Annotated in this window: 55 protein-coding genes (2 of these 55 only partly in view); 37 read left to right on the top strand and 18 right to left on the bottom strand. The window is 69.4% G+C overall.

All coding sequences use genetic code 11. The features are described 5' to 3' along the window. The 5 genes from dnaE to ABXJ56_RS14910 all read left to right on the top strand — a co-directional run. On the top strand, positions 1-194 hold the 3' portion of the coding sequence (gene dnaE / locus ABXJ56_RS14930) for a DNA polymerase III subunit alpha (RefSeq protein WP_435405016.1). 3,277 nt of this gene lie to the left of the window's left edge; the window shows 194 of its 3,471 coding nt (coding positions 3,278-3,471); its start codon lies beyond the left edge, outside the window; the stop codon is at positions 192-194. Between the two features lie 78 nt (positions 195-272). Continuing rightward, on the top strand, positions 273-1,265 hold the full coding sequence (locus ABXJ56_RS14925; protein ID WP_354000505.1) for a hypothetical protein: 993 nt from the start codon (positions 273-275) through the stop codon (positions 1,263-1,265). A gap of 44 nt (positions 1,266-1,309) precedes the next feature. After that, on the top strand, positions 1,310-2,629 hold the full coding sequence (gene hisD, locus ABXJ56_RS14920; RefSeq protein ID WP_354000504.1) for a histidinol dehydrogenase: 1,320 nt from the start codon (positions 1,310-1,312) through the stop codon (positions 2,627-2,629). 11 nt (positions 2,630-2,640) lie between these two features. After that, positions 2,641-3,132: a transcriptional regulator NrdR gene (nrdR, locus tag ABXJ56_RS14915; protein WP_354000503.1), complete on the top strand. Its 492-nt coding sequence runs from the start codon at positions 2,641-2,643 to the stop codon at positions 3,130-3,132. Between the two features lie 26 nt (positions 3,133-3,158). After that, entirely contained in the window at positions 3,159-4,202 is a 1,044-nt protein-coding gene (locus tag ABXJ56_RS14910; protein WP_354000502.1) for a quinone-dependent dihydroorotate dehydrogenase, read from the top strand. On the opposite strand, the gene ABXJ56_RS14905 is transcribed toward ABXJ56_RS14910, so the two are convergent. Next, positions 4,180-4,746, bottom strand: coding sequence for a DUF3043 domain-containing protein (locus ABXJ56_RS14905; protein ID WP_354000501.1), 567 nt, complete (start codon positions 4,744-4,746; stop codon positions 4,180-4,182). The two genes, ABXJ56_RS14910 and ABXJ56_RS14905, sit on opposite strands and share 23 nt — an antisense overlap. Positions 4,747-4,792: 46 nt before the next feature. On the opposite strand from ABXJ56_RS14905, the gene ABXJ56_RS14900 reads away from it, so the two are divergent. From ABXJ56_RS14900 to ABXJ56_RS14880, 5 genes are all read left to right on the top strand, one after another. Beyond that, complete coding sequence (locus ABXJ56_RS14900; RefSeq protein WP_354000500.1) at positions 4,793-6,193, top strand: dipeptidase; 1,401 nt, start codon at positions 4,793-4,795, stop codon at positions 6,191-6,193. An 88-nt stretch (positions 6,194-6,281) separates the two neighbouring features. After that, positions 6,282-6,647: an iron-sulfur cluster insertion protein ErpA gene (gene erpA, locus ABXJ56_RS14895; RefSeq protein WP_354000499.1), complete on the top strand. Its 366-nt coding sequence runs from the start codon at positions 6,282-6,284 to the stop codon at positions 6,645-6,647. A 163-nt stretch (positions 6,648-6,810) separates the two neighbouring features. Continuing rightward, the gene (gene ctaC, locus ABXJ56_RS14890; protein ID WP_354000498.1) at positions 6,811-7,698 is read left to right on the top strand and encodes an aa3-type cytochrome oxidase subunit II; all 888 of its coding nucleotides are present in this window, start codon (positions 6,811-6,813) and stop codon (positions 7,696-7,698) included. A 2-nt stretch (positions 7,699-7,700) separates the two neighbouring features. Further along, complete coding sequence (ctaD, locus tag ABXJ56_RS14885) at positions 7,701-9,464, top strand: aa3-type cytochrome oxidase subunit I (protein WP_354000497.1); 1,764 nt, start codon at positions 7,701-7,703, stop codon at positions 9,462-9,464. Next, positions 9,465-9,935 (top strand): cytochrome c oxidase subunit 4, encoded by a 471-nt coding sequence (locus tag ABXJ56_RS14880; RefSeq protein ID WP_354000496.1) that lies wholly within the window; start codon positions 9,465-9,467, stop codon positions 9,933-9,935. 85 nt (positions 9,936-10,020) lie between these two features. On the opposite strand, the gene ABXJ56_RS14875 is transcribed toward ABXJ56_RS14880, so the two are convergent. The 5 genes from ABXJ56_RS14875 to ctaE all read right to left on the bottom strand — a co-directional run bounded on the left by ABXJ56_RS14875 (position 10,021) and on the right by ctaE (position 14,969). Further along, positions 10,021-10,437, bottom strand: a complete 417-nt coding sequence (locus ABXJ56_RS14875) for a rhodanese-like domain-containing protein (protein WP_354000495.1) — start codon at positions 10,435-10,437, stop codon at positions 10,021-10,023. 154 nt (positions 10,438-10,591) lie between these two features. After that, positions 10,592-12,400 carry a cytochrome bc1 complex cytochrome b subunit gene (gene qcrB, locus ABXJ56_RS14870; protein WP_354000494.1) on the bottom strand — a complete coding sequence of 603 codons (1,809 nt, stop codon included), beginning with the start codon at positions 12,398-12,400 and terminating at the stop codon, positions 10,592-10,594. Continuing rightward, entirely contained in the window at positions 12,397-13,476 is a 1,080-nt protein-coding gene (gene qcrA / locus ABXJ56_RS14865; protein WP_354000493.1) for a cytochrome bc1 complex Rieske iron-sulfur subunit, read from the bottom strand. Before qcrA ends, qcrB begins: the two co-directional genes overlap by 4 nt. Before the next feature lie 35 nt (positions 13,477-13,511). Further along, a complete protein-coding gene (qcrC, locus tag ABXJ56_RS14860; protein WP_354000492.1) occupies positions 13,512-14,312 on the bottom strand; it encodes a cytochrome bc1 complex diheme cytochrome c subunit in 801 nt (266 codons plus the stop codon). A 15-nt stretch (positions 14,313-14,327) separates the two neighbouring features. Further along, positions 14,328-14,969, bottom strand: coding sequence for an aa3-type cytochrome oxidase subunit III (gene ctaE / locus ABXJ56_RS14855; RefSeq protein ID WP_354000491.1), 642 nt, complete (start codon positions 14,967-14,969; stop codon positions 14,328-14,330). A gap of 185 nt (positions 14,970-15,154) precedes the next feature. On the opposite strand from ctaE, the gene trpD reads away from it, so the two are divergent. From trpD to ABXJ56_RS14840, 3 genes are read left to right on the top strand one after another with little or no spacing between them, the layout of a single operon-like run. Continuing rightward, on the top strand, positions 15,155-16,216 hold the full coding sequence (trpD, locus tag ABXJ56_RS14850) for an anthranilate phosphoribosyltransferase (protein WP_354000490.1): 1,062 nt from the start codon (positions 15,155-15,157) through the stop codon (positions 16,214-16,216). Positions 16,217-16,231: 15 nt separating this feature from the next. After that, complete coding sequence (locus ABXJ56_RS14845) at positions 16,232-17,239, top strand: PHP domain-containing protein (RefSeq protein WP_354000489.1); 1,008 nt, start codon at positions 16,232-16,234, stop codon at positions 17,237-17,239. Between the two features lie 26 nt (positions 17,240-17,265). Further along, complete coding sequence (locus ABXJ56_RS14840; protein ID WP_354000488.1) at positions 17,266-18,537, top strand: MFS transporter; 1,272 nt, start codon at positions 17,266-17,268, stop codon at positions 18,535-18,537. A gap of 1 nt (position 18,538) precedes the next feature. Here ABXJ56_RS14840 and ABXJ56_RS14835 read toward each other — a convergent pair whose 3' ends face one another. Beyond that, positions 18,539-19,480 carry a 5'-3' exonuclease gene (locus ABXJ56_RS14835; protein WP_354000487.1) on the bottom strand — a complete coding sequence of 314 codons (942 nt, stop codon included), beginning with the start codon at positions 19,478-19,480 and terminating at the stop codon, positions 18,539-18,541. A 15-nt stretch (positions 19,481-19,495) separates the two neighbouring features. Here ABXJ56_RS14835 and ABXJ56_RS14830 point away from each other — a divergent pair, with 15 nt between their 5' ends. From ABXJ56_RS14830 to ABXJ56_RS14810, 5 genes are all read left to right on the top strand, one after another. Next, on the top strand, positions 19,496-20,092 hold the full coding sequence (locus ABXJ56_RS14830; RefSeq protein WP_354000486.1) for a hypothetical protein: 597 nt from the start codon (positions 19,496-19,498) through the stop codon (positions 20,090-20,092). Between the two features lie 197 nt (positions 20,093-20,289). Further along, the gene (locus tag ABXJ56_RS14825; protein WP_354000485.1) at positions 20,290-21,288 is read left to right on the top strand and encodes a hypothetical protein; all 999 of its coding nucleotides are present in this window, start codon (positions 20,290-20,292) and stop codon (positions 21,286-21,288) included. Then, positions 21,285-22,502, top strand: a complete 1,218-nt coding sequence (locus tag ABXJ56_RS14820) for an acylneuraminate cytidylyltransferase (RefSeq protein WP_354000484.1) — start codon at positions 21,285-21,287, stop codon at positions 22,500-22,502. The genes ABXJ56_RS14825 and ABXJ56_RS14820 overlap by 4 nt, the downstream gene beginning before the upstream one ends. Continuing rightward, complete coding sequence (locus tag ABXJ56_RS14815) at positions 22,499-23,371, top strand: N-acetylneuraminate synthase family protein (RefSeq protein ID WP_354000483.1); 873 nt, start codon at positions 22,499-22,501, stop codon at positions 23,369-23,371. Before ABXJ56_RS14820 ends, ABXJ56_RS14815 begins: the two co-directional genes overlap by 4 nt. Next, positions 23,368-24,735 carry a DUF6716 putative glycosyltransferase gene (locus ABXJ56_RS14810; RefSeq protein ID WP_354000482.1) on the top strand — a complete coding sequence of 456 codons (1,368 nt, stop codon included), beginning with the start codon at positions 23,368-23,370 and terminating at the stop codon, positions 24,733-24,735. Before ABXJ56_RS14815 ends, ABXJ56_RS14810 begins: the two co-directional genes overlap by 4 nt. Here the strand turns inward: ABXJ56_RS14810 and ABXJ56_RS14805 are convergent. Both ABXJ56_RS14805 and ABXJ56_RS14800 read right to left on the bottom strand, forming a co-directional pair. After that, positions 24,654-25,421, bottom strand: coding sequence for a hypothetical protein (locus tag ABXJ56_RS14805; protein ID WP_354000481.1), 768 nt, complete (start codon positions 25,419-25,421; stop codon positions 24,654-24,656). The genes ABXJ56_RS14810 and ABXJ56_RS14805 overlap by 82 nt on opposite strands. Beyond that, positions 25,409-25,948 carry a hypothetical protein gene (locus tag ABXJ56_RS14800; RefSeq protein WP_354000480.1) on the bottom strand — a complete coding sequence of 180 codons (540 nt, stop codon included), beginning with the start codon at positions 25,946-25,948 and terminating at the stop codon, positions 25,409-25,411. Before ABXJ56_RS14800 ends, ABXJ56_RS14805 begins: the two co-directional genes overlap by 13 nt. A 106-nt stretch (positions 25,949-26,054) precedes the next feature. Here ABXJ56_RS14800 and ABXJ56_RS14795 point away from each other — a divergent pair, with 106 nt between their 5' ends. Next, complete coding sequence (locus ABXJ56_RS14795) at positions 26,055-26,432, top strand: hypothetical protein (RefSeq protein ID WP_354000479.1); 378 nt, start codon at positions 26,055-26,057, stop codon at positions 26,430-26,432. Positions 26,433-26,519: 87 nt separating this feature from the next. Further along, positions 26,520-27,299: an isocitrate lyase/PEP mutase family protein gene (locus ABXJ56_RS14790; protein WP_354000478.1), complete on the top strand. Its 780-nt coding sequence runs from the start codon at positions 26,520-26,522 to the stop codon at positions 27,297-27,299. Between the two features lie 18 nt (positions 27,300-27,317). Here ABXJ56_RS14790 and ABXJ56_RS14785 read toward each other — a convergent pair whose 3' ends face one another. Together ABXJ56_RS14785 and ABXJ56_RS14780 are read right to left on the bottom strand one after the other, a co-directional pair. After that, the gene (locus tag ABXJ56_RS14785; RefSeq protein WP_354000477.1) at positions 27,318-27,485 is read right to left on the bottom strand and encodes a methionine/alanine import family NSS transporter small subunit; all 168 of its coding nucleotides are present in this window, start codon (positions 27,483-27,485) and stop codon (positions 27,318-27,320) included. Continuing rightward, a complete protein-coding gene (locus tag ABXJ56_RS14780) occupies positions 27,482-29,092 on the bottom strand; it encodes a sodium-dependent transporter (protein WP_354000476.1) in 1,611 nt (536 codons plus the stop codon). Before ABXJ56_RS14780 ends, ABXJ56_RS14785 begins: the two co-directional genes overlap by 4 nt. Before the next feature lie 354 nt (positions 29,093-29,446). On the opposite strand from ABXJ56_RS14780, the gene rpsA reads away from it, so the two are divergent. Next, positions 29,447-30,901, top strand: a complete 1,455-nt coding sequence (gene rpsA / locus ABXJ56_RS14775) for a 30S ribosomal protein S1 (protein ID WP_354000475.1) — start codon at positions 29,447-29,449, stop codon at positions 30,899-30,901. Positions 30,902-30,961: 60 nt separating this feature from the next. On the opposite strand, the gene ABXJ56_RS14770 is transcribed toward rpsA, so the two are convergent. Next, positions 30,962-31,939 carry an FUSC family protein gene (locus ABXJ56_RS14770; RefSeq protein WP_354000474.1) on the bottom strand — a complete coding sequence of 326 codons (978 nt, stop codon included), beginning with the start codon at positions 31,937-31,939 and terminating at the stop codon, positions 30,962-30,964. Positions 31,940-32,002: 63 nt separating this feature from the next. Here ABXJ56_RS14770 and ABXJ56_RS14765 point away from each other — a divergent pair, with 63 nt between their 5' ends. The 4 genes from ABXJ56_RS14765 (at position 32,003) to ABXJ56_RS14750 (ending at position 37,227) form a co-directional block, all read left to right on the top strand. Next, on the top strand, positions 32,003-33,586 hold the full coding sequence (locus tag ABXJ56_RS14765; protein WP_354000473.1) for an MFS transporter: 1,584 nt from the start codon (positions 32,003-32,005) through the stop codon (positions 33,584-33,586). Next, positions 33,583-34,317, top strand: a complete 735-nt coding sequence (locus ABXJ56_RS14760) for an aminoglycoside 3'-phosphotransferase (RefSeq protein ID WP_354000472.1) — start codon at positions 33,583-33,585, stop codon at positions 34,315-34,317. Before ABXJ56_RS14765 ends, ABXJ56_RS14760 begins: the two co-directional genes overlap by 4 nt. A 145-nt stretch (positions 34,318-34,462) precedes the next feature. Continuing rightward, on the top strand, positions 34,463-36,049 hold the full coding sequence (locus tag ABXJ56_RS14755) for an ATP-binding protein (RefSeq protein WP_354000471.1): 1,587 nt from the start codon (positions 34,463-34,465) through the stop codon (positions 36,047-36,049). After that, positions 36,046-37,227, top strand: coding sequence for a hypothetical protein (locus ABXJ56_RS14750; protein ID WP_354000470.1), 1,182 nt, complete (start codon positions 36,046-36,048; stop codon positions 37,225-37,227). Before ABXJ56_RS14755 ends, ABXJ56_RS14750 begins: the two co-directional genes overlap by 4 nt. Here ABXJ56_RS14750 and ABXJ56_RS14745 read toward each other — a convergent pair. After that, positions 37,218-37,958 carry a response regulator transcription factor gene (locus tag ABXJ56_RS14745; protein ID WP_354000469.1) on the bottom strand — a complete coding sequence of 247 codons (741 nt, stop codon included), beginning with the start codon at positions 37,956-37,958 and terminating at the stop codon, positions 37,218-37,220. The two genes, ABXJ56_RS14750 and ABXJ56_RS14745, sit on opposite strands and share 10 nt — an antisense overlap. A 109-nt stretch (positions 37,959-38,067) precedes the next feature. Between ABXJ56_RS14745 and coaE the strand changes: the two genes are divergently transcribed. Beyond that, positions 38,068-38,685, top strand: a complete 618-nt coding sequence (coaE, locus tag ABXJ56_RS14740) for a dephospho-CoA kinase (RefSeq protein ID WP_354000468.1) — start codon at positions 38,068-38,070, stop codon at positions 38,683-38,685. Here coaE and ABXJ56_RS14735 read toward each other — a convergent pair. After that, the gene (locus ABXJ56_RS14735) at positions 38,628-39,257 is read right to left on the bottom strand and encodes a DUF4126 domain-containing protein (protein WP_354000467.1); all 630 of its coding nucleotides are present in this window, start codon (positions 39,255-39,257) and stop codon (positions 38,628-38,630) included. The genes coaE and ABXJ56_RS14735 overlap by 58 nt on opposite strands. A 99-nt stretch (positions 39,258-39,356) precedes the next feature. Between ABXJ56_RS14735 and uvrB the strand changes: the two genes are divergently transcribed. The 11 genes from uvrB (at position 39,357) to ABXJ56_RS14680 (ending at position 52,849) form a co-directional block, all read left to right on the top strand. Then, positions 39,357-41,438 carry an excinuclease ABC subunit UvrB gene (gene uvrB / locus ABXJ56_RS14730; RefSeq protein WP_354000466.1) on the top strand — a complete coding sequence of 694 codons (2,082 nt, stop codon included), beginning with the start codon at positions 39,357-39,359 and terminating at the stop codon, positions 41,436-41,438. A gap of 72 nt (positions 41,439-41,510) precedes the next feature. After that, positions 41,511-44,411 carry an excinuclease ABC subunit UvrA gene (gene uvrA, locus ABXJ56_RS14725; protein WP_354000465.1) on the top strand — a complete coding sequence of 967 codons (2,901 nt, stop codon included), beginning with the start codon at positions 41,511-41,513 and terminating at the stop codon, positions 44,409-44,411. Between the two features lies 1 nt (position 44,412). Next, positions 44,413-46,326: an excinuclease ABC subunit UvrC gene (gene uvrC / locus ABXJ56_RS14720; protein WP_354000464.1), complete on the top strand. Its 1,914-nt coding sequence runs from the start codon at positions 44,413-44,415 to the stop codon at positions 46,324-46,326. Positions 46,327-46,377: 51 nt separating this feature from the next. Then, the gene (rapZ, locus tag ABXJ56_RS14715; RefSeq protein WP_354000463.1) at positions 46,378-47,259 is read left to right on the top strand and encodes an RNase adapter RapZ; all 882 of its coding nucleotides are present in this window, start codon (positions 46,378-46,380) and stop codon (positions 47,257-47,259) included. A gap of 73 nt (positions 47,260-47,332) precedes the next feature. Continuing rightward, the gene (gene whiA / locus ABXJ56_RS14710; protein ID WP_354000462.1) at positions 47,333-48,310 is read left to right on the top strand and encodes a DNA-binding protein WhiA; all 978 of its coding nucleotides are present in this window, start codon (positions 47,333-47,335) and stop codon (positions 48,308-48,310) included. 123 nt (positions 48,311-48,433) lie between these two features. Continuing rightward, a complete protein-coding gene (locus ABXJ56_RS14705) occupies positions 48,434-49,069 on the top strand; it encodes a superoxide dismutase (protein ID WP_354000461.1) in 636 nt (211 codons plus the stop codon). Between the two features lie 104 nt (positions 49,070-49,173). Beyond that, a complete protein-coding gene (gene gap / locus ABXJ56_RS14700) occupies positions 49,174-50,184 on the top strand; it encodes a type I glyceraldehyde-3-phosphate dehydrogenase (protein ID WP_354000460.1) in 1,011 nt (336 codons plus the stop codon). Positions 50,185-50,189: 5 nt separating this feature from the next. Then, positions 50,190-51,404 carry a phosphoglycerate kinase gene (locus ABXJ56_RS14695; RefSeq protein WP_354000459.1) on the top strand — a complete coding sequence of 405 codons (1,215 nt, stop codon included), beginning with the start codon at positions 50,190-50,192 and terminating at the stop codon, positions 51,402-51,404. Beyond that, on the top strand, positions 51,395-52,186 hold the full coding sequence (gene tpiA, locus ABXJ56_RS14690) for a triose-phosphate isomerase (RefSeq protein ID WP_354000458.1): 792 nt from the start codon (positions 51,395-51,397) through the stop codon (positions 52,184-52,186). Before ABXJ56_RS14695 ends, tpiA begins: the two co-directional genes overlap by 10 nt. Positions 52,187-52,244: 58 nt before the next feature. Further along, entirely contained in the window at positions 52,245-52,493 is a 249-nt protein-coding gene (gene secG, locus ABXJ56_RS14685) for a preprotein translocase subunit SecG (RefSeq protein ID WP_053547329.1), read from the top strand. Continuing rightward, complete coding sequence (locus ABXJ56_RS14680) at positions 52,493-52,849, top strand: RNA polymerase-binding protein RbpA (RefSeq protein ID WP_354000457.1); 357 nt, start codon at positions 52,493-52,495, stop codon at positions 52,847-52,849. Before secG ends, ABXJ56_RS14680 begins: the two co-directional genes overlap by 1 nt. A 59-nt stretch (positions 52,850-52,908) precedes the next feature. Here ABXJ56_RS14680 and pgl read toward each other — a convergent pair whose 3' ends face one another. The 4 genes in view from pgl to ABXJ56_RS14660 are tightly spaced (at most 13 nt apart) and all read right to left on the bottom strand, a layout consistent with a single transcriptional unit that may run on beyond the window. Next, positions 52,909-53,685, bottom strand: a complete 777-nt coding sequence (gene pgl, locus ABXJ56_RS14675; RefSeq protein ID WP_354000606.1) for a 6-phosphogluconolactonase — start codon at positions 53,683-53,685, stop codon at positions 52,909-52,911. A 5-nt stretch (positions 53,686-53,690) separates the two neighbouring features. Further along, positions 53,691-54,659: a glucose-6-phosphate dehydrogenase assembly protein OpcA gene (locus ABXJ56_RS14670; RefSeq protein ID WP_354000456.1), complete on the bottom strand. Its 969-nt coding sequence runs from the start codon at positions 54,657-54,659 to the stop codon at positions 53,691-53,693. Continuing rightward, positions 54,656-56,206 (bottom strand): glucose-6-phosphate dehydrogenase, encoded by a 1,551-nt coding sequence (gene zwf / locus ABXJ56_RS14665; RefSeq protein WP_354000455.1) that lies wholly within the window; start codon positions 56,204-56,206, stop codon positions 54,656-54,658. Before zwf ends, ABXJ56_RS14670 begins: the two co-directional genes overlap by 4 nt. A 13-nt stretch (positions 56,207-56,219) precedes the next feature. Beyond that, positions 56,220-57,011: the 3' end of a glucose-6-phosphate isomerase gene (locus ABXJ56_RS14660; RefSeq protein ID WP_354000454.1), read on the bottom strand. Its footprint extends 831 nt past the window's final position; the window shows 792 of its 1,623 coding nt (coding positions 832-1,623); the start codon falls outside the window, past its right edge; it ends in the stop codon at positions 56,220-56,222.

Here is a 57,011-nt window from a genome sequence, read left to right as displayed (position 1 = left end):
AGAATCGCGCCACCGAGCGCGTCGTGGGCGAGCTCGCCGCCGTTCTGGGACGTCATCCGGGAGACACCGAGGTCACGCTCAAGCTTCACAGAGGCCGAGCGGCGAAGGTGTTCGAGGTGCCGCATCCGGTCCGTGTCACCGCGGACCTGTACGGGGAGCTGAAGGGGCTGCTCGGGCCGCAGTGCCTGGGGTGATCTCACGGCGGTCTCATCCGCCGAAGGTAGGATCGGCGACGGCGCGCGCCGCGTCGAAGGAACGCAGAAGGGAACACCGTGACGGACGAACAGAGGGATCTCACGACCACCGAGTCGGAGGACGCGGCCGCGAGCACGACCGAGGACCCGCAGTACGGCGTCGGCCCCTTCTCCATCCGTGAGGTGGCGATCGGTGCCGTCTGGCTGGTGGCGTTCATCCTGTCGTTCGTGTCGATCACGACGGTGGGTTTCAACTCGGTGTGGACCTCGGGTCTCCTGTGGGTGCTGACCATCGGCGTTCCGACGGTCGCCGTGTTCCTCCTTGCTCTGCGCCGGCTCTCGCCTCAGGGCATCCGTCGCGTCGGCTCGCTCGGTATCGATCAGTTCGCCTCGGTGGCCTTCTCGGTGTCGACCGTGCTGTGGATCCAGCTCCTGTGGGAGACCGTCACGATCGCGATCGACGGCGGCCCCTGGGTGCGGAACTGGGTCACCTGGATCATGGCCGTCCTCATGCTGGCCGGTGTCGTCCTCACTGTCTTCGCACCCCTCATCCCGCCGCTGAGCGACGACTTCCAGGGCCGCCGCGAGATTCCCGCGCACCGCAACGCCCGTCCGATCCGCCCCGTCTCGCCGCGTCCGGCTCCGGTGCGCCCGGAGCCGGCGGTCGTGCCCGAGGCCGACGAGGCTCCCGCGGTGACCGCCGATGAGACCGACGCACGCCCCGACGCGGACTTCTCCCAGACCGCGGTGTGGGAGCCCGTTCAGACCCGTGACACCTACGAGCCCGTCACCGTCGTCGACACGGTCGCGGACGAACCCGTCGCCGAACCGCTCGAGGACGACGTCGAAGACACCGACACCGCGACGGGCACCCCGGTCAGCAATCAGGCCTTCTGGGCGCTCGCGCCCGAGGAGCGCGACGTCGTCGACGAGATCGGCATCCCGCTCTTCCGCATCGGCCCGACCGCGTGGGCGCTGGTGATCGAGGACCGCGGCGAGGTGTTCGTCATCCGGCACGAGGACGGACGGGTCGGCTACCTGCACGACGTGTCGGACGTCACGCGCGGTTGACACCGCGCGCGGCCCGGACCGAGGGGGCGCGCTAGCGTAGAAGGATGCTTCGTACGATCGATCTGCGCGGGCGCGCCCTCTTGCCTGCAGACCTCACGGCGCTCGTCCCGCGTGCCACCGTCGCGCGGGAGGAAGCGCTCACGGTCGCCACGGCTGTCGTGAACGACGTCGCCGAGCGGGGGGAGACGGCGCTTCGCGAGCAGGCGAGCCGCTTCGACGGCGTGACCGGCCACGACATCCGCGTCCCCGCCGACCACTTCGACGAGGCGCTGGCTGGTCTCGATTCGGCCGTCCGCGCGGCACTGGAGGAGGCGACCGCGCGGGTTCGCCGCGGGTCCGCCGCGCAGGTCCCGCCCCCGGTGACCACCGAGATCGCACCCGGCGCGCGCGTGCACCAGCGGTGGCAGCCGGTCCGCCGCGTGGGACTGTACGTCCCGGGCGGCAAAGCGGTCTACCCCTCGAGCGTGGTCATGAACGTCGTTCCGGCGCAGATCGCCGGGGTGCAGGAGATCGCTCTCGCGTCCCCGCCCCAGAGCTCGCACGGAGGCCGGGTGCACCCGGTCATCCTTGCGGCGGCTCGTCTGCTCGGCGTCGACGAGGTGTACGCGATGGGAGGTGCCGGTGCGATCGGTGCTTTCGCGTACGGCGTCCCCGCGCTCGGCCTCGAGCCCGTGGATGTCGTCACCGGTCCGGGCAACAACTTCGTCGCGTCGGCGAAGCGTGCCGTGGCCGGGCGGGTCGGAACGGACTCCGAAGCGGGTGCGACCGAGATCCTCATCGTGGCCGACGCGGATGCCGACCCTCGGCTCATCGCCGCGGATCTCATCTCCCAGGCCGAGCACGACGAGCAGGCTTCGGCGGTCCTCGTGACGTCGTCGCCGGATCTCGCCGAAGCGGTCGTCCGCGAAGTCGCCCAACGTGCGCCGCGCACCCGGCATGCCGCGCGGGTTGAAGAGGCACTCCGTGGCGAGCAGTCGGCGGTCGTCCTCGTCGACGACCGCGAGACCGCGACGGCGTTCAGCAACGCCTACGCACCCGAGCACCTCGAGCTGCACCTGAGCGACCCTCGTCCGGAGGAGTTCGTGCACGCCGGAGCGGTCTTCGTCGGAGCCCACACGCCGGTGAGTCTCGGTGACTATCTCGCCGGGAGCAATCACGTGCTCCCCACGGGAGGACAGGCGCGCTACGCTGCCGGGCTCTCCGCCGCGACGTTCCTGCGTCCGCAACAGGTGGTGGAGTACGACCGCGAGGCGCTGCGGCTCGTCCATCCGGCGATCGTGACCCTGGCCGACGCGGAAGCCCTTCCGGCGCATGGAGAGGCCGTCACCGCGCGTTTTGAGGGTGACGCCGACGCGACGACGTAGGCTCGGGTGTCATGCACTGCCCGTTCTGCCGCCATCCGGACTCGCGCGTCATCGATTCGCGGACCAGTGACGATGGTCTCAGCATCCGCCGGCGCCGTCAGTGCCCGCAGTGTGGTGGCCGATTCACCACGGTGGAGACGGCCAGCCTGAACATCATCAAGCGCTCGGGGGTCATCGAACCCTTCAGCCGTGAGAAGGTCATGTCCGGCGTGCGCAAGGCGTGCCAGGGTCGTCCCGTCACCGAGGCGGACCTCGCGATGCTGGCGCAGCGGGTCGAGGAGACGGTCCGACAGACCGGGGCCTCTCAGATCGACGCCAACGAGATCGGACTCGCGATCCTCGGACCCCTGCGGGATCTGGACGAGGTCGCGTATCTCCGTTTCGCGAGCGTGTATCAGGCGTTCGATTCGCTCGACGACTTCGAGGCGGCCATCGAGCAGCTGCGGATTGATCACGCCCGCGCCGCGGACGATCCCGCCGCGGCCGGGGTCGATCAGGAGTAGGCGCGCCCGGCGATACCCTGGAGCCGATGTATCCCTTCTTCTTCCGGACCGTCCTCGCCCGTATCGATCCCGAGACCGCCCACCACGGGGCGATGACGGTCATCCGCATCCTCGGGATCCCGCCGTTCGCGTGGATCGCGCGCGCCCTGACCAAGCCCGCACCCGAGTTGGCCACCTCCGCGCTGGGCCTGCGCTTCGCGTCGCCGTTCGGCGTCGCCGCCGGGTTCGACAAGGACGCCCTCGGGGCGAGCGGTCTCCACGCGCTCGGCTTCGGGCACGTCGAGGTCGGGACCATCACCGCCGTGCCGCAGGAGGGGAACCCCCGCCCACGACTGTTCCGCCTCGTCCCCGACCGTGCCGTCATCAATCGCATGGGCTTCAACAACGAAGGTGCAGAGGCGGCCGCGACTCGTCTGCGGCGGCTGCGCCGACGGGCGCGTCGCGCCGTCCTTGGCGTCAACATCGGCAAGAGCCGGGTCGTGGACGTCGCGGCGGCGACGGACGACTACGTGCGGAGCGCGTCGCTCCTCGCGCCGCTCGCGGACTACCTGGTGGTCAACGTCTCCTCACCGAACACCCCGGGCCTGCGGGGCCTCCAGGCCGTGGAGACCCTGCGTCCTCTGCTCGAGGCGGTCCGTCACGCGGCGGGCACCACGCCTCTCCTGGTCAAGATCGCGCCCGATCTGCCCGACGACGAGGTGGTCGCCGTCGCCGGCCTGGCCGTCGACCTGGGCCTCGCCGGAATCATCGCGACGAACACCACTCTGTCGCGCGAGGGATTGCGGACCTCCGCCGACGTGGTGGAGGCTGCCGGCGCGGGGGGCCTGAGCGGCGCGCCTCTGCGCGCGCGTTCGCTCGAGGTGCTGCGCCTGGTGAGGGGGAGCGTTCCCGCCGGATTCTGCGTGATCTCGGTGGGCGGCGTCGATACCGCAGAGGACGTGCAGGAACGACTGGATGCCGGTGCCGACCTGGTGCAGGGGTACACCGCATTCCTCTACCGCGGCCCGCTGTGGGCTCGGCAGATCAACCGGGGTCTGGAGAAGCGGCTCAGGGCTTCCGGCCGCGCTTGACCTGCGGCTTCGGGAGCCGCAGGAAGCGCATCTGGATGGTGCGCATGGCGGCGTACCAGCCGAGACCCTTCTCCATGCGGTCGGCGCCGAAGCGCTCCTTCACACCGGCCTTGGCGCGGATGGACGTGATGATCATGTCGCCGATGACGAAGAGGATGAAGATCCACAGTCCGACGAACGAGTAGAACTGCACGGCTGCCACCGGGATGAAGGTGGCGAGGATGACCACGATCATCGCGGGCATGACGGCCTCGCCGAGGTGCCACCCGCCATCGACGAAATCGCGGACGAACTTGCGCTGCGGGCCCTGGTCACGGGCGGGCAGGTAGCGGGGGTCGCCGTTCGCCATGCCCTGGCGTGCCTTTTCGCGCTGCGCCTGCAGCTCGGCGCGGGCGCGCGCCTTGGCCTCCTTGGTATCGGCGACGAGGGGCCGCTTCCGGGCCGCCTCGCGCTCCGCACGGGTGGGGGTCGGGCGCCCCTTGCCCGAGAGGGAGTCGCCGCTCGACGCGTCGTTGGGTGCAGGGGCAGCGGGTGTCTGGGCCACGATCATCCTCGGGGAATCGGTCAGGGGTGCCCTTAAGATTACCCGCATGGTCTCCGAACACACCCGGGAGTCCGCTGTCCACGAGGCAGTCGACTCCGGCATCCCGTCCGCTCTGGCCGACCTCGGCGCGCTCGTGCGGATCCCGTCCGTCGCGTTCCCGGGGTTCGACCCCGGTCAGCTGGAGCGGAGCGCGGAGGCGGTGGCCGAGCTGGCGCGCGCGGTCGGACTGTTCGAGACCGTCGAGATCCGACGTGCGGCCATTCCCGATTCCGACGAGATCGGTGCCCCCGCCGTGGTGGCGCGGCGCCCCGCGAAGAACGGGCGGCCGACGATCCTCCTCTACGCCCACCACGACGTGCAGCCCGTCGGCGACGACGCGCTGTGGGACTCGCCTCCGTTCGAGCCGACCGTCCGGGACGGTCGCCTCTACGGGCGCGGTGCCGCCGACGACAAGGCGGGCATCATGGCGCACATCGCCGCGCTCCGCGCGCTCGCCGAGGTGTCGGGCGACCCGGACCTCGGGGTGGCGCTGTTCTTCGAGGGGGAGGAGGAGGCGGGGTCGCGCTCCTTCGCGCGCTTCCTGACCGAGAACGCCGACATCCTCCGCGCCGACGTGATCGTCGTCGCCGACTCGGGGAACTGGGACGCGCGCACCCCAGCGCTCACCGTGTCGCTGCGCGGCAACACCCGGTTCACCCTCCGGGTGCGCACGCTCGAGCACGCGTCCCACTCGGGGATGTTCGGCGGCGCCGTGCCCGACGCCATGATGGCCGGTGTGACGCTGCTCTCCACGCTGTGGGACGCCGACGGGGCGGTCGCGGTGGAGGGGCTCCATGCGCGTGATGCGGAGACCCCCGCGTACTCCGAGGAGACTCTCCGCGACGAGGCCGGGCTGCCGGCCGGTGTGCAGCCGGTCGGGCGGGGCAGCATCCTGTCCCGCATCTGGAACCAGCCGTCCATCACCATCACCGGGTCCGACACCCCGAGTCTCGCGAACGCCTCCAACACCCTCTCGCCCGAGGCGTCGTTCGTCATCAGCGCGCGCGTCGCGCCGGGCCAGCCCGCGCGGGAGGCGTTCGCCGCCATCGAACGGCACCTGCGTGCGCACGCCCCATGGGGTGCGCGGATCGAGTTCTCCGATGTGGACTTCGGCGACGCCTTCCTCGTGGACACCGGGGGATGGGCGGTCGCGGATGCGCGCGAGGCCCTCGCCCGCGGGTATGGAGTGGACCCCGTCGACATCGGGGTGGGGGGATCCATCCCCTTCATCGCGGACCTCGTGCGGGAGTTCCCGGCGGCCCAGATCCTGGTCACGGGCGTCGAGGATCCGCACTCGCGGGCCCACAGCCCGAACGAGTCGCTTCACCTCGAGACGTTCCGCAACGCGGTCCTCTCCGAGGCGCTGCTGCTGGAGCGCCTGGATCGGCGTGTCGTCGACGGATCGTGACGTCGCCCGCTCGGCGACCCGTGTGCGGAAACACGGCGCGTAGAATCATTCGTATCCGCCATCCGAGGCGGCCGTGACGAGGAGTGCCATGACCGACACCGCGCTGACGACCGATCAGGCCGCCCGCGAGCACGGCGTTCTGCTGACCGATGCCGCCGCCCTCAAGGTGAAGACCCTGCTGGAGCAGGAGGGGCGCGACGACCTCCGTCTGCGCGTCGCGGTTCAGCCGGGCGGCTGCAGCGGTCTCATCTACCAGCTCTACTTCGACGAGCGTTACCTCGATGGCGACAAGACCGTCGACTTCGACGGCGTCGAGGTCATCATCGACGACATGAGCGTCCCGTACCTCGATGGCGCGACCATCGATTTCAAGGACACGATCTCGGAGCAGGGCTTCACGATCGACAACCCCAACGCCGCCGGCAGCTGCGCCTGCGGGGACAGCTTCCACTGACCGATCCGGCCGGAATCCCGACGTTCCACGCTCGCTCCGAAAGGATGCCGGACCCGGTGTTTACCGTGTCCGAGACCCCGTGGAACCTGGGCGGATGGCCTGAATACCCTGGGCGCTTGCCCTAGACTGGCGGATGAAATATCCGCGACCCGAAAGGTGCATCGTGCCCCCGAAACGTCGAATCCGCTGGGCCGTTCTCCCCGTCGGGATCGCAGCGGCCGCCGTCCTCGCCGGCTGCACACCCACGGAGCTCAACGGCTTCCTGCCCGGGTTCGTCGAAGACGGCACGCCCGCGACGAACCACACCGAGATGGTGTCGGGGCTGTGGGTGAACTCCTGGATCGTTCTTCTCGCGGTCGGCCTGATCACCTGGGGCCTCATGGGCTGGGCTGTGATCGCCTACCGCCGTCGCCGTGGGCAGGTCGGGCTTCCGGTCCAGCTGCGGTACAACATGCCGATCGAGATCTTCTACACGATCGTGCCGCTCATCCTGGTCATCGGATTCTTCGCGTTCACCGCGCGCGACCAGGCGATCCTCGAGACCCAGACCGAAGACCCCGACGTGTCGATCACCGCCATCGGCAAGCAGTGGGCGTGGGACTTCCAGTACGACGGTGACACCGAAGCGGACACCGTGTGGAGCATGGGCGTGCAGGCGCAGACCGACGCCCGCGGAGACATCGTCTCCGAGCTTCCGACCCTGTACCTCCCCGTCGACCAGACGGTGAAGATCAAGCTGCAGTCGCGTGACGTCATCCACTCCTTCTGGATCATCGACTTCCTCTACAAGAAGGACATGTACATCGGCAAGGACAACTACTGGTCCTTCACGCCGACCCGTGAGGGCACCTACGCGGGCAAGTGCGCCGAGCTCTGCGGCGAGTACCACTCGATGATGCTCTTCAACGTCGAGGTCGTCAGCCAGTCCGAATACGACAGCTACCTCGCCTCTCTGCGTGGCGCGGGTCAGACCGGCGACATCAACGACGCGTACGACCGACTTCAGAACCTGCCCGGTACGGGCGGTTCCGCTCCCGAGGGACAGGACTGACCATGGCGACGACGTTCCCACTCCAGGAATCGGGGCCGAGCAGGCCCACCACCCTCCCTCCGCGCCAGGCCGCTCTGCTGAGCCGCAACCGCACGGAGCAGAAGGGCAACATCATCGTCAAGTGGATCACCTCCACTGACCACAAGACGATCGGGTACATGTACCTGATCTCGTCCTTCACGTTCTTCCTCCTCGGCGGCGTGATGGCGCTCATCATCCGCGCCGAGCTGTTCGAGCCCGGGATGCAGATCATCCCGACGAAGGACCAGTACAACCAGCTGTTCACGATGCACGGCACGATCATGCTGCTGATGTTCGCGACGCCGCTGTTCGCCGGATTCGCCAACGCGCTGCTGCCCCTGCAGATCGGCGCGCCCGACGTGGCCTTCCCCCGTCTGAATGCCTTCGCGTTCTGGCTCTTCCTGTTCGGATCCACAATCGCCGTCGCGGGCTTCCTGACCCCGCAGGGTGCCGCGGCGTTCGGATGGTTCGCGTATCAACCGCTGGCCAACGCCAGCTTCTCGCCAGGCGTCGGGGGCAATCTCTGGATGCTCGGGCTGGGCATGAGCGGTTTCGGCACCATTCTCGGCGCCGTCAACTTCATCACGACGATCATCACGATGCGCGCACCGGGTATGACGATGTGGCGGATGCCGATCTTCACCTGGAACACGCTGGTCACCAGCATCCTGATCCTGATGGCGTTCCCGATCCTGGCTGCGGCCATCTTCGCGGCGGCCATGGACCGAGTCCTCGGCGGGCACATCTACGACCCGCAGAACGGCGGCGTCCTGCTCTGGCAGCACCTGTTCTGGTTCTTCGGCCACCCCGAGGTCTACATCATCGCGCTGCCGTTCTTCGGCATCGTCTCCGAGATCTTCCCGGTGTTCAGCCGGAAGCCGATCTTCGGGTACAAGACCCTCGTGTACGCGACCATCGCCATCGCGGCGCTCTCCGTCGCGGTCTGGGCGCACCACATGTACGTCACGGGTGCGGTCCTGCTGCCGTTCTTCGCGCTCATGACCATGCTGATCGCGGTCCCGACCGGTGTGAAGATCTTCAACTGGATCGGAACGATGTGGCGGGGCTCGGTCACCTTCGAGACGCCGATGGTCTTCTCGCTCGGCTTCCTCATCTCGTTCGTCTTCGGCGGACTAACCGGTGTCATCCTCGCGTCGCCGCCGCTGGACTTCCACCTGTCGGACTCGTACTTCGTCGTGGCTCACTTCCACTACGTCGTCTTCGGCACGGTCGTGTTCGCGATGTTCGCCGGGTTCTACTTCTGGTGGCCGAAGTGGACGGGCAAGATGCTCAACGAGCGTCTGGGCATGGTCCACTTCTGGCTGCTGTTCATCGGCTTTCACATGACCTTCCTCGTACAGCACTGGCTCGGCGTCGACGGCATGCCGCGTCGCTATGCGGACTACTCGAGCTTCGACAACTGGACGTGGCAGAACCAGCTCTCGACGATCGGCTCGATCGTCCTGGCGGCATCGATGATCCCCTTCCTGTTCAACGTCTGGATCACGGCGCGCAAGGCGCCTCGTGTGACGGTCAACGATCCGTGGGGCTACGGCGCGTCGCTGGAGTGGGCGACCTCGTGCCCTCCGCCGCGTCACAACTTCACCTCGATTCCCCGTATCCGCAGCGAGCGTCCCGCGTTCGACCTGAACCACCCCGAGGCCGGCATCCCGGTCGGCGTGGGCCCGGCGAAGGACGCGCCCGAGGCTCCCGTAGTGGATGTCGCCGAAGGAAAGGTCAAGTAAGTGCGCACCAATACCGGTCTGTGGTGGCTTCTGACGGTCTTCTCGGCCGTCGTGGCTGCCCTCTACATCGGCTGGAACCTCATCGCGCACTGGCCGGCGGAAGCCGCCGCCAACCCGGGCGCGAACAACTGGACGATCTTCACCAACTCGATCGAGTGGGTCGGCAGCGTCGCTCTGGTGTTCCTCGCCTTCATGGCCGCGCTGATCGCCTTCTACATCGGCAAGGTCCACAAGGCGCAGGGCGGCGAGCTCCCCGAGGACACGCTGACCGCCGACATCGACGACGGTGACCCGGAGCTCGGTGAGTTCAGCCCCTGGTCCTGGTGGCCCATCGTCCTCGCCGCGTCCGCCGGTGTCGCGATCCTCGGTCTCGCGGTGGGGGTCTGGATGTTCCCCATCGGGGTCGCGATCTTCCTCGTGGCCATCGTCGGCTGGGTGTACGAGTACTACCGCGGGTACTTCGCCCGCTGAGTTCCGATACGACGATGAAGGCCCCCACTTCGGTGGGGGCCTTCATCGTCCTCTGCATTGTCTCAGGGCCACTTCTCCGACCGGCTCAGCGTCGGACGACGGTGACGAGAGGATCGAAGCTGCGGGGGAGAGGACCGGCGTCGCAGACGGTGGGAAGACCCTCGCGCGCCCAGTACTCGAAACCGCCGATCATCTCCTTGACGTCGTAGCCGAGCGAGGAGAGGGCGAGCGCGCCCCGCACGCCGCCGTTGCAGCCGGGGCTCCAGCAGTAGACCACGACGGGGACCGCGGGGTCCAGTTCCTCCGGCGCCCGAGTGGCAAGCTCGGCGTGGGGGATGTGAACGGCGCCGTGGACTCGTCCCTGCGCCCACGCCGCCGCGTCGCGGACGTCGACCAGGGTGAAGCGTTCTCCGGCGCGCTGCGCCGCGTACACGTCCGCGGGATCGGTCTCGTGCTGGAGTCGGCGGCGGAAGTAGGCGATCGCGTCGTCTGTTGAGGGCATGGCTTCACCGTAGCGATGCGGTGTCGCGGGTGAGGCCCCCAGACCTGCCAGGGGACGGAGGAAGACTGCCACTCTGCGCGGGCCCAGTTCCTGCGCATCAGACAGGAGAGCGGCCCCTCAGAAAAGAGGGACCGCTCTCCTGGTCGACGTTCCGTCAGGACTTCTTGCCGTCATCCTCCGGGATGATGACGTTGGAGGGACGCACAGCGGTCTCCGACTGGTGACCGTCGTCGATCGGGACGTGCGGCGCGTCGGGAACGCCGGCGCGCTCGTGGGCCGCCTGCAGCTCCCGATCCTCTTCTTCGGCGATGTGCTCGAGCTCGTGGTGCTGGTGAGCCAGCGCGGCATCGAGCTCGGACTGGGTGACAGGGGTCAGGCGGTCCTCGAAGAACCAGCGCGACACCGCTGCCCGGAGGTTCTGGTGCCACGGGATGCTTCCCTTGGCGTTCGGTCGCACGACCAGAGGCTCGTAGGTCTCATAGTCGATGAGCTTCCAGCGCTCGTACTCGTCGACGGGCTGATGCACCTCGATGTACTCGCCACCGGGGAGGCGCACGATCCGTCCGGACTCGTAGCCGTGGAGGGCGATCTCGCGGTCCTTCTTCTGCAGCGCGATGCAGATCCGCTTCGTGACGAAATAGGCGACGATCGGACCCAGGATGAGCGCCGCCTGGAGGCCGTGGATGACACCCTCCATCGTCAGCCAGAAGTGCGTGGCGATGATGTCCGACGATGCCGCGGCCCACAGGACCGCATAGAAGGTCACACCGGCGGCACCGATCGCGGTGCGGGTCGCGGCGTTCCGCGGGCGCTGGGCGATGTGGTGCTCGCGCTTGTCGCCCGTGACCCACGCCTCGATGAAGGGGTAGATCATCACCAGCACGATGAACACACCGAGCCCGACGAGCGGGACGAGGATGTTCATGGAGAAGGTGCGGTCGAAGAGCACGAACTCCCAGTGCGGCGGGATGAGGCGCAGCGCGCCGTCGGCGAAGCCGATGTACCAGTCGGGCTGCGTTCCCGCGGACACCGGTGACGGGTCGTAGGGTCCGTAGTTCCAGATCGGGTTGATCGTGAACAGCGACGCGATCAGCACCAGCACACCGAAGACGATGAAGAAGAAGCCACCCATCTTCGACATGTAGACCGGCATCATCGGGTAGCCCACGACGTTGCTGTTCGTGCGGCCGGGACCGGCGAACTGCGTGTGCTTGTTGATGATCATCAGCATCAGGTGAACCGCGAGCAGGGCCACCAGGATCGCCGGGAGGATCAGGATGTGCAGGGCGTAGAGACGCCCGACGATCGCGGTCCCGGGGAATTCGCCGCCGAACAGCAGGAAGGACGTCCACGTGCCGATGAGCGGGATGCCCTTGATCATGCCGTCGATGATGCGGAGTCCGTTGCCGGAAAGCACGTCGTCCGGGAGCGAGTAGCCGGTGAAGCCCTCCGCCATGGCGAGGATGAACAGGACGAACCCGATCACCCAGTTGATCTCGCGCGGCTTGCGGAACGCGCCGGTGAAGAACACGCGGAGCATGTGCACACCGATGCCGGCGACGAAGACCAGGGCTGCCCAGTGGTGCAGCTGGCGTACGAGGAGACCGCCTCGGGTGTCGAAGGAGATCTCGAGCGCGGACGCCATCGCCGCGGACATCTCGATGCCGCGCATCGGCTCGTACGCGCCGGTGTAGTGCACCTCGGCCATGGACGCCTGGAAGAAGAACGTCAGGAACGTTCCCGAGAGGAGCACGACGACGAAGCTCCACAGCGCGATCTCGCCGAGCATGAACGACCAGTGGTCGGGGAAGATCTTGCGTCCGAGCTCCTTGACCATGCCGGAGAGGCTGGTGCGCTCGTCGATGTAGTTCGAGGCGGCGCCGACGAAGCGGCCGCCCAGCGGCTTGTCGCGGGTGCCGGCCTCGGCCGGCGTCCCCTGCGGGTCAGCGGTTGCGGTACTCAATGACGCTCCCAGAAGCTCGGGCCCACGGGCTCGGTGAAGTCGCTGCGGGCGACGAGGTAGCCGTCTGCGTCCACGGTGATGGGAAGCTGCGGCAGCGGGCGGGCAGCCGGCCCGAAGATGACCTTGGCCTGATCGGTCACATCGAACTGCGACTGGTGGCACGGGCAGAGCAGGTGGTGCGTCAGCTGCTCGTACAGGGCCACGGGGCACCCCACGTGGGTGCAGACCTTGGAGTACGCGACGATGCCGTCGTACGACCAGTCGGCACGGTCGGCGGGCTCGATGAGGTCCTCCGGCTGAAGGCGCATCAGGAGGACGATGGCCTTCGCCTTCTCCTCCAGGTAGCCGTCTTCGTGCGAAAGGCCGGCGAGGGGCTGGGGGATGACGTGCACGGCGGACCCGATGGTGACGTCGGCGGCGCGGATCGGCTCTCCGGTCGGGTCGTGCGCGAGGCGCATGCCCGGCTCCCACATCGTGTGGCTGAGGAGGGCGACCGGGTTGCCCGCGATCGGGTTCGTCGGCGTGTTGAACGGCGCGAGGCCGCGGAACAGGACGACGGCCGGGGCGACAGAGGCGACGAGCGCGGCGATGAGGGAGTTGCGCACCATGGCGCGGCGACCGAAGCCCGACTCCTCGTTGGCGACCTCGAAGACCTCGATCGCGGCCGCCCGTGTCTCGTCACGGCCGCGGGTCGCGTGCCGGTCCTCGACGTGCTCCTTGTCGGGCATGACGGCTTTGGACCAATGGATCGCGGCGATGCCGATCGCGAGGAGCGCGAGCGCGATCCCGAGACCGATGAACAGGTTGTTCGCGCGGATGTCGACGATCCGACCGCTCTCGATGGGAAAGAGCATGTAGGCGGCGATCGCCCAGATGCTTCCCGCCACCGAGAGATAGAACAGCGTGTAGATCGTGCGGACCGCACGCGTCATCGCCGCGGGGTCCTTGTCCGTCATCCGCTCGCGGTGCGGAGGAAGCTCCGGGTTGCGCACCGGGTCGCTGACGACGACGGCGAGCCCGGCCGAGGGCTTCCAGCTCTCCCTCTCGTGCTCGAGGGCGTCAACCTCGTGTGCCATGCTGCTCCTCGTTCGTGCTGGTGTTCATGATTCGGTCAGTTGGATTTCGCCGTGATCCACACGGTGATCGCGATCAGAGATCCGATCCCGAAGATCCAGATGAAGAGGCCCTCCGACACCGGGCCCAGGGAGCCGAGCGAGAACCCGCCGGCGGACTCGTTGTCCTGCAGGTAGAGGAGGTACGAGATGATGTCCCGCTTCTCCTCGAGAGTCAGGTTCAGGTCGTTGAAGACCGGCATGTTCTGGGGGCCGGTCACCATCGCCGCGTACATGTTCAGCGGGGTGGTGGTGTGCAGAGCAGGTGCGTACTTGCCCTCGGTGAGCGCGCCACCGGCGCCGGCGACGTTGTGGCACATCGCGCAGTTGATGCGGAACAGCTCACCGCCGTGTGCGACGTCACCGTCGCCGTCGAGTACGGCCTCCTCGGGGAAGGACGGTCCGGGGGAGGTGGACTGGATGTAGGCGCCGATCGCCGCGATCTGCTCGTCGGTGAACTGGACGGGCTTCTGCGGGGCCTGGGGGCCCTGCATCTGCAGCGGCATCCGGCCGGTGCTCATCTGGAAGTGCACGGAGAGCTCCCCGACGCCGTACAGCGCCGGCCCTTCCAGGCTTCCCTGGAGGTCGAGTCCGTGGCAGGTGGCGCAGTTCGCCTGAAACAGCTTCTTGCCGTCGTCGATCGTGAGAGCGGAGTTGATCGTCGGCTCGGACGTCGAGGCCATCGCGGCGGAGGCGCCCGCGTAGGCGCCACCCGTGATGAGCAGGCCGATGCCGATCAGCGCGGCCGCTGCCCAGGGGCTGCGTCGTCCGTGGTTTCGGCGCTGTGTGGTGCGTGCCATGTCGGGAATCAGCTCCTATTTCAGGAAGTAGATGACGAGGAACAGAGCGATCCACACCACGTCGACGAAGTGCCAGTAGTACGAGACGACGATCGAGGAGGTCATCTCCTTGCGTCCGAAGTTCTTGACCGCGTAGGCGCGACCGATCACGAGGAGGAAGGCGATCAGGCCACCGGTGACGTGCAGGGCGTGGAAGCCGGTCGTCAGATAGAAGGCCGACGCGTACGCGTTCGTGTCGATCGAGACGCCCTCAGCGACGAGCTGCGCGTACTCCCACACCTGGCCCGAGACGAAGATGGCGCCGAGTGCGAAGGTGAGCCAGAACCACTCGACCATTCCCCAGCCGAGGATGCCGCGCTTCTTCGTCGAGTACGGCTGGAAGCGCTCGGCGGCGAACACACCCATCTGGCACGTCACGGAGGACATGACCAGGATGATCGTGTTCACGGTCGCGAAAGGGACATTCAGCAGCGCGCTTTCCTGCGCCCAGAGCTCGGGCGAGGTGCTGCGCAGGGTGAAGTAGATCGCGAAGAGACCCGCGAAGAACATCACCTCGCTGCCGAGCCACACGATGGTTCCGACGGCGACCGGATCCGGCCGCTTGACGGACCGCATGGCCTGGGAGTAGGTCGCAGTGGAGGTCGTCACGCTCACCATTATGGCCGATACCCGGCCCGCTGGATCGCACCGAGAGAGATCCTCTCCCTCCGTACGCACCTCGGACGGTCCTTCGCGCACGCCGGGAATCGACTGAGAAGGCCCGACGAGGGCGCTGAACGCGGGAGGCCCGGATGCGGGTCACGGAACGGTCTCGATTCCTGGTCGACACTAGGCTCTCAGGCATGGCGGAGCTGTACACCTGGCCGGACATCCTCACCACGCTTCTCGAGCGCCGCGACCTGAGCGTGTCGGAGTCGACATGGGCGATGCGCGGCATCATGCGGGGAACGGCCACGCCGTCCCAGCTGGCGGCGTTCCTGATCGCCCTGCGGGCGAAGGGCGAGACGGTCGACGAGATCGTCGGATTCCGCGACGCGATCCTGGAGTCGGCGCTTCCGCTCCCGGTCGACCCGGGGGTGCTGGACATCGTCGGCACCGGTGGCGACCGGTTCGGAACGGTCAATGTCTCCACCATGGCGGCCCTGGTGGCCGCGGCGACGGGTGTCCCCGTCGTCAAGCACGGCAATCGCGCCGCGAGCTCGTCCTCGGGATCGTCCGATGTGCTCAGCGCTCTCGGGGTCGACCTCAGCCTCTCGCCGGAGGCCGTCGCGGATGTCCTGCCGCGTGCGGGGATCACCTTCGCGTTCGCGGCCGCATTCCATCCCGGGTTCCGCCACGCGGCTGCCACCCGCAAGGAGCTCGGGGTCCCGACGGTGTTCAACTTCCTCGGCCCGCTCTGCAATCCCGCGCGCGCGGAGGCCAACGCCGTCGGTGTCGCCCACCTCGATCGCGTGCCGCTCATCACCGGCGTCTTCCGTACGCGCGGTGCGACCGCGCTGGTGTTCCGCGGTGATGACGGACTGGACGAACTCACCACCACCGGACACAGCCGCCTCTGGGAGGTCAGCCGCGGCGACATCCACGAGCACGATCTGGACCCCCGAGATCTCGGCATCCCCCTCGCCGACATCTCCGATCTGCTCGGCGGAGACCCCGCCCACAACGCGGCGGTCGTCCACCGCACGTTCCAGGGTGAGGGCGGCGCCGTGCGCGACATCGTCCTGCTCAACGCCGCCGCGGGACTCGTGGCGTACCGACTCTTCCGCGACGCCGGCCAGGTGCAGCGCCCGATCCTCGAGCGCCTCGCGGAAGCACGCGACGACGCGGCTGCCGCGGTCGACTCCGGTGCCGCGGCGCGGACGCTTCAGCGCTGGGTGGATGCCACGCGCGCACTCGCGGGCTGAGGCGGGCGAGTCGTCATGGACCCGCACGCCGCTCTGAGCGAGATCGCGGGTCTGCTCGAGCGCGAGCGTTCGTCCCGCTACAGGTCGAAGGCTTTCCGCGCCGCGGCGGAGGCCGTGGCCGGGCTCTCTGAGGCCGAGCTGGACGATGTGGCTCTGCTCCGGCGGACCAAGGGAATCGGGGAGTCGACCCTCGCGGTCATCCTGCAGGCGCGCGCGGGGGCCGTGCCCGACTATCTCGCCGACCTGCGCGCCCGGGCGGGCGGATCGGTGTCGTCGCGCCTCCGGGGTTCGCTGCGCGGGGACCTCCACTCCCACAGCGACTGGTCGGATGGACTGACCCCGATCCCGCTGATGGCGGAGGCGGCGCGAGACCTCGGCCACGAGTACCTCGCCCTCACCGACCACTCGCCGCGCCTCCGGGTCGCCAACGGGCTGAGTGCCCAGCGACTGCGCGCCCAGCGCGATGTCGTCCGTGCACTCGGTACCGAGCGGTTCACCCTGCTGTGGGGGATCGAGGTCGACGTCCTCGACGACGGCGAGCTGGATCAGGATGCCGAGCTCCTCGCCGAGCTCGACGTCGTCGTCGCGTCGGTCCACTCGAAACTGCGGATGGAGAGCGGACCGATGACCCGACGGATGATCGCCGCCGTCTCGAGTGGCCGTGCCGACGTGCTCGGTCACGTCACCGGCCGTCTCGTGGAAGGGGCCCGCGGCACGCGACCCGCGTCGACCTTCGATGCGGCAGCGGTCTTCGCGGCGTGTGCGGCCCACGACGTCGCGGTGGAGATCAATTCCCGGCCCGAGCGTCAGGATCCGCCCGACGACCTGATCGCGCTGGCCCTCGAGGCCGGGTGCCTGTTCTCCATCGACTCGGATGCCCATGCGCCGGGCCAGCTCTCCCTCCTCGATCACGGGGCCCGCCGCGCCGAGGATGCCGGGATCCCCGCGGAGCGGATCGTCACGACGTGGCCGCTCCCGCGTCTGCGGGAGTGGATCGGCGGACGTCGCCCGCGCCGGGAATGACACCGACCGCCGCCTAGACTCGGCGCGTGACCGCCGGCAACCGATCGCTCGTCCCCGGAGCGGGCATCGCGCTCGTCGTGATCGGCATCCTGGTCGCCGCGATCAGCCTGCGCGGGCCGATCGTCGCTCCCACTCCCGTCCTCCGTGAGATCGAGGGCGATCTCGGCATCGGATCGGCGACGGCCGGGCTCATCACCACGGCGCCGGTGCTGATGTTCGCGCTGCTGACGCCGCTGGCGGCGCTCGTCATCCGCCGGGCCGGGGCCGAGGTCGCTCTGCTCGTCTCACTCTCGGGCGTGCTCGCCGGCACGCTGATCCGGGCGATCCCCGGCTTCGAATGGATGCTGGCGGGGATGCTCGTCATCGGCGCGGCGGTGACGGTGGGAAACGTGGTGATCCCGGTCATCATCCGCCGCGACGTGCCCGGGCCGAAGGTCGCCGTGGTGACCGCGGCCTACGTGGCGATGCTGAACGTTGGCTCGCTCCTCACCTCGCTGGCCACGGCGCCGCTCGCGGCCGTCGTCGGGTGGCCCGCCGCACTGCTCGCCTGGGGCGTGCTCACGATCGCCGGCATCGCGCTCTGGAGCGTGCACCTGCGGCGGTCCCGTCGCGCGGGTGAGCGGTTCTCGGGTGCGCCCACCGTTACGGCGGCGAGCGCAGAGCAGGACGTGCGGGACGTCGCACGGATCACGGGTCCGCTCCCCGTCGTCACCCGGCGCGAACGCTCGTTCGCGCGACGGCCCGTCACCTGGCTGCTCCTCGCGTCCTTCGCCGCCCAGTGCACGATCTACTACGCGCTCACGACCTGGCTGCCGACGCTGGCCGCCGACACCCTCGGGCTGGATGCGGCCTCGGCGGGGGCGCTGGCGTCGGTCTACCAGGGGGTCGGGGTGGCCGGAGCGTTCCTCGTGCCGCTCCTGACGCGGTACGCCCCGCGCGCCATCGCGCCGGTCGTCATCTGCGTGTCCTGGATCCTCGTCACGGGCGGGATGCTGCTCGCACCGGAGCTGCTGTGGGTGTGGCTGATCGCCGGTGCCATCGGTCACTCGGGCGGGTTCGTCGTCATCTTCTCGGCGCTCGTCGCGGTCGCCCGGGACGACCGGGAGGCGGCCGGCATGTCGGCCCTCGTCCAGGGCGGCGGCTACGCCGTCGGCGCCCTCGGCGGACCCGCCATGGGCCTCATCCACGAGGTCACCGGCCGCTGGACCGGCGGACTCGTCCTTCTGCTGGCGCTCGCCGTCCTCTACTGCGTCGCACTGCTGACCGCGGTGGCCGCGGCCGCCCGCGCGCAGCGCTGACTCAGCCGGCGGCGGCGGTGACCGCTGCGAGTGCCCGGTCCATCGCCGCCACGGAGCCCCAGCGGTGGGCGAAGCCCTCCGCGGCGGCCCGGGAAGCGGCATCCGACGTTCGCAGCCGCGCGTCGACATCGGGGATGTCCAGGTCTCGGACGACCGCGACGACCCGCGGCGCGACCGCGAGGTAGTCGGTGCCCGCGAGGATCTTCGCGCGGACTCCCGCGCTCATCCCGCTGTCGGGCGCATCGGCGGCGGCGCGGATGCCGGCGAGGTCGCCGTGGGCGGCCAGCAGCGTGGCGGCGGTCTTGTCGCCGATGCCGGCGACGCCCGGGAGACCGTCGGAGGCGTCGCCCCGGAGGGTGGCGAAATCGGCGTACTGGGCCGCGTGCACCCCGTACTTGGCGACCACGACGTCGTCCGTCACGGTCTCGAGATTGCTCATGCCGCGCGCGGTGTAGACGACGCGCACCTCACGTGCGTCATCGACCAGCTGGAAGAGATCGCGGTCCCCGGTGACGATGTCGACCGGCATGGTCGCCCTCGTGGCGAGGGTGCCGATCACGTCGTCGGCTTCGTGGTCGGCCGCGCCCACCACCGGGATGCCGAGGAGGCCGAGGGCCTCGCCGATGAGCGGCACCTGGGTCTCGAGCGGGTCGGGGACCTCCTCGACGTCGGGTCCGGCGGCCACCTCGGTCACGACGCGATGGGATTTGTACGTGGGGAGCAGGTCCACCCGCCACTGCGGGCGCCAGTCGTCGTCCCAGCACGCAACGACGTGGGTGGCCTCCGACAGGGGTACGAGCTTCGCGATCATGTCGAGGAACCCGCGGAGCGCGTTGACGACCGTGCCGTCGTCGGCGCGGACCGAGTCCGGAACGCCGTAGAAGGCTCGGAAGTAGAGCGAGGCGGAGTCCAGTAAAAGCAACTTTTCCGAGCTGGGTGCCATGACCCTAGGGTAGTGATGCCGTCACCGCATGACATGGCGTCGCGTTCCGGTGTCGTCGATAAGCTCGGGCCCGTGTCCTCTCAAGCCAACACCCTCGCCGTGTTGGGGGTCGAGTGGGCGGAGCGTGAACAATGGGAAACCGTGCGGCGTGGGTTCTTCCGACTGCGTTCCGAGGCGGTCGCCGTCGCGCCGCTGAGATTTCTCGACTGGACCATTGATGGTCGGCCGCTACGAGATCGCCTGAGCCTTTCTGACGGTCAGAAGTGTGAGGACGTCACGTTCCTGACTGAAGGGTCTATCGGCGACAGCTTGGCCGTGGCGAGTCTTCGCGCCCTGCTCGGGGAGAACTCGTCAGGTAATGATCCCTGGGTCCAGTACGACGATGGCCGCGCCGGAGTGCTGTTCTGTCCAGGATGTGGGGGGTTGGACTGTGGTGCCGTCACTGCGGATGTGCGGGTGACGGGAACGACGGTCGAGTGGCGGAACGTCACGTACCAGGACGGGTGGACCGGCCAGGTCGGTGGGACAGGTGCCCCAGTGTTCACTCTGCGTTTCGATCGCCGGCAGTACGAGTCCACGGTGCGCGGCCTTCTCGCCGAGTGGAGCGCTTAGATCATCGCGGCGACGTCCGCCCGGAAGTACAGAGAGGCGGAGTCCAGGAGCAGCAGGCGGTCGGTCACGCCCTCATCCTGGCACGCGGCCTCGGACAGCGGGAGTTCACCGGATGGTCGTGCGATGGACCTCCGCCCGCCAGACCGTCGTCTCCTTCGGCGCGCATCGTGGCCCGAACGGCACGGGCGGGAGGCGACATGGGACGAACCGATGTCATGGCGTGGGTGGAATCTCCCCTGCAGCTGCTCGGTGCAGCGGAATGGGCCGACCTGCACGGTCGGTCCGTCGATGTGGCGGGCCGGCTCACGCCCCAGATGTCGGAGACCGCCGACGAGCTCGTCGCCCGCGGCGCGCGCTTCGGCGTCCTCGAGCCCTACCTCGGCATCCCGTGGGCGATGCTGGCGCGTCACGGTCACTGGCTGGTGGGCGACGGGTTCTCGGGCCAGTTCCGGCTGGCCGCCGCGGTCCTGCGCCCGCGCAGGCTGACGTTCCTCGACGACGGTGCGGGCGCGGTCGCGTACGCCGCGACGCTCGCCGGCGAGCGTCCCTACCGGCGTCCGCACCAGACCGAGGGGCACCTCCACCGTCTGCTCGCGCCGTTCGCCCACGAGAGGATCGCCCACCGCGCGGCATCCGGCGACGCGGAGATCTTCACCGCGTTCGATGTCGGTGGTGAACGCGCCGCGGCGCTGCGGGAGCGCGGCTATAGCCTCACCCGGCATCGGTTCGCCGGAATCCGCGGCGCAGCGCCCCGCGCCTCGACGCGAGCGTTCCGCGACGGGCTCGGTGCGCGCATCATCCTGGGGAGCGCGCGTCCCACGGATGGACGGATGCCGCTGCCCGAGTACCGGGAGTGGATCGGTCGCATCGCCGGGCGCGGTCCCGCGGTCTATCTCCCGCATCGCCGGGCCTCCGCGGCTCAGCGCGCGGCCGTGGCGGGGATCGACGGCATCCTGGTGCGGGAACCCGCCCTGCCGATCGAGGTGCTGCTGGTGGGGACGACGCGGCCGCTGACGCTGTTCACCCTCCCCTCCAGCACCACGACGACGCTGCCCCCGATCCTCGCCGGATCCGGTTCGCTCCTGCACATCGGCCCCGTCGACATCGGCCCCGACGACATCGGCCCCGACGACGTCGGCCGAGACCACGGAGCGTCGCGTGCGGCGGCGCACCCCGCGATCGGCAGGGAGCGATGAGCGCCGTCGTCGCCGTCATCCCGGCGCGCGGAGGATCGAAGGGCGTGCCGCGGAAGAACCTGCGTCGTGTGGGGGGCGTGCCGCTCGTCGCCCGCGCCGTGGCTGCGGCGCAACGGTGTCCCGAGATCGACCGGGTGGTCGTCTCGACGGACGACGCCGACATCGCGGCGGTGGCGGCCGAGTGGGGCGCCGAGGTCGTCTCGCGGCCGGCGGAGCTCTCCGGCGACGAGGCGAGCTCCGAGAGTGCGGTGCTGCACGCGCTGGAGGTGCTCGATCCGGACGCCGACCGGGTCGGCGTGGTCGTGCTCCTGCAGGCGACCAGTCCGTTCGTCGACGTCGCGGCGCTCGGGGACGCCGTGCGGCTGGTCCGCTCCCGCCGTCGCGATGCGGTCTTCTCGGCGGTGGAGTCGTACGGATTCCTGTGGCGCCGCGCGATCGGCGACGCGGCAGAAGCGGTCAACCACGACGCGGCCGTGCGTCCGCGTCGGCAGGATCGCGAACCGCATTTCCTCGAGACGGGGGCGTTCTACGTCCTCCGCGCCAAGGCCTTCCGCGCGACCCGCCACCGCTTCTTCGGCAGCGTCGGCATCGCGGAGGTCGCTGCGCGTACCGCCATCGAGATCGACACCGAGGACGAACTCGCCGTCGCGCGCGCCCTCGCGCCGCTCGTGGACGCGCCGGTGCCCATCGACGTGGACGCGGTCGTCACCGACTTCGACGGTGTGCACACCGACGACACCGCGCTGCTGGACCAGCACGGCGTCGAGACGGTCCGTGTCAGCCGGTCGGACGGCATGGGCGTCTCGCTTCTCCGTCGCTCGGGCATTCCGGTGCTGATCCTGTCGACCGAGTCGAACCCGGTCGTCACCGCGCGCGGCCGCAAGCTCGGGGTCGATGTCGTGCAGGGTTGCGATGACAAAGCCGCCGCCCTGCGCGCCTGGGCGGCGGAGCGGCACCTTCCGCTCTCGCGCATCGCCTACCTCGGCAACGACGTCAACGACCTGCCGTGCCTGGAGATCGTCGGCTGGCCGGTGGTCGTCCCCAATGCTCACCCGAGCGTGCGGGCCGCGGCACGCCTCATCCTCGACGCCCCCGGGGGCGAGGGGGCAGTCCGCGACCTCGCCGAGCGCGTCCTCTCTGCCCGCGACGCCGCCCCGGCGGCATCCCTCACCGGTTCCGGCCACGCCGGAGCCCCGACGAAAGAGAACCCGTGACCGTCACCATCGGAACCCGTGTCATCGGCGGAGGCCGCCCGGCCTACGTCATCGCCGAGATCGGCCTCAACCACAACGGCGACGTCGACCTCGCCAAGCGCCTCATCGATGTCGCCGCGGATGCCGGAGCGGACGCGGTGAAGTTCCAGAAGCGGACGCCCGAGATCGCCACGCCCGAGCACATGCGCGACGTCCCGAGGGAGACGCCGTGGGGGACGATGACCTACCTCGACTACCGGCGACGCGTGGAATTCGACCGTGCCCAGTACATCGAGATCTCCGACCACGCGCTGCTGCGGGGTCTCGAGTGGTTCGCGTCGCCGTGGGACGTGCCGAGCGTGGCGTTCCTGGAGGACCTCGGCGTCGCCGCGCACAAGGTCGCCTCGGCGAGTCTCACCGACCACGCCCTGCTGCGGGCGCTCGCCGACACCGGCAAGCCCGTCCTCCTGTCCACGGGGATGTCGACCATGGCGGAGATCGACGCGGCCGTGGGCGTCCTCGGAACCGATCGCCTGGTGCTGATGCACGCCACGTCCACATACCCGATGGAGCCGGAGGAGGCGAACCTGCGGATGATCCCCGCGTTGCGCGAGCGATTCCCCGGTGTCCCCGTCGGCTACTCCGGTCACGAGCGCGGACTGCAGATCTCCCTCGCCGCGGTCGCGCTCGGTGCCGTGGCCGTGGAGCGGCACATCACCCTCGATCGGACGATGTGGGGCTCCGACCATGCCGCGTCGCTCGAGCCGACCGGGCTGACGCACCTCGTGCGCGACATCCGCGTCATCGAGTCGGCGCTCGGCGACGGGGTGAAGCGGGTGTACCCGGGCGAGCTCGCGCCGATGGCGAAGCTCCGTCGCGTCCCCGCGTGAGCGGAGCGGATGCCGCACCGCTTCGGATCGTCGCACTCGCCGACACCGACTCGTACGTGAAGTGGGCGGCGCACCTGCTCGGCCGGCTCGGGCCCGCGTGGTCTCCGCAGCTGACGGTGGTGACGACTCCGCTGGTCGTGAGCGACGCCCAGCTGACGAGTGCGCTCGCGGGGAGCGGTCTCGCCGAGCTCGCGGTGGTGAGGAGCGACCTCGACGCCGTGACCGACCGTCTGCGCGCGGCTCCGCCCGACGTCGTGCTGCTGGCCGGTCGCGGCCCCCTCGTCCGGCTTCTCGCGTCAGTGGTGGCCGACGTCGTTCCGCGACCGGTGATCGTCACGGGCCTCCCGGGGATCTCCATCCCGGCGACGCGCAAGGCCCTTCTCTACCGGGCCCAGTGCGACCTGTTCGTCGTGCACTCGCAGCGCGAACGCCGCGAGTTCGCCGCCTTGGCGCAGGAGAAGGGTGTTCCGCATCGCTTTGCGCTCGCCACCCTCCCCTTCGCGCGGGGCGGCGCGTCGGGACGGCTCGCGGCGGGCTCGTGCGAGACGGCGGCCGCGGAGGCGGGGACCGACCTGGTCTTCGCCGCGCAGGCGAAGGTACCCGCGCTCGCCGCGGACCGCCGGCGGGTCGCACGGGCCCTCGTGCGCGCGGCGCACGCGCGCCCGGATCGCCGTGTCGTGGTGAAGCTCCGCGCCGCCGCCGGGGAGAGCCAGACGCACCACGAGGAGACGGGATACCGTGACCTCATCGCCGAGCTCGGACCGTCGCCGGCGAATCTCGTGTTCTCCACCGCCCCGATGGCGCGGGCCCTCGACACCGCGGAGGGACTCGTCACGGTCAGCTCCACCGCGGCGATCGAGGCGATCGCACGCGGCATCCCGGTGATCGCGCTGGACAGCTTCGGGATCTCCGCCGAGCTCATCAACGAGGTGCTCGCCGACGCCGACCTCCTCGGATCGGAGGGGGATGTCGCAGCACGGCGGTTCCGGCATCCGGCGCAACGGTGGCGGGAGGACAACTACTTCCACGATGCGTGCGTCGACGACTGGGAGGAGCAGACGGCGGGGCTCGTCGCCGCGCGGCGCCGCGGGGAGCTGCCCGCACGACAGGCCGTCGCCGTGCGCGGTGGGTCCCTGCGCGCGGCGTGGGATCGGAAGGTCGTGCTGGGCGCGCTCGACACCTCGGGGGCGGGCCGGCTGGCGACGATCATCGGGATACCGGTCCGCGCCGTCGTGCGCGTGGGACAGCGGGTGCGGAACCGTCTGGCGGGGGCGGACGGCTCTCAGCAGCCCGCCGCGAGCGGATCCTCGGTGCAGGAGCGATCGACCAGCGCAGTGCGCACGTCGACGACCTCGACCGGGTAGGTGCCCGAGCGGGCCGTGACGACGCCGTCGACCGGGCGCCAGGCCCCGCTGCCGAAATCGACCGCCGCGGCGTACTCGACGGCGACGACGACGGGATAGACGCCGCGCTCGCGGTAGACGTGGCTGGTCGGCGTGGGCGTGAACTGCCCCTGCGCGAGGCTCTCCCACGACGAACCGCCGGTCGCGGAGCGCGACTGCACGCCGTCGCCGTAGTCGAAGACGTAGCCGGACGGGGTGAACCGGACGAGGACGTCCCAGCCGAGGATCGAGCCCGGGATGATCTGCTCGGATGCCGCAGCCACGACGTTCGTCGGCATACCCGTCACTCCGAAGCCGTCGGGCTGTCCGGCGACGCTCGGTGCCGCGGGACGGAAGGACGCGAGATCGGCGATCGTCACGTCCGGCGGAGTGAGGACGGTGTAGTTGCCGCGGCACCCCAGGGGACCGCAGTCCTCGGGGTCGAATCCGGCGGAGGGCGGCGCCGCGTCGAGCGGGGGAGGGCCGCCGCCGGAGCTGCCGCTGTCACCGCTGCTCCCGACGCCCGGCGCCGTGATGCCCGCGCTGATGTCGACCTGCGTCCCGTCCGATGACGTGCACGCCGTGATGAGCGTCGACCCAGAGTTGCACCCAGTGCCAGCCGTGGGAACCTGGAAGACCAGCAGTGTAACTAGGGCTAGCTCGAGCATGGAGACTCACCTGACGCGGGTCCGATGGACCGAAGCGCAAGCCCAGTAGTTGTTCCTCCGGTTTGGACGAGCTCGACTTCCAGCCATTGGATGCCGGGCCGGCTTTCGTCAACGAGCGACGATCCGCTCGCGTCGAGCACGTCGACATCCGAAACGTCATAACAAGATGTGATCAGCAAGGTTGCCGTTTGACGCGAGGTCGATGTCGCTGGCCGCAGGCTAGAAATCGATGCCTCGCCCACGATTTGGTACCCCTCCGCGTGCCACTCCGAGTAGGTTGTGCGATCAGAGGCGTTGAGTTCCCCGGTGGTCCAGGCGTACACCGGCTCGAAGGTCGCGGGATCGCTCAGGTCGACCTGGTTGAGGGCATCGACGTAGGCGCGGTAGGTCGCCTCGGCGGCGGCGAAGGCATCGTCGTCGCTCGTGAAGGTCGGCGTCGGCGTCGGGGTGGAGGGCTCGGGCGTGCAGCCCGCCAGCAGTGCTCCCGTCACCAGGGCGAGGAGGATCGTGCCGGCGCCGCGTGTCATCACGCGACCACGGTAACCGCCCCGGGTACGTGGCCCTGCGGTTATCCACAGGGACGCTGCCGCGCGTCGGCGTGCGCGCGGATCGGACGCCTGCCATTCTGAGCGCATGCGAATCTCGAGAGTCCTGACGGCTTCGGCTGTGGCGGTCGGTCTGTTCTCCCTCGCGGCCTGCGCTTCGCAGGATCCCGCGCCCACGCCGGTCATCGCGCCGGTGACAGTCGACGTCGGCGACCTGCAGGGGGAGACGGTCGATCTGGTCGTCGGGCAGGTGCTCAACATCAACACCGGCGACCTCGCGGTGGACAGCTACAGCGGCGAGGTCTCCGACACCGCCGTGGCGGAGTTCACCGCCGGGCGCGAAGAGGGCGGCACGGTCTTCAACCCCGGTGTCACCGCACTCGCCGAGGGATCGACCACGGTCGTACTGGAGAACTCCGACGGCGGCATCGAGCCGGTGACCTTCACCGTCGACGTCTCACGCTGAGCTCGGGCGGCGACGTCGCATCCTCTCCCCGGAGGGCGTGCGGCGCAAGTCCCCGTTCGGCCGGTGGGCGATCGTTACCGTGAGGGCATGACCACTGCACAGGACAAAGCCCGCACCCTCGCCGATCTGCACCGCGCTCCCGAGATCCTCCGCGTCGTGAACGTATGGGACGCGGTCTCCGCGGCCACCGTCGCGGCACTCCCCGAGACGCGTGCGATCGCGACCGCAGGGCACTCGATCGCGGCGACCTTCGGATACCCGGACGGCGAGAACATCCCGCGTGAACTCATGCTGGACATGGTCGCCCGCATCGTCGAGACAGCGGGTGCGCTGCCCGTCAGCGCGGATCTGGACGCCGGCTTCGGCGACCCGGGGGAGACGGTGCGACGTGCCATCGGCGTGGGCGTCGTCGGGGCGAACATGGAAGACCGCCTTCGTCCGCTGGAGGATTCCGTGCGCGCCGTAGCCGCCGCCGTCGCCGCCGGAGAAGCGGAGGGCGTCCCCTTCGTCCTGAACGCGCGCACCGATGCGTTCGTGCGGGCGGGCGACCGCCCGGTCCGCGAGTCCATCGACGACGCCGTGGCGCGCGGGCGCGCCTACCTCGACGCCGGTGCCGACCTGGTCTTCGTCCCCGGCATCCTGTCGGCCGATGTCACCCGCGCACTGGTGGACGGCATCGGCGAGCGGAAGATCAGCGTCATCGGACTCCCCGGCGCGCTGTCGGCGGCTGAGTACGAGACCCTCGGGGTGGCGCGCATCTCGTACGGCCCGATGACCCAGCGGGTCGCGCTCACCGCGCTGCAGGACGTCGCGTCCGATCTCTACGCCGACGGAGTGATCCCCGAGGACACGCGCGCTCTCAACTGAGCCGTGGGGTGGGTCGGGTCACGTATCGCGTTCGACGGGCCCGGCATCCTCGCGCTGGTCGTCCGTGCCCCCGGCGGGGAACTCGGCCCGCTCGGGCTGCCGGGCCAGGAAGACCACGCTTCCGATGAGCCCGCCCCAGACGACCACGATCGCCAAGACGAGGAAGGTGATGGCGATGGGGGTCATCGTGCGTCCTTTCGGCGGGCGAGCAGAGTCGTCGCGGAGGCCTCGTCGACCGGGGGCCACGCGGTGAAGTCATCGGGTCGCCTCTTCCACGGGACGAGCGGGAGGACGACGGCGGCGATGACGAGGAGGAGCACGGTGCCCCATCCGACGACGGCGAGGTACTCCCCGGGATACCCCTCGTAGCCGTCGATGAGGAGGGAGATGATCCGCGTCACCAGCATGTAGGTCAGGACGACCGGCGCGAGACCGCCGACCAGGAAGACCCACACCCTGCCGACCTGGAAGGTCGAGACGGCGTTGAGGTGGAAGCGCAGCTCGCCGCCCTTCCGGAGCACCCAGATGACGAGGATGGACGTCGCGATCGCGGAGGCGACGATGCCGATGTTGTTCGCCCAGTGATCGGTGGTGTCCAGGGCGATGAGGCCGGTCGTGGTCGAGAACAGCAGGACCGAGAGGATCGCCGAGACCACCCCGAGCGAAACGGCCGCGCGACGGGGCGAGAGCCCTGTCTTCTCCTGGATGGCGGCCGACACGACCTGCAGCACGGACAGGAGCGAGGTGAATCCCGCCATCACGAGCGAGCCGAAGAACAGGGCTCCGAAGATCGGGCCGCCCGGCATCTGCGACACGATCGCGGGGAACGTGATGAAGGAGAGCCCGACACCCGTGAGCCCCTCGAGTTCAGCCACCGAGACGTTCTGCTGGAACGCGAAGAACCCGAGCGTCGCGAAGACGCCGATGCCCGCGAGGATCTCGAACGACGAGTTCGAGAACGCCACGACCAGGCCCGGGCCCGTGAGATTCGCGCGGCGGCGCCGGTAGGACGCGTACGTGATCATGATGCCGAACGCGATCGACAGCGAGAAGAAGATCTGGCTGTATGCGGCGATCCAGACGTCGGGATTCGCGAGCGCCGCCCAATCCGGGGTGAACAGGGCGTTGAGGCCGTCGGCGGCGCCCTCGAGGAAGAGCGCGCGCACGACCAGGATGAGGAAGGCGATCACCAGCAGCGGCAGGAAGATGACGTTCGCCCGCTGGATGCCCTTCGCGACACCCGCCGCGAGGACCGCGATCACGGCGATCCAGACGATCACGAGCGGGATCAGCACGCCGGGGACGAATTCGAGGCTGAAGCCGGGGTCGCCCACCTGGAGGTACTCGTTGATCAGGAAGGCCTGCGTGTCATCGCCCCAGCGGAGGTCGAAGGAGAAGATGAAGAAGCTCGCCGCCCATGCGATGACCGCGGTGTAGTACAGCCCGATGACGAACGCGATGGCAACCTGGAACCATCCGAGCCCTTCGAGCCAGCGCCCGTGGCGCGGGCCTCCCAGTCGGCGGAACGCGGTCGGGGCCGCGCCGCGGAAGCGGTGGCCGATCGCGTAGTCGAGGAAGAGGATCGGGATGCCGGCGGTGATGAGCGCCACGAGGTAGGGGATGAGGAACGCGCCGCCGCCGTTCTCATACGCCACACCGGGGAACCGCCAGATGTTGCCGAGACCCACGGCCGATCCGATCGCGGCGAGGATGAAGCCGAGTTGGCCGGTCCACTCCTCCCGGGGCCGCTCCGCGGCGGCGGGGCCGGAGGCTCCACGGGCTGCTGAACTCATGAGTACCGTCCTTCGCTGGTCGCTCGGCTGCGTCGCACGCTATCAGGGCGACCGAGTCGGACACAGGTGATTCGACGGAAACAGGAGGATGTCGGCTCGCTCGTCCTGTTCCGGAGCGATCTCCTGTTCCGGGGCGGACCGCGAGAGCCGGATCGCGCGCGGGGCCGGCTCTCTGATAGCCTGAAGTGTCATCCTCAGGACGCGCTTCGGCGTGCCCGCGGCCTCCGGGCCGGAGAGTGACGCGTACGACCCCATCCACCCGGCCTCGGCGAGGGCATCCGCCTGCCTCCGGCATCCGGAGATAACCACATCGTCGGGCCCCGACACCCCAACCCTCCAAGGACAACCCACTACATGACTACCGCAACGACCGCCCCGGCCATCAAGCAGGTCGCGATCAACGACATCGGATCTGCCGAAGACTTCCTGGCCGCGGTCGAGAAGACCCTGAAGTTCTTCAACGACGGCGACCTCATCGAAGGCACCGTGGTGAAGATCGACCGCGACGAGGTCCTCCTCGACGTCGGATACAAGACCGAGGGTGTCATCCCCTCGCGCGAGCTCTCCATCAAGCACGACGTCGACCCCAACGAGGTCGTCAAGGTCGGCGACGAGGTCGAGGCGCTGGTCCTCCAGAAGGAGGACAAGGAAGGCCGCCTCATCCTGTCGAAGAAGCGTGCGCAGTACGAGCGCGCGTGGGGCGACGTGGAGAAGATCAAGGAGACCGACGGTGTCGTCACCGGTCAGGTCATCGAGGTCGTCAAGGGTGGCCTCATCGTCGACATCGGCCTGCGCGGCTTCCTGCCCGCCTCGCTGATCGAGCTCCGTCGCGTCCGCGACCTCACGCCGTACCTCGGCCAGGAGATCGAGGCCAAGATCCTCGAGCTCGACAAGAACCGCAACAACGTCGTGCTCTCGCGCCGCGCCCTGCTCGAGCAGACGCAGTCCGAGTCGCGCACCACCTTCCTCAACAACCTCCACAAGGGTCAGGTCCGCAAGGGAACGGTCTCCTCGATCGTCAACTTCGGTGCGTTCGTCGACCTCGGCGGCGTCGACGGTCTCGTCCACGTCTCGGAGCTGTCGTGGAAGCACATCGAGCACGCGTCCGAGGTCGTCGAGGTCGGCCAGGAGGTCACCGTCGAGATCCTCGAGGTGGACCTGGACCGCGAGCGCGTGTCGCTCTCGCTGAAGGCCACCCAGGAAGACCCGTGGCAGGTGTTCGCCCGTACCCACGCGATCGGCCAGGTCGCGCCGGGCAAGGTCACCAAGCTCGTTCCGTTCGGTGCGTTCGTCCGCGTCGCCGACGGCATCGAGGGCCTGGTGCACATCTCGGAGCTCTCCGGCAAGCACGTCGAGCTCGCCGAGCAGGTCGTCTCGGTCGGCGAAGAGGTCTTCGTCAAGATCATCGACATCGACCTCGAGCGTCGCCGCATCTCGCTGTCGCTCAAGCAGGCCAACGAGTCGGTCGACCCCAACGGCACCGAGTTCGACCCGGCCCTGTACGGCATGGTCACGGAGTACGACGAGAACGGCGAGTACAAGTACCCCGAGGGCTTCGACCCCGAGACCAACGCCTGGCTCGAAGGGTTCGACGAGCAGCGCGAGAAGTGGGAGCAGGAGTACGCTGCGGCCCACGCGCGCTGGGAGGCCCACAAGGCCGCTGTCGCCAAGGCCCTCGAGGCCGAGGCCGAGGCCGTCGCGACCGCCGGTGTCGGCGGCTCGTCGTTCGCCTCCGACAGCAGCTCGGTCGGCACCCTCGCCGACGACGAGGCCCTCGCCGCACTGCGCGAGAAGCTCTCGGGTCGCTGAGACACACCGCTCTGACGGTCGGCGGGCCGGAATCCTTCGGGGTTCCGGCCCGCCGCCGTGTTATCCGACGCCCGGTGCCCGTCGTCCCGAGGGGAGGACGCGAAGGAGCGCGACGGCGCCGGCGGTGACACCGGCGGCAAGGAGGGTGAACAGCACGCGCTCGACATCGCCCTGCAGCAGCTCGTCACGGTCGAAGGTGAGCATCACGACCGCCACGGTCACCGCGGTCGCCGATTGCCAGTAGGCCGCGCCCCGCACCGTGAGGACGACGTTGATCGCGAGCGCGACGAATCCCAGCGCCACCGGCGCAACCGCGGTGGGGAGGATCACCGCCAGAACTGCGGCGAGCGCACCGCCGATCAGGGTGCCCAGAACGCGCGCGCCCAGCTTCGCCCACAGTCGGTCGCGCGTCGGCTGCAGGACGATCGCCACCGTCAGCACCGTCCACCACGCGTTGGAGTCGGGGAACGCCATCAGACTCACGAAAGTGAAACCCCCCGCCAGCACGGCCAGCAGGATGCTGTAGGGCACCGTCGGGGTGGGGAGCTGCGGCCGGGGAAGGGCGCGCCCCCGCAGGGCGACGGACAGCACCGCGGCGATCCACGCGGTGGCGGCGCCGACCACGACGGCCACCAGGACCGGTCCCGCCCACGCACCGGCGCCCTCGACCGGTGTCGTGACCGGCTTGATCACCAGGAGCGCGGCGATCGTCACGACCATCCCGCCCGAGGCGGTGAGACCGCGCCGGGGGAGGACGCTGGTCGCGAGGGCGGCGGCCACCACCACGGCGGTGCCGACGAGCGGCACCGCATCGCCGCTGGACGCGGCCAGCCCCGCGAGCACAGCGACGAGCGTCGACGCCGCCGCCATGCGCCACATGGCCGGCGGACCGCGTCGGACCGATCCCGCCGTCGCGATCACCCCCAGGAGGGTCGGCCCCAGGGCGCTCGACAGGGGAGTGGCCGCGATGACGATCAGCGGCGCGAGCACCGCCCCGACGAGGACGACGAGGCGGGCGGGGCTGATCGGAAGTGCCACGAGGCGATCCTGGCAGAGGGCGCCGCCGACACCGCGGCGACCCGCCTCGCTAGGGTGGGGCGCGTGAGTTCACCCGCCTCGCCGAAGGCTCCCGCCGGCGCACCCCCTCGCGCCCGCCTCGTGCTGACCGCGCTGATCCTCGGCGCCCTGGTCTGCAACATCAATCTCGCTGCGGCCAACATCGCACTTCCCGACATCGGCGACGCCTTCGGGGCGGGCCAGACCGCGCTCAACCTCGTCGCCGTGGGGTGCTCCCTGGGACTCGCGATGTCGGTGCTCTACCTCGGCGCGGTCGCCGACAGGTACGGGCGCAAGCAGCTGCTCGTCCTCGGGCTGGGGCTGACGGTGGTGGTGAGCTTCTTCGCCGCGTTCGCCGCATCCATAGAGATGCTCGTCATCGCGCGGATCTGCACGGGGATCGCCGCGGGGATGGCGTACCCCGTGACGCTGTCGCTCATCACGGCGCTGTGGGCGCCGGGTCGGCAGCGGACGCTCGCGATCGCGCTGTGGTCGGCGGTCTCGGCGACGGCGACGGTCATCGGCTCGGTGCTGGCCGGCATCCTGCTCCTCTGGTTCTGGTGGGGGGCCGCCTTCTTCCTCGCCGTGCCGTTCGCCGTCGCCGCGCTGATCCTGGTCGTGCTGTTCGTCCCCTCCCACGTGGCGGAGAACTCCGACCCGGTCGACCACCTCGGCGGGGTGCTGTCGGTCTTCATGGTCGCGAGCCTCGTCCTCGGGCTGTCCACGGTGTTCGTTCCCGCAACGGCGGTGTTCGGGCTGGTGCTCCTGGTCAGCGGAGCGCTGCTCCTCGTCCTCTTCGGGTGGCGCCAACACCGCGCGCGCTCTCCGCTGTACGACCTGCGCGTCGCGCGACGCCGGATGTTCTGGGCGCCGGCGACCGGAGGTCTCATCGTCTTCGGGTCGCTCATGGGGGCGATGTTCGTCGGGCAGCAGTTCCAGCAGAACATCCTCGGGTACTCCACCCTGGATGCGTCGTTGTCGATCATCCCGGCGGGTGTCGGGCTGCTGATCGTCGCCCCGCACTCGGCCCGTCTGGTCCTCGCGCGCGGCTCCCGCTTCACGATGCTGCTCGGCTACGGGTTCGTCCTCCTCGGCTTCGTCACGATGCTCTTCTGGAACGCCGGCACCCCGTTCTGGTGGGTGAGCGTGGCGTATCTGGTCATCGGCATCGGCGCGGGGTTCGCGATGACCCCCGCCTCGCGGGCGATCACGGAGTCGACCCCGGTCCGCCGTGTCGGGATGGCGTCCGCAACGGCCGATCTGCAGCGCGACCTCGGCGGGTCGATCATGCAGGGCGTGCTCGGCGCCATTCTCGCCGCAGGGTTCGCTCGCTCCTTCGGCACCCTCATCGCCGGCTCCGACGAGGCCGACTCGATCAGTGCGCAGGTCGTCGCCGCCCTCCAGGCGTCCTACGCGTCGGCGATGCACGTGGCCGAGCAGTACCCCCAGTACAAGGATCAGATCGTCCAGGCCGCGCAGCAGAGCCTCGTGGACGGGGCGATCGCGGCATACGCCGTCGGGGCGATCGCGATCGCGATCGGCGCGGTGGTCGTCGGCGTCTTCCTCCCGCGCAAGGATCGTGAGCTGGAGCTCGTCGCCTCGTACGAGAAGGCGGATGCCGGGCGATGAGCATCCCGGCGCACCCGGGCCGGATCCCCGACCGGGTGCGGGCCCTCGCCCCCGACGCGGAGCTGACGGCCGTGTGGGTGAACGACGCCGGCGGCGTGACGTTCCGCGGCGTGCGGCACGACGAGACCGTCTTCGTCAAGCTGCAGCCCCGCGGTGGCGAGACCCCGGTCGCGGCGGAGGTCGAGCGTCTGCACTGGGCCGCCCGGTACACCGCCGTGCCCCGGGTCCGCGAGTGGGGCGCCGAGGGCGATGAGGAGTGGCTGATCACCTGCGGGATGGCGGGGGAGGGCGCCGTCTCCCCGCGCGGCATGCGCACACCGCGGCAGGCGGTCCGGGCGATCGGCGAAGGACTGCGGGCGTGGCACGACCGACTGCCGACGACGACCTGCCCCTTCACATGGAGCGTCGCCGACCGCATATCCGCGGCGCGTGCGCGGGGCATCGTCGTGCCTCCGGCGCTGCACGACGCGCCGGAGGTCGACCGCCTCGTCGTCTGCCACGGCGACGCGTGCGCACCCAACACCCTCATCGGCGACGACGGCCGCTGGGCGGGTCACGTCGACGTCGGCGCCCTGGGCGTCGCCGACCGGTGGGCCGACATCGCCGTCGCGAGCATGAGCCTGGAATGGAACTACGGCCCGGGCTGGGATTCCGAGTTCTACGACGCGTACGGGGTCGCACCGGACACGGTCCGTCTCACGTTCTACCGAGACCTGTGGAATGCGACGTGAGCGCGGGGCGTGTCGCGGCGTCATCCGTCCACGCGAGGACCGCGGCATCCGTTAACGTCCTGGTATGACCCGGCGTGCAACCGGGCCGGCGACTCCCCGTATCGGCCGGCTCGTCGGGGCTCGATCCCCACGAGCCGCATCCGACGTGAGTGATCTCGCGCGCGATCGCGCCGTGCTGCTCAACCAGATCCTGCTCACCGCGGTCGTCTTCATCGTCGCCGGGCTCGCCGTCGTCGGATCCTTCACGGGCGACACGGCGCTGTTCTTCCTGGGGGTCCTGGTGGTCTTCGCCGTCGCCGGGGCGACACTCCTGGTCCCGTGGAACCGGCTGCACCACGGCTGGGTCGCCCTGGTCCCCGCCCTCGACGGCGTCGCGATCACCCTGATGCAGTTCGCGGCGCCGGGGACGACTCTCGGATTGCTGTGGGTCTTCCCCGCGACGTGGCTGGCCGCATCCTTCGGCCTTGTCGGGCTGTGGGGGGTCATCGTCGCCATGGTCGGCGTCAACCTCCTCGTCTTCCTGTCGACGGGGGATCCGCTCGCCGCCATGACGATCCTGATCCCCGTGGTCCTCGTGGCCGTCGCGGTGGGAAGTCACGTGGCCGCCCGGAGGAGCACGGCGCAGCGCAATCTGCTCGTCACGCAGTCCGATCTCCTGCGCCGCCTCCTGGAGACCACCCGTTTGCAGGAGCAGACAGTGACCGAGGTGCTGGACGCCGTCGATTTCGGCGTGATCCGCGTCGACCGTGACGGACGTGTCGCGGTCACGAACGACGCCCACGCGCGTCTGCAGCGCGCTGTCGGGGGCGAAGGCACAGCGCCGGCGTTCCGTGACGACGGCGTCACGCCGCTGCCCGAGGCGGAACGCCCCCTCGAGCGGGCACTGCGCGGCGAGGGTTTCGACGACGCCGTGGCGTGGTTCGGCGCCGATCCTGCGATGCGCCGCGCGCTCAGCATCACCGCGCGGCGTCTCGTCGACGACACGGGTGCGGACGCCGGCGCCGTCGTGGTGTCGCGGGACGTCACGACGGAGCTGCTGGCGCTCCGCGCCAGGGACGAGCTGGTCGCCTCGGTGTCGCACGAGCTGCGGACACCGCTGACGTCGATCATGGGATACCTCGACCTCGCCATCGACGCCCCGGAGACGCCCGGTGACGTGCGGCGCGACCTCCAGGTCGCCGAGCGCAACGCGGAGCGGCTGCTCCTCATCGTCGGCGACATCCTCTCGGCGTCCAGCAGTGCGGCGACCACGGCCACGTCGGTGGAGCCGAGGATCGTGGCCGTGCAGGACATCGTCGCCGCATCCGCACAGGCGCTCCGCCCCCGCGCGGATGCGCGCGGGATCTCCGTCCATCTCGACGAGGTGCGCCCGGCGGACGGATGGGCCGACCCCGACCGGCTGCGTCAGGTGGTGGACAACCTCGTCGCGAACGCGGTGACCTACAACCGGGAGGGCGGGCACGTGCACCTGACGACCGATGCCGACGGGGTGTGGACGCGCATCGTGGTGCGCGACACCGGGCAGGGCATGTCCGAGGACGAGTGCGCACGCCTCTTCCAGCGCTACTACCGCGCGGGCTCCCAGACGTCGGGAACGGGGCTCGGCCTGGCCATCAGTCGCGACATCGTGCGTCAGCTGGGCGGCGAGATCACTGTGGAGAGCACGGTCGGCGTCGGATCCACGTTCGTCGTCAAGGTTCCCGCCGCCGAACCCTCGGAGAGACTGCCATGACCCTCGACCTGCTCAGCGTCCTCGTCGTCTCCAGCGTCGTCGTCAATGTCAGCGGCATCGTCTTCATCGTCGAGACGCTGCTCCGCCGGGACGACGGGGCGGGCCGGGTGTGGGCGCTGGGATTCCTCGCCGCGATGCTCACCACGCTCGCCTACGTGCTCTGGGCGCGCTCGGGAATGGATCTGTGGGCGCTCGCCGCGGGGAACGCGACCTTCGTGACCGCGACGGGATGCATGTGGCTCGGCTGCCGCCGGTTCAATGGACGCCGCATCCGCCGTGACGGCCTCCTCGTGGCCGTGGGCGCCGGTGGTGCCGCCGTCGCGGTACTGGTGGAAGGGCTTCCGGCCGGGGACTGGGCCGGCGCGGTGTGGATGTTCCTGGCACTCACGGCGTTCTCCGCGGCTGCGGCCGTGGAGTGCCTGCGGGGAGTGCTCGGGTCGACGCGGTCCGCCTGGGTCTTGGCGGTCGTCTTCGCGCTGCAGTGCGCGTTCTACGTCGGGCGGACCACGGTCTTCCTCCTCGAGGGACCCGAGAGCGCGTTCTTCCAGTACGCGTTCGGCTCGATCGCGCTGAGCTTCGGCACCGTCGTCCTCACAGTCGTGGCCGTGGTGATCCTGTCGGTCCTCCGGGCCACGAGGGTGCCGCTGCTCGATCAGACGCGGGCGACGCTGTCGGACATCTCACGCGACGGAATCGTCTCGGAGGCGGTGTTCACCGGGATCTGGAGCGCGCTCAGCGTGCGGGCGCGGCAACAGGGCGTGACGCTCGCGCTCGTGGCCGTGCGCATCGACGACCTCGCGCAGATGACGACGGCATTCGGCGGCGATGTGACGGGACTCGTGATCGACGACTGGCGACGCGGCGTGGCGGCTTCCGCGCCGGCCGGCGCGATCGTGGGCGAGGACTCCCGCGCCGGACTGCTGGTCGGATGCGTCGTGGAGGACGCCGGCGGCGCCCGGAGCGCGGCGACGGCGGTGTACCGGGGCGTCTTCGATCGACTCGGGTCGGCGACGCACGGGATCATCCCGGTCGTCGGAGTGGGGGTGGCCGACAGCACGGTCGTCGGCCACGATGCCCAGGAGTTGATCAGCGCCGCGCGCGACGCGGCCATCGACGCGGCCACGCGGGTGGATGCGGCCGTGGTGACCGTCGAGCCGCGGGAGGCGACTCAGACCTGATCCGCCGTCAGGCGGTAGCCGACGCCGCGGACAGTCTCGATCCACCGAGGATCCGTCGGCGATTCCCCGAGCTTCCGTCGGAGGTTGGCGACGTGGACTTCGATGGCGCGCGCGTCGCTCTCGCTGACGAACTCGCCCCCGCCGGGCTCCTCGCCGCGCAGCATGAGGGCGAGATCCGACTTCGCGCGCACACGCCGCCCCGAGGCCAGCAGGTCGGCGAGGATGTCGAATTCGCTGCGTGTGAGCTCGAGATCGCGTCCGTCGACGCTGGCTTCCCGCATCGCGGGGTGCAGGCGTAGCCCGCGGTGCTCACGCCACTCGTCGCCGTCCGCCGCGTCGGAGCCGATCCCGCCCGCCCGGTGACGCGGGCGGCGCAGCATGGCGTCGATACGCGCCCGCAGCTCTCGCGGACGGAACGGCTTGGCGATGTAGTCGTCGGCGCCGGCCTCCAGCCCCTGGAGGGCGTCGATCTCCTCGGTGCGCGCGCTGAGCATGACGATGTAGGTCTCGCTGAAGCTGCGGATCCGCTTCGTCGTCTCGAAACCGTCCATGCCGGGCATGTTCACGTCGAGCGTGGTCACCAGCGGGTCGTGCTGGCGGACGAGCTCGATCCCCTCCGCGCCGGTCGCGGCTTCGAACACGTCGAACCCCGCCTGGGCGAGGATCGTCGAGAGCAGGGATCGGATATCGTCTTCGTCCTCGACGACGACGGCGACACGTGACGGGTCCACAGCACACTCCCTCAGCGCCGCGAGAAGGTCCGGCGCCCGAACGTCGGTCAGGATATCCCAGATCCTCCCGCATCCGCGGTGCCGGAGGGGTACATGACATGCTCGATCCATGCCTCTTGTCGCCCTCACCGGCGGGATCGCCTCCGGGAAGTCCACCATCGCCGCACGACTCGCGGAGCTCGGAGCCGAGATCGTCGACGCCGACCGGATCGTGCGTGACGTGCAGGCCCCCGGGTCCCCCGTCCTGGACCGCATCGTCGCCGCCTTCGGCGAGGACGTCATCGCCGAGGACGGCACGCTGGACCGGGCCGCCCTGGGTGCGCTCGTCTTCGCCGACGACGACGCCCGCGCGCGTCTCAACGCGATAGTGCACCCGGCCGTCCGCGAGGCGTCGGCTCGGCGATTCCGCGCTGCTCTCGCGGCCGACCCCGACCGGGTGGTGGTGTACGACGTGCCGCTCCTCGCGGAAGCCCGCGCCGACGACCCCTGGGACCTCGTCCTCGTCGCCGATGCGCCCGCGGAGATCCGCATCCGTCGCATGGTGGACCTGAGGGGGATGGGGGAAGCGGATGCCGCCGCCCGCGTCGCGGCGCAGATCGACGACGAGTCCCGTCGTGCGCTCGCCGATGTCGTCATCGACACCGCCGGCGACCTCGCAGACACGCGGCGTCAGGTGGATGCCGTGTGGGAGGCGCTCCCGTCGCTCATCGCCGCGCGGCGGCGCTGACGGCGTCGCAGTCGCGCAAGGCCCCACACCGCGGTCACGACGCCCCCCACCAGGATCACGAATCCGAGCAGCGGGGCGAGCAGGGCCAGGATCGAGAGCGCCAGGGAGGACGCGTCCTCTATCGACGACACCACGGGCGCGGCGACACCCGCCGTCGCGGCGTTCGCGACCGGCCGCGCGATCGCCTTGAGAGCGTGGACCCCGAGGGCGATGGCGATGCCGATGACGATGGGGATCCAGCCGCCGTCCGCCACGAGCGCCGACGGATCGTCGACGGCGACGGACTCGGCGCCGGCGCCCGCGCCGAAGACGACTCCGCCGGCCGCCGGTCGCACAAGGGTCTGGACGACGTCGTTGACCGAGTCCACCGCGGGGATCTTGTCGGCCACGACCTCGAGCAGGAGCAGGGCGCCGATGATCCACAGCGCGACATCGGAGGAGAGCCACGACCAGGCTGCGGGCAGCTGGACGGCCGGAATGAAGCGATCCGCGAGGCCGAGGACGAGGAGCGGCATCCACGCGTTGAGCCCCGCCGCGGCGGCGAGGCTCGATCCGACCATGAACTCCAGCACCTCTCCAGCCTAGGGAACGTCCGCTCTCGCGCGTGGGACACGCGTCCGCCTCCCGCGAACGCCGGGCAGCGTGTCGGAGGCCGCGCCTACCCTGGGGGAGTGCAGACCACGCGATCCGTCCGGCCCTTCGAGGTCATCAGCGAGTACTCCCCGTCCGGCGACCAGCCCCACGCGATCGCCGAGCTCGCCGCGCGCATCAACGCGGGGGAGACCGACGTCGTCCTCCTCGGGGCGACGGGGACAGGGAAGTCGGCGACCACGGCGTGGCTGGTCGAGGCCGTACAGCGGCCGACGCTCGTGCTGGCGCACAACAAGACCCTCGCCGCGCAGCTCGCCAACGAATTCCGCGACCTCATGCCCAACAATGCGGTCGAGTACTTCGTCAGCTACTACGACTACTACCAGCCCGAGGCGTACGTCCCGCAGACGGACACCTTCATCGAGAAGGACTCCTCCATCAACGCCGAGGTGGAGCGGCTGCGTCACTCCACCACCAACTCGCTCCTAAGCCGCCGCGACGTCGTCGTCGTGAGCACCGTGTCGTGCATCTACGGGCTCGGCGCCCCGGAGGAGTACCTCCGTGCCATGGTGGCGCTGCAGGTGGGCGAGGCCTACGATCGCGACGCGCTCATCCGCAAGTTCATCTCGATGCAGTACAACCGCAACGACGTCGACTTCTCTCGCGGCAACTTCCGCGTCCGCGGGGACACGATCGAGATCATCCCCGTCTACGAGGAGTATGCGATCCGGATCGAGATGTTCGGCGACGAGATCGAGGCGCTCTACATGCTGCACCCGCTCACGGGAGACGTGGTGCAGAAGATGGACGCGGTGCCGATCTTCCCCGCCTCGCACTACGTCGCGGGCACCGACACGGTCCAGCGCGCGATCGGGACGATCGAGGCCGAGCTCGCCGATCGGCTGAGCGAGCTGGAGAAGCAGAACAAGCTGCTCGAGGCGCAGCGTCTTCGCATGCGCACCACGTTCGATCTGGAGATGCTGCAGCAGCTCGGCTTCTGCTCGGGCATCGAGAACTACTCCCGCCACTTGGACGGGCGCTCGGCCGGCGACCCCCCGCACACCCTCCTCGACTTCTTCCCCGACGATTTCCTGCTCGTCATCGACGAGTCCCACGTGACGGTGCCGCAGATCGGCGCCATGTACGAGGGCGACGCCTCCCGCAAGCGCACGCTCGTCGAGCACGGCTTCCGCCTGCCCTCCGCGATGGACAACCGCCCGCTGCGGTGGGACGAGTTCAAGAACCGGATCGGACAGACGGTCTACCTCTCCGCCACGCCCGGCCGCTACGAGATGGGGATCGCGGACGGGGTCGTCGAGCAGATCATCCGCCCGACGGGTCTCGTGGACCCGCAGATCATCGTCAAGCCCTCGAAAGGCCAGATCGACGACCTGCTGGAAGAGATCCGCGTCCGCGTGGAGCGCGACGAGCGGGTCCTCGTCACCACGCTGACGAAGAAGATGTCCGAGGAACTCACCGACTTCCTTGCGGAGCACGGCGTGCGCGTCCGATACCTGCACTCGGACGTGGACACCCTGCGGCGCGTCGAACTGCTGAGCGAGCTCCGCGCCGGCGTCTACGACGTCCTCGTCGGCATCAACCTCCTGCGCGAGGGTCTCGACCTCCCCGAAGTGTCCCTGGTGTCTATCCTCGACGCCGACAAGGAGGGGTTCCTCCGCAGCGGCACCTCGCTCATCCAGACGATCGGCCGCGCGGCTCGGAACGTGTCCGGCGAAGTGCACATGTACGCCGACAAGATCACCGATTCGATGCGCAACGCCATCGACGAGACCGAGCGGCGCCGCGAGAAGCAGATCGCGTACAACCTCGAGCACGGCATCGACCCCACCCCGCTGCGGAAGAAGATCGCCGACATCACGGATGCCCTGATCCGCGAGGGCGAGGACACCAAGGCGCTCCTCGGACGCAAGGAGGCCGCGGCGACCAAGAACGGCAAGGGCAAGAGCCCGACCCCGCGCCTGCGCCGCGAGGGCATCGCGGCGGAGGGGGCGACGCAGCTCGAGGCGACGATCGCCGATCTGTCGGATCAGATGCTCGCCGCCGCATCCGAACTGAAGTTCGAGCTCGCGGCCCGCCTGCGAGACGAAGTGCAGGACCTGAAGAAGGAGCTGCGGGCGATGGAGCGTGCCGGCCACGCCTGAGTGCGCGTAGCGCTTCGCCGAGAGCGAAGCCACCCCGGACCCGGTGTCGGAGGCCGCGCCTACACTTGACGGGTGCCCATCGTCCCCGTCTCCTCCCATGCCCACTCGAGCGGAACGCTGTCCGTCCGAGGTGCCCGCGTCCACAATCTGAAGGACGTCGATCTCGAGATTCCGCGGGATTCCCTCGTCGTCTTCACGGGGCTGTCCGGATCGGGGAAATCGAGCCTGGCTTTCGACACGATCTTCGCCGAGGGGCAGCGCCGGTACGTCGAGTCGCTGAGCGCGTACGCACGCCAGTTCCTCGGTCAGGTCGACCGTCCGGACGTCGACTTCATCGAGGGTCTGAGCCCCGCGGTGTCGATCGATCAGAAGTCGACCAACCGCAACCCGCGATCGACCGTCGGCACGATCACCGAGATCCACGACTACATGCGCCTGCTCTGGGCGCGCATCGGCGTCCCGCACTGCCCCGACTGCGGCGCGCGGATCCAGCGTCAGACGGTCCAGCAGATCGCCGACCAGCTGATGGAGCTGCCCGAGCGCACGCGCTACCAGATCGTCGCTCCCGTCGTGACGCAGAAGAAGGGCGAGTTCGTCGATCTCTTCAAGGAGCTGTCTGCGAAGGGGTACGCCCGCGCCGTCGTGGACGGTGAGCTCATCCAGCTCGCCGAGCCGCCGACGCTGAAGAAGAGCTACAAGCACGATATCGCCGTCGTCATCGACCGCCTGGTGGCCGGACCCGACATCCTCACGCGCATCACGGATTCCGTGGAGACGGCTCTGGGTCTCGCGGGCGGCGTCATGCAGGTGAACTTCGTCGATGAAGAGGGCGACGACGCGTGGCAGTCGTTCTCCGAGAAGCTCGCGTGCCCCAACGGGCACCCGCTGCAGCTCACCGAGATCGAGCCGCGCACGTTCTCGTTCAACGCCCCGTTCGGTGCGTGCCCCGCGTGCTCCGGACTGGGGACGCGGATGTCGGTGGATGTCGACCTGATGCTGGGCGACGAGGAACTGTCCATCCGCGAGGGCGTGATCATCCCCTGGACGACGCAGGGCAAGGGACTGTTCCAGTACTACGAGCGTCTTCTGGAGGGTCTCGCCGCCGATCTCGGGTTCTCGCTGGACACGCCGTGGCGGAAGCTGCCGCAGCAGGTGCGGGAAGCCGTGCTCCGCGGTGAGAACTACAAGGTCACGGTCAAGTGGAAGAACCGCTACGGCCGCGAGATGCGGTACTCGTCCGGGTTCGAGGGCGTCGTGCCCTACATCGAACGGCAGTATCTCCAGGCCGAGTCCGACACGCAGCGGCAGCGGTGGGCGGACTTCCTGCGTGAGGTCCCGTGCCCGGTGTGTGACGGTGCGCGTCTGAAGCCGGAGGTACTGGCGGTTCACGTACACGGGCACTCGATCGCCGACGCCTCACGGCTGAGTCTCGCCGACGCGCAGGCCTTCTTCGCCGAGCTCGAGCTGACCGACCGCGAGGCGAAGATCGCCGCACAGGTCCTGCGCGAGATCCGCCTCCGCCTGGACTTCCTGATTCAGGTCGGACTGACCTATCTCAACCTGAGCCGGTCCGCGGGATCCCTCTCCGGCGGCGAGGCACAGCGCATCCGCCTGGCCACGCAGATCGGCTCCGGTCTGACCGGTGTCCTCTACGTCCTCGACGAGCCGAGCATCGGTCTGCACCAGAGGGACAACCGACGACTCATCGAGACGCTCGTCACCCTGCGCGATCTCGGCAACACCCTGATCGTCGTCGAGCACGACGAGGAGACGATCCACGCCGCGGACTGGGTGGTCGACATCGGACCGCGGGCCGGCGTCGACGGGGGAGAAGTGGTCCACTCGGGCCCGCTCGCTCAGATGCTCGAGGACCGCTCGTCCATCACCGGCGACTACCTCGCCGGTCGTCGGGTCATCCCGACCCCGCCGAAGCGCCGTCGCATCGACAAGAAGCGGCAGATCTCCGTCGTCGGTGCGCGCGAGAACAACCTGCGCAACGTGACGGCCGACTTCCCCCTCGGCGTCCTCACCGCCGTCACCGGCGTGAGCGGGTCGGGCAAGTCGTCTCTCGTCAACGATGTGCTCTACCAGGTGCTCGCGGCCCGACTCAACGGTGCGCGCACCGTGCCCGGACGCCACACGCGCGTGACCGGGCTGGACGACCTCGACAAGGTCGTGCACGTCGATCAGGCACCCATCGGACGCACCCCGCGGTCGAACCCCGCGACCTACACGGGCGTCTTCGACCGGATCCGCACCCTCTTCAGCGAGACGCTCGAGGCGAAGGCGCGCGGGTACCAGCCCGGTCGCTTCAGCTTCAACGTCAAGGGCGGTCGCTGCGACGCGTGCTCGGGCGACGGGACCATCAAGATCGAGATGAACTTCCTTCCCGACGTGTACGTGGACTGCGAGGTGTGCCACGGCAAGCGGTACAACCGCGACACCTTGAGCGTGCACTACAAGGGCAAGAACATCGCCGAGGTCCTCGAGATGCCGATCTCGGAGGCGGCCGAGTTCTTCGAGCCGATCCAGGCGATCCACCGCTACCTCAAGACCCTCGTCGACGTGGGTCTCGGCTATGTGCGGCTCGGGCAATCCGCGACGACCCTCTCCGGAGGCGAGGCGCAGCGCGTCAAGCTCGCCACCGAGCTCCAGCGCCGCTCGAACGGGCGGTCGATCTATGTGCTCGACGAGCCCACCACCGGGCTGCACTTCGAGGACGTCCGTCGCCTCCTCGAAGTTCTGGGCGGCTTGGTCGACAAGGGCAACACCGTCATCGTGATCGAGCACAACCTCGACGTCATCAAGTCCGCGGACTGGATCATCGACATGGGTCCCGAGGGCGGCTCCGGCGGCGGCCAGATCATCGCCACGGGGACCCCCGAACAGGTCGCGCGCGTCGCTGCGAGCCACACCGGCCAGTTCCTGGCCGAGGTCCTTCCGGGCGGTGCGGCGGTCCGTAAGGCGGGGTGACGTGGTCGTCGCCGAGAACGGGCGGGCCCGCGCGACACCGACGGTGTCGTACAAGCCCCGCCCGGGGGAGATCCCGACCAACCCGGGCGTGTACCGCTTCCGCGACGCCGACGGCCGCGTCCTGTACGTGGGCAAGGCGAAGAATCTGCGGGCTCGGCTCTCGAACTACTTCGCTCCGCTGCACACCCTGCACGAACGCACGCGGCGGATGGTGCTGTCGGCGGCATCCGTCGAGTGGACCGTGGTGCCGACGGATGTCGACTCGCTCCAGCTGGAGTACCAGTGGATCAAGGAGTTCGATCCGCCTTTCAACGTCCGCTACCGCGACGACAAGTCCTACCCCTTCATGGCCGTCACCCTCGGTGACGAAGCGCCGCGGGTCCTCGTCACCCGCAACCGCAAGATCCGGGGCGCGAAGTACTTCGGGCCGTACCCGAAGGTGTGGGCGGTGCACGAGACCATCGACCTGATGATCAAGGTGTTCCCGATCCGCACCTGCAGCGACGCGTCGTACAAGAAGGCCATGCAATCGGGACGCCCCTGCTTCCCCGGCCAGATCGGTCGCTGCGGAGGTCCGTGCTCAGGCCGGGTGACCATCGAGGAGCACCGGGCCATCGTCGAGGATTTCGTCGCTTTCATGGCCGGTGGCGACCAGCGCTTCACGAAGGACCTCACCGCGCGCATGCGAGCCGCGGCCGTCGCGATGGACTACGAGGCGGCGGCCGTCTACCGCGACCGGCTCCAGGCGATCGACGCCGTGCTCAACAAGAGCGCCCTCGTCCTGGCGGAGGACACCGATGCCGACCTGTTCGGCATCGCCGAGGATGAGCTCGCCGCCGCCGTCCAGCATTTCGTCATCCGCGGCGGCCGCGTCCGGGGCGTCCGCGCGAGCACGATCGAGAAGGAGCTCGACATCAGCGGCGCGGACCTCGTCGATCAGGTCCTCCAGCGCACATACGGCAATGCGGCCGGTGCGGACATCCCGCGGCAGGTGCTCGTGCCCGCGCTCCCGGAGGATGCCGCGGAGCTGACCGAATGGCTGAAGGAGCGCCGCGGGAAGAACGTGTCGATCCAGGTGGCGCAGCGCGGAGGCAAGGCCGACTTGATGAGGACGGCGACCTTGAATGCGCAGCAGGCTCTGATGGTCCACAAGACCCGCCGCACCAGCGATTACGTCGCGCGCACGCGCGCGCTGACCGATCTCCAGGAGGCACTCGGCCTCGCCGAGGCTCCGCTGCGCATCGAATGCTTCGACGTCTCGCATCTGAGCGGCACCAACGTGGTCGCCTCGATGGTGGTGTTCGAGGACGGCCTGCCCCGCAAGGATCAGTACCGGTCGTTCTCGGTGGCGGAGACCACCGACGACACCGATTCGATACACCAGGTGCTCACCCGTCGGTTGGCCTACCTGGACCGGCCCGAGCCCGAAGCCGAAACCGGGCTGGCGGGGGAGGGTGTCGCGCCCAAGCGCCCGAGGTTCGCCTACCGGCCGCAGCTTCTCGTGGTCGATGGCGGCCGCCCCCAGGTCCAGGCGGCCGAAAGAGCACTTCGCGATGCCGGGCACGAGGAGATCGCTCTGTGCGGGATCGCGAAGCGCCTCGAGGAGGTGTGGCTCCCCGGGGAGGAGTACCCGGTCATCCTGCCCCGCACGTCGGAAGCGCTGTACCTCCTGCAGCGTCTGAGGGACGAGGCCCACCGATTCGCCATCACGCATCAGCGCAAGCGTCGCCGACGCGACATCCAGTCGGTCCTGGCAGAGGTTCCCGGCCTCGGCGACGCGAGGATCCGTGCCCTCCTCCGCCACTTCGGCTCGGTCGCCGCACTCCGGGGGGCCACCGAAGAGCAGATCGCGGAACTGCCGGGCATCGGACCGAAGCTCGCGACCGCGATCCGCACGCATCTGTCGGGTGAGTGACCCTGCCCGCGGGTCGATAGGCTGGTCGGAGCGACCACGGAGGCCACATCCATGAGCGAGACCGAGCGCAGCGACACCGGCGAAGTCCTGATCGTCACCGGCATGTCGGGGGCGGGACGCTCGACGGCGGCGAACGCGCTCGAGGATCTCGGCTGGTACGTGGTCGACAACCTTCCGCCGCAGATGCTGCGCCCGCTCTTGGAGCTGACGAGCCTGGCCGGCGGTGTCCTCCCTCGCGTGGCCGTCGTCGTCGACGTGCGCGGTCGCGATCTGTTCTCCGAGCTGCCTGAGGCGCTGCGCGCACTGCGCGAGCGTCGGGAGATGCGCCTGATGTTCCTGGACGCGTCCGACGAGGCCCTGGTCCGCCGGTTCGAGGCTGTACGTCGACCGCATCCGCTGCAGGGCGACGGGACGATCGTCGACGGCATCCGCCGCGAGCGGGAGCGCTTGGCCGCGGTGCGGGAGAGCGCCGACGTCATCGTCGACACGACGCGGTACAACGTCCATCAACTGGCCACACGCGTCGTCGAGCTCTTCTCCGACGAGGGAGACGCCCGGCACACCCTGACGATCCTCAGCTTCGGCTTCAAGTACGGCGTGCCACCGGACGCCGACATGATCGCCGACATGCGATTCCTCCCGAACCCGTTCTGGGAGGAATCCCTGCGCGCCCTGACGGGTGAGGACGCCGCGGTGCGCGACTACGTCCTCGGGCAGCGGGGCGCCGTCGACTTCCTCGACGCTTACGCGGGCGCGCTGACCCCGGTGCTCGCCGGATACCAGCGCGAGAACAAGCGTCATTCGGTCATCGCCGTCGGCTGCACCGGCGGCAAGCACCGGTCGGTCGTGATGGCCCGTCAGCTCGCGGAACGACTCGAGAGCCTCCCCGGCGTCGCCGTGCGAGTGCGCGATCGCGACCTCGGTCGGGAGTGACGGCGGCGGCAGGATCGACCGCGCGCGAGTAGGCTGGTCGATCGTCCCCCACACCTGACCGACGAGGAGCCCCGTGTCGCTGACCGCCGATGTGAAGGCCGAGCTGATCACCGTGCGCGACCCGCGCCCGACGGCTCGGGTCGCCGAACTCACGTCGCTTCTGCGGTTCTCGGGGGGTCTGCACTCCATCGCGAACCGTGTCGCGGTCGAGGCGGAGGTCGACTCGGACATCCTCGCGCGACGCACTGCCCGCGACCTGATGGAGATCTACGGCGTCCGCCCCGAGCTGGTCCACGTGCAGGGGTCGGGCGGCCGCGGCGGGAGCCACTACGCCGTCCGTGTCATCGAGGGCGGAGAGACGCTCGCCCGTCAGACGGGACTCCTCGATCAGCGCCGCCGACCGGTGCGCGGTCTGCCGAACAAACTGACCACGGGGAACCGTGGCGACCTCGCCGCCATCTGGCGCGGGGCCTTCCTCGCCGCGGGCGCGCTGAGCGAGCCCGGCCGATCCGCTGCGCTGGAGATCACCTGCCCGTCGTCCGAGGCGGCGATGGCGCTCGTCGGCGCGGCGCACCGGCTCGGCATCCCCGCCAAGGCCCGGGAGGTCCGCGGGGTGCCCCGCGTCGTGGTCCGCGAGGGCGAGGGCATCCGATCCACCCTCGCCGCGATGGGGGCACGCAAGGCCGCAGAGGACTGGGACCAGATGCGGCAGCGACGCGAGGTGCGTGCCGGCGTCAACCGCCTGGTCAACTTCGACGACGCCAACCTGCGCCGCTCCGCGCAGGCGGCCGTCGCGGCGTGCGCTCGCGTCGAGCGGGCGATGGAGATCCTCGGCGAAGAGATCCCGGACCACCTCCGCCAGGCCGGCGACCTCCGGCTCGCCCACCGCGACGCCTCCCTCGACGAGCTCGGCCACCACGCGGATCCGCCGCTGACGAAGGACGCCGTCGCGGGTCGCATCCGCCGGCTGCTGGCCATGGCCGACAAGAAGGCCGAGGCCGAGGGCATCCCCGGCACCGAATCCGCCGTGCCCGCCGGCGTCGAGGACTGACACATAAACCACGCCCCTGCGGGAAGCAAGTCCTGCCCCGCGTGGTTGGCGCTCAATAGGATGAACCCGTCACCCTCGCGGCGCCGAGGATCGTCGGCGCCGCGCCGATAGGAAGAAGAGAACATGGCGAAGTACACCTTGCCCGACCTCCCCTATGACTTTGCGGCTCTGGAGCCGCACATCAGCGGCAAGATCATGGAGCTGCATCACGACAAGCACCACCAGGCGTACGTGACCGGCGCGAACACCGCGCTCGAGCAGCTCGCCGAGGCCCGCGAGAGCGGCAACCTCGCGAATGTGAACAAGCTCGAGAAGGATCTGGCGTTCAACCTCGGCGGACACGTCAACCACTCGATCTTCTGGACGAACCTCGCTCCCGCGAGCGACGGCGGCGGCGGAGAGCCGGAGGGCGAGCTGCGCGCGGCGATCGACGAGTTCTTCGGAGGCTTCGACTCGTTCAAGGCGCACTTCACCGCGGCGGCGACCGGCATCCAGGGCTCGGGCTGGGCCGTGCTCAGCTGGGACCCGATCGGCGAGCAGCTCATCATCCAGCAGCTCTTCGACCAGCAGAGCAACACCGCCCAGGGGACCATCCCGGTCTTCCAGCTCGACATGTGGGAGCACGCGTTCTACCTCGACTACCTCAACGTCAAGGCGGACTACGTGTCGGCCGCCTGGAACATCGCGAACTGGCAGAACGTGGCGCAGCGCCTCGATGCCGCTCGTGAGAAGACTGCGGGCCTGCTGGTACTGTCGTAAACGGTGTGGGCGTCCCGGCGGGATTCCCCGCCGGGACGCCGTTGTCCACTGTCTGAATCGCACCAACCGCGCGCTCGCGCACGACACTTCTCAGGAGAAACTCCGTGGCTGTCAAGATCGGTATCAACGGCTTCGGCCGTATCGGACGCAACTTCCTCCGCGCGGCCCTCGAACAGGGCGCGGACCTGGACATCGTGGCGGTGAACGACCTCACCGACAACAAGTCCCTGGCACACCTGCTCAAGTACGACTCCGTCGGTGGACGCCTCTCCGAAGAGGTCTCGTACACCGAGGACTCCATCACCGTCGGCGGCAAGAGCATCAAGGTGTTCGAGGAGCGCGACCCCGCCAACCTCCCCTGGGGCGAGCTGGGCGTCGACATCGTCATCGAGTCGACCGGTCGCTTCACGAAGGCGGCGGATGCCGGCAAGCACATCGCGGGCGGCGCCAAGAAGGTCCTCATCTCCGCGCCCGGCACCGACGTCGACGGCACCTTCGTCATGGGCGTCAACGACGGCGAGTACGACCCGGAGACGATGCACATCATCTCGAACGCGTCCTGCACCACCAACTGCCTCGCCCCGCTCGCCAAGGTCTTCAACGACAACTTCGGCATCGAGCGCGGCTTCATGATGACCGCGCACGCCTACACCGCCGACCAGAACCTGCAGGACGGTCCTCACAGCGACCTGCACCGCGCGCGCGCGGCCGCCCTCAACATCGTCCCCGCGGCGACCGGAGCGGCCAAGGCCATCGGCCTCGTGCTTCCCGAGCTGAACGGCAAGCTCAGCGGATCGTCCTACCGGGTCCCCGTCCCCACCGGCTCGATCGTCGACCTGACGATCATCACGCCCACCGAGGGACTCACCAAGGAGACCATCAACGCGGCCTACGAGAAGGCTGCGGCGGAAGGCGCCCTCGTCGGCTACCTGAAGTACAACACCGACCCGATCGTCTCGACGGACATCGTGCACGACCCCTCGTCGTCCGTGTTCGACGCCGGCCAGACCAACGTCAGCGGCAACCTCGTCAAGGTCTCCGCCTGGTACGACAACGAGTGGGGCTACTCCAACCGCCTGGTCGACCTGACCTCGCTCGTCGCCGCCAAGCTCTGATCGTCATGGCACTGCGCACCCTCGACTCGCTGGGTTCGCTTGCCGGCAAGCGCGTCATCGTCCGTGCCGACTTCAACGTCCCCCTCAAGGACGGTCGGATCACGGACGATGGCCGCGTGCGGGCGGCGCTTCCGACGCTGAACGCCCTCATCAACGCCGGCGCTCGCGTCGTCGTGTGCTCGCACCTGGGACGCCCCGACGGCGCGCCGGATGCGAAGTACAGCCTGGCGCCCGTGGCCCAGCGCCTGTCTGAACTCCTCGGAACGCCCGTCGCCTTCGGGCGGGACACCGTCGGCGAGTCGGCGCGCGACGCCGTGGCTGCGCTCGAGGACGGGGACGTCGCGGTCATCGAGAACCTCCGGTTCAACCCCGGCGAGACCGCGAAGGACGACGGTGTCCGCCGGGCCTTCGCGGAAGAGCTCGCCGCGCTCGGCGACGTGCTCGTCTCGGACGGGTTCGGTGTCGTGCACCGCAAGCAGGCGTCCGTGTACGAGCTCGCGGAGATCCTGCCCTCCGCCGCCGGCCTCCTGATCGAGAAGGAGGTCGACGTCCTCGACCGCCTGACGGAGAAGCCCGAGCGCCCCTACACGGTCGTGCTCGGCGGGTCGAAGGTCAGCGACAAGCTCGGCGTCATCGAGCACCTCCTCCCGCGGGTGGATCGCATCCTCGTGGGTGGCGGCATGCTGTTCACCTTCCTGGCGGCCAAGGGGTTCCGCGTCGGATCGAGTCTCCTCGAGAAGGACCAGATCGACACGGTCACCCGCTACATGACGACCGCCCTCGAGCGGGGGGTGGAAATCGTGCTCCCCGTCGATGCGGTGATGGCCTCGGCGTTCTCGGCGGATGCCGAGCACGTCGTCGCGCCCGCTGACGCTCTGGAGGAGACCGCCTTCGGCGACGCAGGTCTCGGTCTGGACATCGGGCCGGAGACCGCTCGCATCTTCGCCGACGCCGTCCGCTCGAGTCGCACGGTCTTCTGGAACGGCCCGATGGGCGTGTTCGAGATGCCGGCATTCGCCGCAGGCACGAAGGCGGTCGCCGAGGCCCTGACCCAGGTCGACGGGCTGTCGGTGGTCGGTGGGGGAGACTCCGCCGCGGCCGTGCGCCAGCTCGGTTTCGCCGATGACGCGTTCGGTCACATCTCGACCGGCGGCGGTGCCAGCCTCGAGTTCCTCGAGGGCAAGAAGCTTCCCGGACTGGAGGTCCTCGGATGGCAATGACCACACGGATGCCGCTCATCGCGGGCAACTGGAAGATGAACCTGGACCACCTGCAGGCGGTGGCGTTCGTGCAGAAGCTGCACTGGACGCTCAAGGACGCCGGCCACGACCACAGCACCGTCGAGGTGGCCGTGTTCCCGCCGTTCACCGACCTGCGCACGGTGCAGACGCTCCTCGACGCCGACAAGATCCCGTTCGGTCTGGGCGCACAGGACCTGTCCACGCACGACTCGGGTGCGTACACCGGTGAGATCTCGGGTGCGTTCCTGTCGAAGCTGGACGCGCGCTACGTGATCATCGGGCACTCGGAGCGCCGTGAGTACCACGCGGAGGGGGATGACGTCGTCGCAGCGAAGGTGCAGGCCGCACTGCGTCACGGTCTGGTTCCCGTCATCTGCGTGGGGGAGACCAGCGACGACCTCGAGAAGTTCGGCGCGAGCGCCGTCCCCGTCGCGCAGCTGCGTGCCGCGCTCGAGGGCGTGGCCGCCGATGCGGACATCGTCGTGGCCTACGAGCCGGTCTGGGCGATCGGGTCGGGTCAGGCGGCGACGCCGGACCAGGCGCAGGACGTCTGCGCGAAGCTCCGCGACGTCGTCGCGGAGGTGCTGGACGCCGACGCGGCCGCGCGCACGCGTGTGCTCTACGGCGGATCGGTGAAGGCGGCGAACATCGCGGGCTTCATGCGGGAACCCGACGTGGACGGGGCCTTGGTCGGCGGCGCCAGTCTGCTGGTCGACGAGTTCTCCTCGATCATCCGTTTCCAGAAACACGTCGGCGTCTGACCCCGCCTATACTGGGAAATCGTGCGCCCCGACGGGCGCGGTGAAAGGCGTAAGTTCCGTGCAGATCCTCGAGTTCGTCCTGCAGGTCATGCTGGGCATCACCAGCCTCCTGCTGACCCTTCTCATCCTGCTCCACAAGGGGCGGGGCGGGGGCCTCTCCGACATGTTCGGCGGCGGAATGACGTCGGCGCTCGGCTCGTCCGGGCTCGCGGAGCGCAATCTCAATCGGTTCACGATCGTGCTGGCGCTGGTGTGGTTCGTCGCCATCGTCTCGCTCGGTCTCATCACCAAGTTCCAGGGGATTTGATGGCCACCGGAGGAAACGCCATCCGCGGCACGCGGGTGGGTGCGGGCCCCATGGGGGAGCAGGATCACGGATTCCACGCGGATCGTGTAGCCGTCTCGTACTGGGACGCTCTCGGCAACGAGACGGTGCGGTACTTCGCCGCCGGAATTCCGGAGGAGGAGATTCCGGAGACCATCGACTCGCCGCACTCGGGACTGCCCGCCGGACGTGATAAGGACAACCCGCCGGCCCTGGCGAAGACCGAGCCGTACAAGACGCACCTGGCCTACGTGAAAGAGCGCCGCACCGACGAAGAAGCCGAGGCGCTGCTCGACGACGCACTCGCTCAGCTGCGCGACCGACGCGGACAGGACTGAACCGACCAGAAGACGCGAAAGAGCCGGACCCACCGAGAAGGTAGGTCCGGCTCTTTCGCTCACTCGCGGTCGATGAGCTCCGGCGGGACGTTGCCCGCGGCATCCTCGTCGACGAAGAACATGGTCTGCTTGCGCCCCTTGGCGCCCGCGGCGGGCACACTCGCGTAGCTCGCTCCGGCGAGGGCCAGACCGAGGGCCGATGCCTTGTCGGTACCGGAGAGCACCATCCACACCCGGTGCGCGCTGTTGATGACGGGGCGCGTCATCGTCACGCGCTCGGACGGCGGCTTCGGGGAATCGCGAACGGCGAGGACGGCGCGATCGGTGACGCGGATCTCCGCGCGGTCGGGGAACAGCGATGCGATGTGCCCGTCGGGACCGACGCCCAGGAAGCAGACATCGAAAGCGGGCCAGGCCGAACCGTCGGCTCCGAACCGCGCGAGCTCCGCCGCGTACGCGTCAGCGGCCTCGTCGAGGCCCAGACCGCTGTCCGCCGCGGCGATCGCGTGGATGTTCGCGTCCGGCACCGGGAGGGAGTCGAGCAGCGCCTCACGCGCCTGCGTCTCGTTCCGGTCGGCGTGACCGCGGTCGAGGTAGCGCTCGTCGCTCCACCAGAAGTGGACCCGCGACCAATCGACCCGATCGCGCTTCGGATGCTTCGACACCGCGGCGAGGACAGCGGAGCCCATCGACCCTCCGGTCAGGGAGACATGGGCGACGTCAGAGGACTCGAGACGCTTGGCGACCTTGCGGAGGAAGCGATCGGCGACGGATCGGGCGAGGGCCGTCGGGTCCGTGCTGATGATGACGCGCTTCTCGGACCACACTTCGACCATGCCGCTCATTTCCGTGTTTCGTCCTGCGCCTTCGCGTTCCCCGGGGGGCCCAGGAGCTCCCATCCCTCGGTGATCACTCGACCATACAGGACGTCCGGATCGAGGCGACGGAGCTCCTCGGCGAGGCACTCGCGCAAAGTGCGCCGGGGGAAGGCGAGGTCATGGCTCGGCTGATCCGGCTGCGTGAGGATCGCCACATCCGAGCTGGGGCGTTCGAGCACGATGTCTCCGCTGTCGCGGTGCAGACACACCGACTTGATCCCGTGTGGCCACTCCTCGGCAGGCAGATACGCCCAGTCCACGGGCACGTCCAACGCCAGTCGGAGCCAGGCGGCGAGCAGTGCCGTGGAGGGGGAGTCCGCGGCTCCGCGCACGGTGACGGCGGTCACCGCCTCGTACGGGGGCTGGTCGAGGATCGCCGCCAGCTGCTCCCGCCAGCGGGTGAGCCGCGTCCAGGCGAGGTCGGTGTCACCCGGGGCGTAGGAGGCGCCGAGCCCCGCGACCCACGCGGTGGGATCGGGCTTGGTCGCGGCATCCGTGATCCGGCGCTGGGCGATTCGCCCGATGGAGGTCTTCGCCGTGACCGGCGGCGTCTCGTCAGGCCACCAGACGACGACCGGCGCGTCGGGGAGGAGGAGGCCGGTGACGAGGGACTCCAGGGGGGCCCGGCCGGCCTCGCCGACGACATGAAGGGTGACGACCTCGCTTGCGCCGGCGTCACCACCCACACGGATCTGCGCGTTCAGGCACGAGTCGGTCTGGGCGCTGTCCCCGATCATCAGCACGATCACGCGCATCGGATGTTCGCGGGAGGCGTCGTTCGCCGCCTCGATGACGGCTTCCTCGGCGCCGAGCCGGGTGATGATGATGAGAGTGAGCACACGGCCGAGCGCGACGGCACCGCCCTCTTCGCGCACGTTCACCAGGGCCCGCGAGATCTTGCTCACGGTGGTGTCGGGAAGGTCGACGATCACGGGCGCCTCCAGATGCGTCCATCGCGGGCGAGCATCTCGTCCGCGGAGTCGGGTCCCCAGGAGCCTGGGGCGTACTGCTCGAGAGGCCCGCCCTGCTCCTCCCAGAACTGCTCGATCGGGTCGAGGATCTTCCACGAGAGCTCGACTTCCTCGTGGCGGGGGAACAGCGGGGGATCGCCCAGGAGCACGTCGAGGATCAGACGCTCGTACGCTTCGGGGCTCGCCTCGGTGAAGGCGTGGCCGTATCCGAAGTCCATCGTCACGTCGCGGACCTGGGCGCCGGCGCCGGGAACCTTCGATCCGAAGCGGATGGTGACGCCCTCATCGGGCTGCACGCGGATGACGAGGGCGTTCTGCCCCTGACCGGAGGTCTGACTGCGGGGGAAGAGCATCTCCGGAGCCCGCTTGAACACGACGGCGATCTCGGTGACACGGCGTCCGAGGCGCTTGCCGGTGCGCAGATAGAACGGGACCCCTTCCCAGCGGCGCGTGTTGATCTCGAGGGTGATCGCGGCGTAGGTCTCCGTCGGGGATTCGGGATTCATCCCGTCCTCCTCCAGGAACCCGAGGACCTTCTCGCCGCCCTGCCAGCCGCCGGCGTACTGCCCGCGCGCGGTGGAGCGTGCAAGATCCTCCGGCAGTGTGACCGCGGCGAGCACCTTCTCCTTCTCGGCGCGAAGGTCCTTCGCGTCGAACGAGATCGGCTCCTCCATCGCGGTCAGGGCGAGGAGCTGCAGCAGGTGATTCTGGATGACGTCGCGCGCCGCCCCGATCCCGTCGTAGTACCCGGCGCGACCGCCGACGCCGATGTCCTCGGCCATCGTGATCTGCACGTGGTCGACGTAGTTGCGGTTCCAGATCGGCTCGTAGAGTTCGTTGGCGAAACGCAGCGCCAGGATGTTCTGGACGGTCTCCTTGCCGAGGTAGTGGTCGATGCGGAAGATCGAGTCGGTCGGGAAGGCCGAGCGGAGCGCGTCGTTCAGTTCGCGGGCCGAGGCCAGGTCGTGCCCGAACGGCTTCTCGATCACGACGCGTCGCCAGCGCTCGGGACTGTCGGCGGTGTCGTCGACGAGACCGGACGCCTTGAGCTGCTCCGCCACCTGGGGGAAGTCCTTCGGGGGGATCGAGAGGTAGAACGCGTGGTTGCCCATCGTCCCGCGTTCGGTGTCGAGCTTCTGCACGGTCTCGCGGAGGCGCCGGAACGCGTCGGGGTCGCCGAACTCGCCCGAGACGAAGCGGATCCCCTGCAGGAGCTGCTGCCACGTCTCTTCGCGGAACTCCGTCCGCGCGTTCTGCCGCACGGCGTCGTAGACGACCTTCGCGAAATCCTGGTCCTCCCAGTCGCGACGGGCGAACCCGACGAGCGCGAAGCCCGGCGGAAGCAGGCCACGGTTGGCCAGGTCGTACACGGCGGGCATGAGCTTCTTGCGCGACAGGTCGCCGGTCACCCCGAAGATCACGAGGGCGCTGGGGCCTGCGATGCGGTTGAGGCGACGGTCATCGACTGCGCGGAGCGGGTTCTTCCCGCGGGAGATCTCGACTGGCATCGAACTGGAACTCCTACTGTGCCGCTTCGAACAGCGACAGGATCTCGATCTGCGGATCGGTGAGGGTGAGGGTGACGACGGGACGACCGTGACCGTCCGACAGGACGCGCGCGTCGCCGGCCGCCTGAGCTGCGATGAGCTCGCCGAAGGTGAACGGCAGCCCGGGGATCTCGAGGTCCACGTCGGTGGCTTCGAGGATCTGCAGGAACACGCCGTTCGCCGGGCCGCCCTTGTGGTACTGGCCCGTGGAGTGGAGGAAGCGCGGACCCCAGCCGAATGTCGCGGGCCGTGCCGCGTCTGCCGCCACGAGCTCGCGAAGCCCCTGCAGATGCGGCACCGAGGTGCGGTCGACATAGGCCTGGACCGAGACGTAACCGCCCGGGGGGATCTCGGCCCACAGTGCGTCCAGGACGCCGGCGATCGTGCCGGATGCCGCGAGCGAGGGATGCGAGACACGGACCTCCACGCCGTCGGCGGTGAACGCGGGTGCCGCGGGGACGGGTCGATCGCGCAGCAGCGCGCGGGTGGCCGCCTTCGCCGACTCGACGTCGGGCTGATCGAACGGGTTGATACCCAGCATCCGTCCCGCGATGGCGGTGGCGTACTCCCATACGACGAACTGCGCGCCGAGCGATCCGCTGATGAGGATCTCGTCGGGGTGGTGCTCGAAGAGGTGCAAGCGGCGAGCCTCGTCGACGAAGCGCACGATCTGCACGTCCGCGGGAGTGCTCTCGACCTCGGGGGAGACGGGGAGCAGGACGACGGGCAGGATGCCGGTCCCGTCCTTGCCGGTCGACTCCGCGAC

It is taken from the genome of Microbacterium aurantiacum (assembly GCF_040532595.1).
GTDB lineage: Bacteria > Actinomycetota > Actinomycetes > Actinomycetales > Microbacteriaceae > Microbacterium > Microbacterium chocolatum_B.
The sequence above is the reverse complement of the archived record's forward strand: the minus strand, read 5'-3'. Positions and strand labels throughout refer to the sequence as shown.

Bases quoted from the DNA above. Each gene is read 5' to 3' on its own strand.
- hisD (WP_354000504.1), top strand. From the start codon at position 1,310: ATGCTTCGTACGATCGATCTGCGCGGGCGCGCCCTCTTGCCTGCAGAC.
- nrdR (WP_354000503.1), top strand. From the start codon at position 2,641: ATGCACTGCCCGTTCTGCCGCCATCCGGACTCGCGCGTCATCGATTCG.
- ABXJ56_RS14910 (WP_354000502.1), top strand. From the start codon at position 3,159: ATGTATCCCTTCTTCTTCCGGACCGTCCTCGCCCGTATCGATCCCGAG.
- ABXJ56_RS14900 (WP_354000500.1), top strand. From the start codon at position 4,793: ATGGTCTCCGAACACACCCGGGAGTCCGCTGTCCACGAGGCAGTCGAC.
- erpA (WP_354000499.1), top strand. From the start codon at position 6,282: ATGACCGACACCGCGCTGACGACCGATCAGGCCGCCCGCGAGCACGGC.
- ctaD (WP_354000497.1), top strand. From the start codon at position 7,701: ATGGCGACGACGTTCCCACTCCAGGAATCGGGGCCGAGCAGGCCCACC.
- ABXJ56_RS14875 (WP_354000495.1), bottom strand. From the start codon at position 10,437: ATGCCCTCAACAGACGACGCGATCGCCTACTTCCGCCGCCGACTCCAG.
- qcrA (WP_354000493.1), bottom strand. From the start codon at position 13,476: ATGGCACACGAGGTTGACGCCCTCGAGCACGAGAGGGAGAGCTGGAAG.
- qcrC (WP_354000492.1), bottom strand. From the start codon at position 14,312: ATGGCACGCACCACACAGCGCCGAAACCACGGACGACGCAGCCCCTGG.
- ctaE (WP_354000491.1), bottom strand. From the start codon at position 14,969: ATGGTGAGCGTGACGACCTCCACTGCGACCTACTCCCAGGCCATGCGG.
- trpD (WP_354000490.1), top strand. From the start codon at position 15,155: ATGGCGGAGCTGTACACCTGGCCGGACATCCTCACCACGCTTCTCGAG.
- ABXJ56_RS14845 (WP_354000489.1), top strand. From the start codon at position 16,232: ATGGACCCGCACGCCGCTCTGAGCGAGATCGCGGGTCTGCTCGAGCGC.
- ABXJ56_RS14835 (WP_354000487.1), bottom strand. From the start codon at position 19,480: ATGGCACCCAGCTCGGAAAAGTTGCTTTTACTGGACTCCGCCTCGCTC.
- ABXJ56_RS14830 (WP_354000486.1), top strand. From the start codon at position 19,496: ATGCCGTCACCGCATGACATGGCGTCGCGTTCCGGTGTCGTCGATAAG.
- ABXJ56_RS14825 (WP_354000485.1), top strand. From the start codon at position 20,290: ATGGGACGAACCGATGTCATGGCGTGGGTGGAATCTCCCCTGCAGCTG.
- ABXJ56_RS14820 (WP_354000484.1), top strand. From the start codon at position 21,285: ATGAGCGCCGTCGTCGCCGTCATCCCGGCGCGCGGAGGATCGAAGGGC.
- ABXJ56_RS14805 (WP_354000481.1), bottom strand. From the start codon at position 25,421: ATGCTCGAGCTAGCCCTAGTTACACTGCTGGTCTTCCAGGTTCCCACG.
- ABXJ56_RS14800 (WP_354000480.1), bottom strand. From the start codon at position 25,948: ATGACACGCGGCGCCGGCACGATCCTCCTCGCCCTGGTGACGGGAGCA.
- ABXJ56_RS14795 (WP_354000479.1), top strand. From the start codon at position 26,055: ATGCGAATCTCGAGAGTCCTGACGGCTTCGGCTGTGGCGGTCGGTCTG.
- ABXJ56_RS14790 (WP_354000478.1), top strand. From the start codon at position 26,520: ATGACCACTGCACAGGACAAAGCCCGCACCCTCGCCGATCTGCACCGC.
- ABXJ56_RS14785 (WP_354000477.1), bottom strand. From the start codon at position 27,485: ATGACCCCCATCGCCATCACCTTCCTCGTCTTGGCGATCGTGGTCGTC.
- ABXJ56_RS14780 (WP_354000476.1), bottom strand. From the start codon at position 29,092: ATGAGTTCAGCAGCCCGTGGAGCCTCCGGCCCCGCCGCCGCGGAGCGG.
- rpsA (WP_354000475.1), top strand. From the start codon at position 29,447: ATGACTACCGCAACGACCGCCCCGGCCATCAAGCAGGTCGCGATCAAC.
- ABXJ56_RS14760 (WP_354000472.1), top strand. From the start codon at position 33,583: ATGAGCATCCCGGCGCACCCGGGCCGGATCCCCGACCGGGTGCGGGCC.
- ABXJ56_RS14750 (WP_354000470.1), top strand. From the start codon at position 36,046: ATGACCCTCGACCTGCTCAGCGTCCTCGTCGTCTCCAGCGTCGTCGTC.
- coaE (WP_354000468.1), top strand. From the start codon at position 38,068: ATGCCTCTTGTCGCCCTCACCGGCGGGATCGCCTCCGGGAAGTCCACC.
- rapZ (WP_354000463.1), top strand. From the start codon at position 46,378: ATGAGCGAGACCGAGCGCAGCGACACCGGCGAAGTCCTGATCGTCACC.
- ABXJ56_RS14705 (WP_354000461.1), top strand. From the start codon at position 48,434: ATGGCGAAGTACACCTTGCCCGACCTCCCCTATGACTTTGCGGCTCTG.
- ABXJ56_RS14695 (WP_354000459.1), top strand. From the start codon at position 50,190: ATGGCACTGCGCACCCTCGACTCGCTGGGTTCGCTTGCCGGCAAGCGC.
- tpiA (WP_354000458.1), top strand. From the start codon at position 51,395: ATGGCAATGACCACACGGATGCCGCTCATCGCGGGCAACTGGAAGATG.
- ABXJ56_RS14680 (WP_354000457.1), top strand. From the start codon at position 52,493: ATGGCCACCGGAGGAAACGCCATCCGCGGCACGCGGGTGGGTGCGGGC.
- pgl (WP_354000606.1), bottom strand. From the start codon at position 53,685: ATGGTCGAAGTGTGGTCCGAGAAGCGCGTCATCATCAGCACGGACCCG.
- zwf (WP_354000455.1), bottom strand. From the start codon at position 56,206: ATGCCAGTCGAGATCTCCCGCGGGAAGAACCCGCTCCGCGCAGTCGAT.